Source organism: Altererythrobacter sp. (assembly GCF_050299635.1).
Classification (GTDB): Bacteria; Pseudomonadota; Alphaproteobacteria; order Sphingomonadales; family Sphingomonadaceae; genus Erythrobacter.
In genome coordinates this window covers 1-57,533 of sequence record NZ_JBNKWF010000007.1, presented here as the reverse complement: position 1 = coordinate 57,533, position 57,533 = coordinate 1, and the positions used below count along the sequence as shown (strand labels likewise).

At 61.5% G+C, this 57,533-nt stretch carries 52 protein-coding genes and 1 tRNA gene (1 of these 53 running past the window's edge); 28 read left to right on the top strand and 25 right to left on the bottom strand.

Annotated elements, in window-relative coordinates:
- From hisD to ACQY6C_RS05095, 7 genes are all read left to right on the top strand, one after another.
- On the top strand, nt 1–932 hold the 3' portion of the coding sequence (gene hisD, locus ACQY6C_RS05125) for a histidinol dehydrogenase (RefSeq protein ID WP_427965679.1). It extends 358 nt beyond the left edge of the window; 932 of the gene's 1,290 nt are visible here — the last part of the coding sequence; its start codon lies beyond the left edge, outside the window; the stop codon is at nt 930–932.
- Complete coding sequence (gene nusB, locus ACQY6C_RS05120; RefSeq protein ID WP_427965676.1) at nt 929–1,390, top strand: transcription antitermination factor NusB; 462 nt, start codon at nt 929–931, stop codon at nt 1,388–1,390. The genes hisD and nusB overlap by 4 nt, the downstream gene beginning before the upstream one ends.
- Before the next feature lie 101 nt (nt 1,391–1,491).
- Nucleotides 1,492–2,358, top strand: coding sequence for a thiamine-phosphate kinase (thiL, locus tag ACQY6C_RS05115; protein WP_427965673.1), 867 nt, complete (start codon nt 1,492–1,494; stop codon nt 2,356–2,358).
- Nucleotides 2,359–2,499: 141 nt separating this feature from the next.
- Complete coding sequence (locus tag ACQY6C_RS05110) at nt 2,500–4,602, top strand: sodium-translocating pyrophosphatase (protein ID WP_427965670.1); 2,103 nt, start codon at nt 2,500–2,502, stop codon at nt 4,600–4,602.
- A 168-nt stretch (nt 4,603–4,770) separates the two neighbouring features.
- The gene (locus ACQY6C_RS05105; RefSeq protein ID WP_427965668.1) at nt 4,771–5,955 is read left to right on the top strand and encodes a GNAT family N-acetyltransferase; all 1,185 of its coding nucleotides are present in this window, start codon (nt 4,771–4,773) and stop codon (nt 5,953–5,955) included.
- Nucleotides 5,952–6,833, top strand: coding sequence for a transcriptional regulator (locus ACQY6C_RS05100; RefSeq protein WP_427965665.1), 882 nt, complete (start codon nt 5,952–5,954; stop codon nt 6,831–6,833). Before ACQY6C_RS05105 ends, ACQY6C_RS05100 begins: the two co-directional genes overlap by 4 nt.
- A 99-nt stretch (nt 6,834–6,932) precedes the next feature.
- Nucleotides 6,933–7,862, top strand: coding sequence for an acyl-CoA thioesterase (locus ACQY6C_RS05095; protein WP_427965662.1), 930 nt, complete (start codon nt 6,933–6,935; stop codon nt 7,860–7,862).
- Between the two features lie 18 nt (nt 7,863–7,880).
- Here the strand turns inward: ACQY6C_RS05095 and ACQY6C_RS05090 are convergent, their stop codons facing one another.
- A complete protein-coding gene (locus ACQY6C_RS05090) occupies nt 7,881–8,546 on the bottom strand; it encodes a DUF1190 domain-containing protein (protein ID WP_427965659.1) in 666 nt (221 codons plus the stop codon).
- Nucleotides 8,547–8,635: 89 nt separating this feature from the next.
- Here ACQY6C_RS05090 and ACQY6C_RS05085 point away from each other — a divergent pair, with 89 nt between their 5' ends.
- Entirely contained in the window at nt 8,636–9,802 is a 1,167-nt protein-coding gene (locus ACQY6C_RS05085) for a glutathionylspermidine synthase family protein (RefSeq protein ID WP_427965656.1), read from the top strand.
- A gap of 3 nt (nt 9,803–9,805) precedes the next feature.
- Here the strand turns inward: ACQY6C_RS05085 and ACQY6C_RS05080 are convergent, their stop codons facing one another.
- Nucleotides 9,806–10,621, bottom strand: coding sequence for a universal stress protein (locus ACQY6C_RS05080; RefSeq protein ID WP_427965653.1), 816 nt, complete (start codon nt 10,619–10,621; stop codon nt 9,806–9,808).
- A 278-nt stretch (nt 10,622–10,899) separates the two neighbouring features.
- Here ACQY6C_RS05080 and ACQY6C_RS05075 point away from each other — a divergent pair, with 278 nt between their 5' ends.
- Nucleotides 10,900–13,449 (top strand): putative bifunctional diguanylate cyclase/phosphodiesterase, encoded by a 2,550-nt coding sequence (locus ACQY6C_RS05075; protein WP_427965650.1) that lies wholly within the window; start codon nt 10,900–10,902, stop codon nt 13,447–13,449.
- A 123-nt stretch (nt 13,450–13,572) separates the two neighbouring features.
- On the opposite strand, the gene uvrC is transcribed toward ACQY6C_RS05075, so the two are convergent.
- Nucleotides 13,573–15,513 carry an excinuclease ABC subunit UvrC gene (uvrC, locus tag ACQY6C_RS05070; protein WP_427965647.1) on the bottom strand — a complete coding sequence of 647 codons (1,941 nt, stop codon included), beginning with the start codon at nt 15,511–15,513 and terminating at the stop codon, nt 13,573–13,575.
- 50 nt (nt 15,514–15,563) lie between these two features.
- Here uvrC and ACQY6C_RS05065 point away from each other — a divergent pair, with 50 nt between their 5' ends.
- The 3 genes from ACQY6C_RS05065 (at nt 15,564) to ACQY6C_RS05055 (ending at nt 19,420) form a co-directional block, all read left to right on the top strand.
- Nucleotides 15,564–16,742 carry an NAD(P)/FAD-dependent oxidoreductase gene (locus ACQY6C_RS05065; protein ID WP_427965644.1) on the top strand — a complete coding sequence of 393 codons (1,179 nt, stop codon included), beginning with the start codon at nt 15,564–15,566 and terminating at the stop codon, nt 16,740–16,742.
- Nucleotides 16,743–16,955: 213 nt separating this feature from the next.
- Nucleotides 16,956–18,596: a WS/DGAT/MGAT family O-acyltransferase gene (locus ACQY6C_RS05060; protein ID WP_427965641.1), complete on the top strand. Its 1,641-nt coding sequence runs from the start codon at nt 16,956–16,958 to the stop codon at nt 18,594–18,596.
- 14 nt (nt 18,597–18,610) lie between these two features.
- Nucleotides 18,611–19,420, top strand: a complete 810-nt coding sequence (locus ACQY6C_RS05055; RefSeq protein ID WP_427965638.1) for an esterase/lipase family protein — start codon at nt 18,611–18,613, stop codon at nt 19,418–19,420.
- A 27-nt stretch (nt 19,421–19,447) separates the two neighbouring features.
- Here the strand turns inward: ACQY6C_RS05055 and ACQY6C_RS05050 are convergent, their stop codons facing one another.
- On the bottom strand, nt 19,448–22,306 hold the full coding sequence (locus ACQY6C_RS05050; RefSeq protein WP_427965635.1) for a TonB-dependent receptor domain-containing protein: 2,859 nt from the start codon (nt 22,304–22,306) through the stop codon (nt 19,448–19,450).
- 195 nt (nt 22,307–22,501) lie between these two features.
- On the opposite strand from ACQY6C_RS05050, the gene infA reads away from it, so the two are divergent.
- The 6 genes from infA to purC all read left to right on the top strand — a co-directional run bounded on the left by infA (nt 22,502) and on the right by purC (nt 25,545).
- Nucleotides 22,502–22,747, top strand: coding sequence for a translation initiation factor IF-1 (gene infA / locus ACQY6C_RS05045; RefSeq protein WP_047806247.1), 246 nt, complete (start codon nt 22,502–22,504; stop codon nt 22,745–22,747).
- 15 nt (nt 22,748–22,762) lie between these two features.
- Entirely contained in the window at nt 22,763–23,347 is a 585-nt protein-coding gene (locus ACQY6C_RS05040; protein ID WP_427965630.1) for a Maf family protein, read from the top strand.
- Nucleotides 23,340–24,299, top strand: coding sequence for a ribonuclease (locus tag ACQY6C_RS05035; protein ID WP_427965628.1), 960 nt, complete (start codon nt 23,340–23,342; stop codon nt 24,297–24,299). The genes ACQY6C_RS05040 and ACQY6C_RS05035 overlap by 8 nt, the downstream gene beginning before the upstream one ends.
- Nucleotides 24,296–24,517: a DNA gyrase inhibitor YacG gene (locus ACQY6C_RS05030; RefSeq protein ID WP_427965624.1), complete on the top strand. Its 222-nt coding sequence runs from the start codon at nt 24,296–24,298 to the stop codon at nt 24,515–24,517. Before ACQY6C_RS05035 ends, ACQY6C_RS05030 begins: the two co-directional genes overlap by 4 nt.
- A 91-nt stretch (nt 24,518–24,608) precedes the next feature.
- Nucleotides 24,609–24,684: transfer RNA gene (locus ACQY6C_RS05025), tRNA-Phe, on the top strand.
- Nucleotides 24,685–24,738: 54 nt separating this feature from the next.
- Complete coding sequence (gene purC, locus ACQY6C_RS05020) at nt 24,739–25,545, top strand: phosphoribosylaminoimidazolesuccinocarboxamide synthase (RefSeq protein ID WP_427965621.1); 807 nt, start codon at nt 24,739–24,741, stop codon at nt 25,543–25,545.
- Nucleotides 25,546–25,548: 3 nt separating this feature from the next.
- Here purC and ACQY6C_RS05015 read toward each other — a convergent pair whose 3' ends face one another.
- On the bottom strand, nt 25,549–26,430 hold the full coding sequence (locus ACQY6C_RS05015; protein WP_427965619.1) for a diacylglycerol/lipid kinase family protein: 882 nt from the start codon (nt 26,428–26,430) through the stop codon (nt 25,549–25,551).
- Between the two features lie 83 nt (nt 26,431–26,513).
- Between ACQY6C_RS05015 and ACQY6C_RS05010 the strand changes: the two genes are divergently transcribed.
- From ACQY6C_RS05010 to purQ, 3 genes are all read left to right on the top strand, one after another.
- Nucleotides 26,514–29,369, top strand: coding sequence for a M16 family metallopeptidase (locus tag ACQY6C_RS05010; protein ID WP_427965616.1), 2,856 nt, complete (start codon nt 26,514–26,516; stop codon nt 29,367–29,369).
- Between the two features lie 103 nt (nt 29,370–29,472).
- Nucleotides 29,473–29,721 (top strand): phosphoribosylformylglycinamidine synthase subunit PurS, encoded by a 249-nt coding sequence (gene purS, locus ACQY6C_RS05005; RefSeq protein WP_427965613.1) that lies wholly within the window; start codon nt 29,473–29,475, stop codon nt 29,719–29,721.
- The gene (gene purQ / locus ACQY6C_RS05000; RefSeq protein ID WP_427965610.1) at nt 29,721–30,398 is read left to right on the top strand and encodes a phosphoribosylformylglycinamidine synthase subunit PurQ; all 678 of its coding nucleotides are present in this window, start codon (nt 29,721–29,723) and stop codon (nt 30,396–30,398) included. Before purS ends, purQ begins: the two co-directional genes overlap by 1 nt.
- A 36-nt stretch (nt 30,399–30,434) precedes the next feature.
- Here purQ and ACQY6C_RS04995 read toward each other — a convergent pair whose 3' ends face one another.
- The 4 genes from ACQY6C_RS04995 to ACQY6C_RS04980 form a co-directional block, all read right to left on the bottom strand.
- On the bottom strand, nt 30,435–32,786 hold the full coding sequence (locus tag ACQY6C_RS04995; protein ID WP_427965608.1) for a putative bifunctional diguanylate cyclase/phosphodiesterase: 2,352 nt from the start codon (nt 32,784–32,786) through the stop codon (nt 30,435–30,437).
- 85 nt (nt 32,787–32,871) lie between these two features.
- On the bottom strand, nt 32,872–33,240 hold the full coding sequence (locus tag ACQY6C_RS04990) for a GFA family protein (RefSeq protein WP_427965605.1): 369 nt from the start codon (nt 33,238–33,240) through the stop codon (nt 32,872–32,874).
- On the bottom strand, nt 33,237–35,060 hold the full coding sequence (gene glmS / locus ACQY6C_RS04985; protein ID WP_427965602.1) for a glutamine--fructose-6-phosphate transaminase (isomerizing): 1,824 nt from the start codon (nt 35,058–35,060) through the stop codon (nt 33,237–33,239). The genes ACQY6C_RS04990 and glmS overlap by 4 nt, the downstream gene beginning before the upstream one ends.
- A gap of 88 nt (nt 35,061–35,148) precedes the next feature.
- Nucleotides 35,149–36,051: a DMT family transporter gene (locus ACQY6C_RS04980; RefSeq protein WP_427965599.1), complete on the bottom strand. Its 903-nt coding sequence runs from the start codon at nt 36,049–36,051 to the stop codon at nt 35,149–35,151.
- A 236-nt stretch (nt 36,052–36,287) separates the two neighbouring features.
- On the opposite strand from ACQY6C_RS04980, the gene ACQY6C_RS04975 reads away from it, so the two are divergent.
- On the top strand, nt 36,288–37,841 hold the full coding sequence (locus tag ACQY6C_RS04975) for an ATPase, T2SS/T4P/T4SS family (protein ID WP_427965596.1): 1,554 nt from the start codon (nt 36,288–36,290) through the stop codon (nt 37,839–37,841).
- A 22-nt stretch (nt 37,842–37,863) separates the two neighbouring features.
- Here the strand turns inward: ACQY6C_RS04975 and ACQY6C_RS04970 are convergent, their stop codons facing one another.
- Nucleotides 37,864–38,106 carry a hypothetical protein gene (locus ACQY6C_RS04970; RefSeq protein ID WP_427965593.1) on the bottom strand — a complete coding sequence of 81 codons (243 nt, stop codon included), beginning with the start codon at nt 38,104–38,106 and terminating at the stop codon, nt 37,864–37,866.
- A gap of 114 nt (nt 38,107–38,220) precedes the next feature.
- On the opposite strand from ACQY6C_RS04970, the gene ACQY6C_RS04965 reads away from it, so the two are divergent.
- Nucleotides 38,221–39,096, top strand: a complete 876-nt coding sequence (locus tag ACQY6C_RS04965) for a DMT family transporter (RefSeq protein ID WP_427965590.1) — start codon at nt 38,221–38,223, stop codon at nt 39,094–39,096.
- 62 nt (nt 39,097–39,158) lie between these two features.
- Nucleotides 39,159–39,293 (top strand): hypothetical protein, encoded by a 135-nt coding sequence (locus ACQY6C_RS04960; protein WP_427965588.1) that lies wholly within the window; start codon nt 39,159–39,161, stop codon nt 39,291–39,293.
- Between the two features lie 103 nt (nt 39,294–39,396).
- On the opposite strand, the gene ACQY6C_RS04955 is transcribed toward ACQY6C_RS04960, so the two are convergent.
- From ACQY6C_RS04955 to ACQY6C_RS04900, 12 genes are all read right to left on the bottom strand, one after another.
- Nucleotides 39,397–40,005: a DUF938 domain-containing protein gene (locus tag ACQY6C_RS04955; protein ID WP_427965585.1), complete on the bottom strand. Its 609-nt coding sequence runs from the start codon at nt 40,003–40,005 to the stop codon at nt 39,397–39,399.
- A gap of 4 nt (nt 40,006–40,009) precedes the next feature.
- Nucleotides 40,010–41,566 carry a long-chain-fatty-acid--CoA ligase gene (locus ACQY6C_RS04950; RefSeq protein ID WP_427965582.1) on the bottom strand — a complete coding sequence of 519 codons (1,557 nt, stop codon included), beginning with the start codon at nt 41,564–41,566 and terminating at the stop codon, nt 40,010–40,012.
- Complete coding sequence (locus ACQY6C_RS04945) at nt 41,563–42,588, bottom strand: bile acid:sodium symporter family protein (protein WP_427965579.1); 1,026 nt, start codon at nt 42,586–42,588, stop codon at nt 41,563–41,565. The genes ACQY6C_RS04950 and ACQY6C_RS04945 overlap by 4 nt, the downstream gene beginning before the upstream one ends.
- A 59-nt stretch (nt 42,589–42,647) precedes the next feature.
- On the bottom strand, nt 42,648–43,343 hold the full coding sequence (locus ACQY6C_RS04940; RefSeq protein ID WP_427965576.1) for an NAD(P)H-binding protein: 696 nt from the start codon (nt 43,341–43,343) through the stop codon (nt 42,648–42,650).
- On the bottom strand, nt 43,336–44,496 hold the full coding sequence (locus tag ACQY6C_RS04935; protein ID WP_427965573.1) for a deoxyguanosinetriphosphate triphosphohydrolase: 1,161 nt from the start codon (nt 44,494–44,496) through the stop codon (nt 43,336–43,338). The genes ACQY6C_RS04940 and ACQY6C_RS04935 overlap by 8 nt, the downstream gene beginning before the upstream one ends.
- Nucleotides 44,497–44,591: 95 nt before the next feature.
- Complete coding sequence (locus tag ACQY6C_RS04930) at nt 44,592–45,287, bottom strand: aspartate/glutamate racemase family protein (protein ID WP_427965570.1); 696 nt, start codon at nt 45,285–45,287, stop codon at nt 44,592–44,594.
- Nucleotides 45,288–45,440: 153 nt separating this feature from the next.
- Nucleotides 45,441–46,451 (bottom strand): SO2930 family diheme c-type cytochrome, encoded by a 1,011-nt coding sequence (locus ACQY6C_RS04925; protein WP_427965567.1) that lies wholly within the window; start codon nt 46,449–46,451, stop codon nt 45,441–45,443.
- On the bottom strand, nt 46,451–47,662 hold the full coding sequence (locus ACQY6C_RS04920) for a parallel beta-helix domain-containing protein (protein ID WP_427965564.1): 1,212 nt from the start codon (nt 47,660–47,662) through the stop codon (nt 46,451–46,453). The genes ACQY6C_RS04925 and ACQY6C_RS04920 overlap by 1 nt, the downstream gene beginning before the upstream one ends.
- Nucleotides 47,663–47,720: 58 nt before the next feature.
- Complete coding sequence (locus ACQY6C_RS04915; protein ID WP_427965561.1) at nt 47,721–49,130, bottom strand: NAD(P)(+) transhydrogenase (Re/Si-specific) subunit beta; 1,410 nt, start codon at nt 49,128–49,130, stop codon at nt 47,721–47,723.
- 134 nt (nt 49,131–49,264) lie between these two features.
- Nucleotides 49,265–49,549, bottom strand: a complete 285-nt coding sequence (locus ACQY6C_RS04910) for an NAD(P) transhydrogenase subunit alpha (RefSeq protein WP_427965558.1) — start codon at nt 49,547–49,549, stop codon at nt 49,265–49,267.
- Nucleotides 49,550–49,554: 5 nt separating this feature from the next.
- The gene (locus tag ACQY6C_RS04905; protein WP_427965555.1) at nt 49,555–50,676 is read right to left on the bottom strand and encodes an NAD(P) transhydrogenase subunit alpha; all 1,122 of its coding nucleotides are present in this window, start codon (nt 50,674–50,676) and stop codon (nt 49,555–49,557) included.
- A gap of 3 nt (nt 50,677–50,679) precedes the next feature.
- On the bottom strand, nt 50,680–50,802 hold the full coding sequence (locus tag ACQY6C_RS04900; RefSeq protein ID WP_427965552.1) for a hypothetical protein: 123 nt from the start codon (nt 50,800–50,802) through the stop codon (nt 50,680–50,682).
- A gap of 212 nt (nt 50,803–51,014) precedes the next feature.
- On the opposite strand from ACQY6C_RS04900, the gene ACQY6C_RS04895 reads away from it, so the two are divergent.
- A complete protein-coding gene (locus ACQY6C_RS04895; protein WP_427965551.1) occupies nt 51,015–52,427 on the top strand; it encodes a sigma-54-dependent transcriptional regulator in 1,413 nt (470 codons plus the stop codon).
- 31 nt (nt 52,428–52,458) lie between these two features.
- Nucleotides 52,459–53,223 (top strand): SDR family NAD(P)-dependent oxidoreductase, encoded by a 765-nt coding sequence (locus tag ACQY6C_RS04890; protein WP_427965548.1) that lies wholly within the window; start codon nt 52,459–52,461, stop codon nt 53,221–53,223.
- Here ACQY6C_RS04890 and ACQY6C_RS04885 read toward each other — a convergent pair.
- Nucleotides 53,211–53,651, bottom strand: a complete 441-nt coding sequence (locus ACQY6C_RS04885; protein WP_427965545.1) for a GIY-YIG nuclease family protein — start codon at nt 53,649–53,651, stop codon at nt 53,211–53,213. The genes ACQY6C_RS04890 and ACQY6C_RS04885 overlap by 13 nt on opposite strands.
- Nucleotide 53,652: 1 nt before the next feature.
- Nucleotides 53,653–54,768 (bottom strand): dihydropteroate synthase, encoded by a 1,116-nt coding sequence (gene folP / locus ACQY6C_RS04880; protein ID WP_427965542.1) that lies wholly within the window; start codon nt 54,766–54,768, stop codon nt 53,653–53,655.
- 347 nt (nt 54,769–55,115) lie between these two features.
- Between folP and ACQY6C_RS04875 the strand changes: the two genes are divergently transcribed.
- The gene (locus ACQY6C_RS04875; protein ID WP_427965539.1) at nt 55,116–55,427 is read left to right on the top strand and encodes a GIY-YIG nuclease family protein; all 312 of its coding nucleotides are present in this window, start codon (nt 55,116–55,118) and stop codon (nt 55,425–55,427) included.
- A gap of 403 nt (nt 55,428–55,830) precedes the next feature.
- Here ACQY6C_RS04875 and ACQY6C_RS04870 read toward each other — a convergent pair whose 3' ends face one another.
- Nucleotides 55,831–56,979, bottom strand: coding sequence for a site-specific DNA-methyltransferase (locus ACQY6C_RS04870; protein ID WP_427965925.1), 1,149 nt, complete (start codon nt 56,977–56,979; stop codon nt 55,831–55,833).
- Between the two features lie 262 nt (nt 56,980–57,241).
- On the opposite strand from ACQY6C_RS04870, the gene ACQY6C_RS04865 reads away from it, so the two are divergent.
- The coding region (locus tag ACQY6C_RS04865; protein WP_427965537.1) for a sulfotransferase family protein at nt 57,242–57,533 on the top strand (292 nt) is incomplete at its 3' end.

Genomic DNA, 57,533 nt, shown 5'->3' with positions numbered 1-57,533 from the left:
TCTGGCGTGCGGTCGATGCCGCCGGGCTTTATGTGCCGGGCGGACGCGCAGCATACCCCTCCTCGCTGTTGATGAACGCCATTCCAGCCAAGGTGGCGGGGGTCGAGCGGCTGGTGGTCGTGACGCCCACACCCAAGGGGCAGAGCAATCCGCTGGTTCTCGCCGCCGCGCATATAGCAGGCGTGGACGAGATCTGGCGCGTGGGCGGAGCGCAGGCCGTGGCCGCGCTGGCTTATGGCACGGAGCGGATCGGGCGCGTCGATGTCATCACTGGCCCCGGCAATGCCTGGGTCGCGGAGGCCAAGCGCCAGCTATATGGCGTGGTCGGTATCGACATGGTTGCCGGGCCGAGCGAAATTCTGGTGATCGCGGACAAGGACAACGATCCTGACTGGATCGCCGCTGACCTGCTGAGCCAGGCCGAACATGACCCAAGCTCGCAATCGATCCTGATTACTGACGATGCCGGATTTGCCGCTATGGTGGCCGATTGCATTGATGTTCAAGCCGCCCAGCTCGAAACGTCCAAGACGGCGCGCGCGAGCTGGGACGAACACGGCGTGATTATCGTGGTCGACCGGCTGGACCAGGCGGCAGATCTCGCCAACGATCTTGCCGCCGAGCATGTTGAGCTGGCAGTCGCCGACCCGGAACCGCTGCTGCAGGCAATCCGCCACGCGGGCAGCGTATTCCTGGGGCGTATGACGCCCGAAGCGGTGGGCGATTACGTTGCCGGGCCGAACCACGTTCTGCCCACCGGCAGGCGCGCGCGCTTTGCCAGCGGGCTATCTGTGCTCGATTTCATGAAGCGCACCAGCTTCATTTCGCTCGACCAGGCTGCGCTGGGCGCAGTCGGGCCCGCTGCCGTTGCGCTGGCCCATGCCGAAGGCCTTCCGGCCCATGCCAAAAGTGTTGAATTGAGACTCAAATGAGCAATCCCGCCGCCAACCACCGCTCGCAGGCCCGTTCCGCCGCGCGGCTCGCCGCCGTGCAGGCGCTCTACCAACAGCAGATGGAGGGCACTGCGCTCGCCCGCTTGCTCAACGAGTTCCACCAGCATCGGCTGGGGATGGAAGTCGATGAGGAGCAATATGCCGAGGCAGAAGTCGATTTCTTCGACGATGTCGTTAGCGGGGTCGATGCCCGCCGCGAGGAGATCGACGAGCGGCTGATCGGCAAGCTGGCGCAGGGCTGGACGCTGGCACGGCTCGACAAGACCATGCTGCAAATCCTGCGCTGCGGCGCCTATGAACTGCTCGCGCGCGCCGATGTGCCTGCTGCCGCCGCGATCAACGAATATGTCGATGTCGCCAAGGCTTTCTTCGACGACCGCGAGGCAAAATTCGTCAACGGTATCCTCGATGCGATTGCGAAGGATGTGCGGAGTTAGCGCCACATAAGGTACCGTTCGGGCTGAGCCTGTCGAAGCCTTGCCTTTTTTTGGAAGTGCAGCCCTTCGACAAGCTCAGGGCGAACGGATAATGGCTGACTGTGAACGAATCCGATTTCATTGCAGCCTTGCGCCAATTGCGGATCAGCCCCGCCGCACGCGGGCTGGAAGACGATTGCGCTGTTCTTCCCTTCGGCAACGAGACGCTGGTGCTGACGCATGACATGATGGCGGAGGGCACGCACTACCCTCCCGGCGCCGATATGGCCGATGTCGCCTGGAAGCTGGTGGCGGTGAACCTCTCGGACCTCGCGGCCAAGGGCGCGGAACCGGTGGGCCTGCTGCTGGGCCATATGCTGGGACCGAACGACGAGCGCTTCCTGCAAGGGCTGCGCGACGTGCTTGAGGCGTATGGTGTGCCGCTGCTCGGCGGAGATACGATCAGCGCCGCACCGGGTCCACGCGCACTCGGCCTGACCGCTATCGGACGCGCGACGCATGTTCCCGTCCCCGACCGGCGCGGCGCGAAACCGGGCGACACGGTGTGGGTAACGGGCGCACCGGGTCGCGCCATGCTCGGCTTTGAAGGCGATGCGAATCATGCGGAAAGCTACAACCGTCCGCGACCGCTACTGGATGAGGGCCGTGCGCTTGCCCCGCATGTGTCGGCCATGATGGATATTTCCGACGGGCTGCTGCTTGACGCCTGGCGGCTGGCCCATGCGAGCGGCGTGGTCATTCGGCTAAAGCGCGAAAACATACCCGTGGCCGACCCTGCGCGTCTCGATGAATGTGTCCGCTGGGGAGACGATTACGAGTTGCTCTTCACCCTCCCCCCCGGCTGCGAATGCCCCATCGAAGCGACCCGGATTGGATGCGTTGAACAGCAAGATGGTGCTGCACTTTGGCTGGGCGATGAGTCTTTCGAGACGACGGAAGGCCTCGGCTACCAGCACCGATCGCCCTGACGAAATCGGGATATCCAGCGCTCTATGGCTCTATGGCCCTTTGGCCCCTTGTCAGCGCCGGTGCATGCCTTATAGCCTCCGCTATAACCGGGTCCTGCGTTCGCAGGACCCTATTTCCACGTATGCAGGAGGGGATTTTTCGTGGGACTCGTTGAAATTTCCATTGTGCTGGGACTGCTTGCCGTCGTTTACGGCTTTGTCACCAGCCGTCAGGTTCTCGGCGCCAGTGCCGGGAACGAAAAAATGCAAGAAATCGCAGGTGCAATCCAGGAGGGCGCACAGGCCTATCTTGGGCGCCAGTATCGCACCATCGCCATGGTTGGCGTGGTCGTAGCAGTGCTGGTGGGCATCTTCCTTGGCGTGACATCCGCGGTCGGCTTCCTTCTGGGTGCCATCCTGTCAGGTGCTGCCGGTTATATCGGCATGAACATTTCGGTACGTGCAAACGTGCGCACCGCTGCTGCGGCCGAGAAGGGCCTGCAGGAAGGCCTGACGCTGGCTTTCCGCGCGGGGGCCATCACCGGCCTGCTCGTTGCCGGCCTTGCGCTGCTCGCAATCTCCGGCTTCTACTGGTACCTCACCGTACAGGCGGGCAATGCCGTAAACAGCCGCGAAGTGATCGATGCACTCGTCGCCCTCGCATTCGGCGCCTCGTTGATTTCGATTTTCGCGCGTCTGGGCGGCGGTATCTTCACCAAGGCTGCTGACGTCGGCGCCGACCTGGTCGGCAAGGTCGAAGCGGGCATCCCTGAAGACGATCCGCGCAACCCCGCAGTGATCGCCGACAATGTGGGCGACAACGTGGGCGACTGCGCCGGCATGGCTGCCGACCTGTTCGAAACCTATGTCGTGACCGTCGGCGCCACCATGGTGCTGATCGCGCTGCTGGTTAAGGGCGCTGGCGACATGCTGGCTCCGCTTATGGCGCTGCCGCTGTTCATCGGCGGTGTCTGCATCGTTGCTTCGATCATCGGCACCTATTTCGTGAAACTCGGCAAGTCGAACAACGTGATGGGCGCGATGTACAAGGGCTTCGGCATCACTGCGGTGATTTCGGCAATCCTGATCTGGTTCGCGACCGACTATGCGCTCGGCGGGATGGAAACGTCGATTGGCGATGGAGGCTATACCGGCCGCGCGCTGTTCTACTGCTCGTTCCTCGGCCTCGTCATCACCGGCCTGATCATCTGGATCACCGAGTATTACACCGGCACCAACTATCGCCCGGTCCGCTCGATCGCCAAGGCATCGGAAACCGGCCACGGCACCAATGTGATCCAGGGCCTGGCCATCAGCCTTGAATCGACCGCTCTGCCCACGCTGGTGATCGTCGCCGGCATCATCATCGCTTATCAGCTTGCCGGGCTAATCGGCATCGGCTTTGCGGCAACCGCGATGCTGGCGCTGGCTGGCATGGTCGTGGCGCTCGACGCTTACGGCCCTGTCACCGACAATGCCGGTGGCATTGCCGAGATGGCTGGCCTTGATGAGAGCGTGCGGGAAAAGACCGACCTTCTCGATGCGGTCGGAAACACCACCAAGGCCGTGACCAAGGGTTACGCGATCGGTTCGGCAGGTCTTGCCGCACTGGTTCTCTTCGCTGCCTATACGACCGACCTTCGAGAGTTCTTCCCGAACATCCAGGTCGATTTCAGCCTCGAGAACCCATATGTGATCGTGGGCCTTCTGCTCGGCGCGCTGCTGCCGTACCTGTTCGGTGCGATGGGCATGACCGCCGTTGGCCGCGCTGCGGGCGACGTGGTGATCGACGTGCGTGACCAGTTCAAGAACGATCCCGGCATCATGGCTGGCACCAGCCGTCCGAACTATGCCAAGACGGTCGATCTGGTGACCAAGGCAGCGATCAAGGAAATGATCATTCCTTCGCTGCTGCCGGTGCTCGCTCCGATCGTCGTCTACTTCGTGATCTCCGCCATCGGTGGACAGGCGAACGGCTTTGCTGCGCTTGGCGCACTGCTGCTCGGCGTGATTGTCGGTGGACTATTCGTCGCACTTTCCATGACCGCCGGTGGCGGCGCATGGGACAATGCGAAGAAGTACATCGAGGACGGCAATCACGGCGGCAAGGGTTCTGACGCCCACCATGCCGCGGTGACCGGCGATACGGTTGGCGATCCCTACAAGGATACTGCCGGCCCCGCCGTGAACCCGATGATCAAGATCACCAACATCGTCGCGCTGCTGCTGCTCGCAGCACTCGCGGGCGGTCATGCCGCGATGTAATCGCGCGCAGACTGGCTGAACTTAAAAAAGGGCCTCGTCCGGAGCGATCCGGGCGGGGCCTTTTCTTGGTTAATTACACCCTTTCAGGGCTTTAAGCTTTCCCTAGGCTGACACTGCTAGACCCCGGCATCGCGCGATTTTGCGCAGAAGCAGCAGGGTTAACGACGAATGGCGACGGCCGCGCTCGACATCTACGAAACAACACTCGACCAGGCCGTTTACGAAACCAGCCTCGATCAGGTGCTGATACGCCGTGCAAACGGCGTGCATCTCCTCGACGCCGATGACGTGGCTCGTGAGGCGTTCCAGGCCGAATGGCAGGAGCTTGTCGACCAGAGCGCTGAACCCAATCCATTCTTCGAACCGTGGTTCCTGATCCCCTCTCTCCAACTGCTGGATCCCGGCCGGCGTGTCCGGATCGCCGCCTATTACCAGCGTGGCGAATTGTGCGGACTGATCCCGCTTTCGCGCAGCGCAAGCTATTACGGCTATCCCCTGCCTTGCAGTTCGACCTGGCTGCATCCCAATGCCTTCAGCGGAGTGCCATTGGTTCGGCAAGGCCACGAGGAACCCTTTTGGCAGGAAGTACTCCACACGCTCGATACATCGCCGGGCGGCGCACTGTTCCTGCACCTGCCGGGTATTCCCGAAGCCGGGCCGGTCAATCGCGCCCTTGAGTCCGTTGCAGCGCGCCAGCACCGCAGCGCCGGAATCGTTGCCAGCGAAGAACGCGCCCTGTTGCAATCCGATCTCGATCCGGAAACCTATTTTGAAGCGACGCTTTCCTCCAAGAAACGCAAGGAACTGCGCCGCCAGAAACGACGCTTGGGTGAAGAGGGCGAACTGACCTTTGAGCGGCATGACTGCGAGACTGGACTTGATGACTGGATCAGTGAGTTCCTCTCGCTTGAAGCCGCGGGCTGGAAAGGCGATGCAGGCTCAGCTCTGGCCGAAGATCATGCCAATGCGCGGTTCTTCACCAATGCGCTGAAAGGAGCCGCAAGTCGCGGGCGACTGGAACGGCTTGCGCTCAGGCTCGATGGAAAGCCAATGGCCATGTTGGTCAATTTCCTCGCTGCACCGGGAGCTTTCGGCTTCAAGACGGCGTTCGACGAGCGCTATTCCCGCTTTTCGCCCGGCGTCCTGCTGCAGCAGGAAAACCTGCACCTGCTTGCGCGTGACGGGATCGAGTGGTGCGACAGCTGCGCCAACGAAGGCCATCCCATGATCGAACGCATCTGGCGCGAAAAGCGCCGAATTGTCAGCCAGAACGTCGCGATCGGCGGCGGACTGCGGCGCAAGGTGTTCGAACGGCTTCTGCGCGCCGAAATGAAAGAGGAGATCGACGCATGAACGCCCCTCGCGCAATCGACTTCGATTCGGCACATGCCCTCCCGGTGTTTGACGATGCGGCACGCCTACAGTTTTCGGAGTTCTATCCGGAAACCCCGCATGTTCTGAAACATGGCCTGGCCAGCCACCCTCTGCTCGAACTCGGTTCTCTGGCTTCGCTTGCCGAACGCATTCCGGAAAGCTCGATCGAATATAATCGCGGCGATCTGCCCGTCGGCATCGACGGCAAGCCGGGCAGCACCGGCCTTTCCATTGGCGAAACCATTCGCGCGATCCACCGGGCCAATAGCTGGGCCGTGCTCAAGAACATCGAACAGGATGAGCGATATCGCAGCCTCTTGCTCAGCCTGCTGGATGAGATTCGCCCCCAAATCGAAGCGAAGACCGGCGCGATGCTGCGCCCGCAAGGGTTCATCTTCATCTCCAGCCCCAACGCGGTGACGCCCTATCATTTCGACCCGGAGCACAACATCCTGCTGCAAATCACCGGGTCCAAGATCATGACGCAGTTCCCGGCGGGCGATCCACAGTTTGCGCCGGATGAAGTCCACGAGACCTATCATTCCGGCGGTGCGCGCGAGCTGAGCTGGAATGACGAGTTGATGCAGGGAGCCTGCGAGTGCCCGATCGGCCCCGGGGAGGCCGTGTTTGTCCCGGTCATGGCCCCGCATTTCGTGAAGGTCGGGCCGGAAAGTTCGATCTCGCTCTCGATTACCTGGCGCAGCGATTGGAGCTTTGCCGAGGCGGATGCGCGCGCCTTCAACCGGATCCTGCGCAAGGCCGGATTCCGGCCCGCGCGCCCAGGTCGCTGGCCTGCAGGCAACCACCCCAAAGCCTATGCCTACCGTGCATTGCGCAAGGTCGGGCTCGTCGGGTAGTTCGCGCTGACGAGGTTGACGTAGGGGCATACTGGGGTTCGCACGACCGGCTGTCATCCGAGCATTGACGAAGCCTCGCTCTCGCCGCACAGCCATCGCATGAGCGAACAGGAACCCAATCCGCAGCAGCTTGTCGCAGACCTTGTTCATCTGTTGACCGTAGAGCCGGAGGAGCCGGACAATCACTTCATCGGCCCACCGCGGGATGATGGCGTGGGGCGGATGTTTGGTGGCCAGGTCATCGCGCAGGCACTCCAGGCAGCTCAGCGCACGGTGACCGATGGCAAGCAGGCACATTCGCTACATGCCTATTTCCTGCGCGGCGGCAAGGAGGGGCCCCCTGTCCACTATCGCGTCGCGGCCGACTTCGAAGGCCGCAGCTTCGCCAATCGCCGGGTAGTCGCCAGCCAGGCAAACGAGGAAGGCGAGCTGATCCCGATCCTCAACCTCACCGCCAGCTTCCAGCTTCCTGAAGAAGGGCTCGAGCATGTCGATGCGGCAATGCCCGACGTGCCGCCGCCCGAGGAGCTGCGTAGCGACATGGAGATGCGTCAAACGATCCTCGCAGCGATGGGCGACAAGATGTCCGAAGCGCAGCGCAACATGATCCTGCGCCCACGCCCGATCGACATGCGCACAAGCGACAAGCTGCACTGGATGAACACGGAGCCGCGCGAACCCTCTGCGCATACCTGGTTTCGCACGGTCGCTCCGCTTCCCGACGATCAGGCACTGCATCGCGCGGTCATCGCCTATGCCAGCGATTACACGCTGCTGGGCACCAGCGCCCTGCCGCACGGCCTTAGCTGGATGCGCGGCGAACTGACGGGCGCGAGCCTGGATCATGCAGTCTGGTTCCACCGCCCGGCGCGGGCCGACGAATGGCTACTCTACGTCACTGAAAGCCCCTGGAGCGGTGCTGGCCGCGGCTTCAACCGCGGGCACATCTTCAACCGCCATGGAGAATTGGTCGGCAGTGTCGCACAGGAGGGCATGATGCGCCGCCGCGCTCAAACAGCGAAGCAATAGCGCGGATCAGGACACCGATCACCCGCCGAGGCTGTATCTTGCCGAGCGGCCTCCACTTCCGATCCGGTCGCGCAGATGCCAGGATTTTGCATTGGGACCAAAACCGCCAGCCTTGGCCAGTTTTGAAGCGGGCTTGACCTTGGGCACAGTCTTCGGTCGTTCAACCGCTCTGTTCGACGAGAAATATTTTCCAGGTGCACCAGCATAGCCAAGCCGCGTGCCATTTGCGGTTTGGAAACCACTGGTACCGGACTTGAAGAGCGGTATGTTTGCTGTCCTGCGCGAGCTGGAAAACCAGGCCACTATGAACGGTGAAAAATGTCTGCTGTGGCCAGATTCAGCTTTGCCGCTTTCCATACATTGGCCCGCACCATATTCCGCTTCACAATCCTGGATTGCGGCAAAGCGGGGAGCCTCTACCTTCGCACGATCGACAGCATCCTTGCGCATCTCGCCGCATTCCTCGCGGGTCTTGCCGCTCTTCCTGGAACACTCGAAGACATTTTCGTAGACATCGACAGTTTCGCCATCCGCAGCGGATGTGACGCTTTGGGAAGCATTGGCGGTCGGCATTGCATCGCCTTCCCCGCACGCGCTCAACATGATCCCGCCGGAAAGCGAAATCATCGTCGTCAGCGCCACGCGGGTCGAACGCTTGCTTCTGGTCTGGACAATATCATTCACCAAACATCCCCCATTTAACATCTTCGCACTATTTTCTTAGCCTACAATACCTTAGCAATTAGTGTGCAAGTGGATGAGCAGAGGAATGAATGCTTCGAAAGATATTGAACGAACGGCCCAACTGGCAACAAATTGCCGAAGAGAACGGCTTTGTGTTCCATCACGTCGATGGCGAAGTCTACTGGGATGAACGTGCTTGCTGGCAGTTCTCGCTGCGCGAAGTCGAGGATGAGATAGAGGATCCGACGACTGAGCTTTACGCCATGTGCCTTTCGTTGGTCGACGATGCGTGCTCGAACCAGGAGATCATGGAGCAGCTCGCAATTCCGGAACCTATGTGGGATGTCATCGCCAACAGCTGGCGCGAAGGCTCCATATCGCTCTATGGCCGGTTCGACTTCGCATATGATGGCAGCGGGCCAGCCAAACTGCTCGAGTTCAATGCCGACACTCCCACCAGTATCTACGAGACCGCATTCTTCCAGTGGGGCTGGCTTGAAGACATGATCGCGCTCGGCGAGCTGCCGCCTGACGCTGACCAGTTCAACCGCCTGCACGAAGCGCTTATCGATCGCTTCAAAGCCATTTTGAATCCGGGCAGCCTGCTGCACCTAAGTGCCGTTGCTGACCATGTGGAAGACCGGACGACCGTTCTGTATCTGGAAGATCTGGCCGGGCAGGCCGGGCTCGAAACCCGCTTCGTGGCGATCGACAGCATCGCGCTCGACGACAAGGGCAACTTTGTCGATCACGAGGGTTTTCGCATCGGCGCACTGTTCAAACTCTATCCCTGGGAAGACATGATGCGGGAGGAATTCAGCCAATATGTCGACCCATCACGCACAATCTTTATCGAACCGGCATGGAAAGCGATCCTTTCCAACAAGGCAATTCTGCCGCTGTTGTGGCAACGGCACCAGGGGCACCGCAACCTGTTGCCTGCCTATTTCGCGGGCACGCCCGAAGCCACGAAGCTCGCAGTGACACCGCATGTGAGCAAACCGTTCTTCAGCCGCGAGGGAGCCGATATCAAGTTGTTCAACGGAACGGATCAATATGCCGGTCCGCGTCAAGGCTATGGTGCTGAAGGCAGCGTCGTTCAGGCGTTGGCACCGATGGCACGTTCAGGCACAAACCACGCTGTCATCGGAAGCTGGGTGGTTGGCGATGAAGCAGTTGCCATGTCGGTGCGCGAAGACTCGAACCCGATCACACGCGATCTCGCGCGCTTCTTGCCACATGTTATCCTGGGCTAGGCCCTAATGCGCGATCACGATCGGAATCTGCGGGTCGCTCAGTGCGCGGTGGGTCACGCCGCCCCACAGCAACTCCGCCAGCCGCGAGTGACCATAGGCGCCCATGACCATGTAGCTGCAACCGCGCGCACGTGCCGCCGATAGTAACGTATCGGAGACCGGGGCATCGCCTTTAGGAATATCGACCATTTCGGATTCCACACCATGGCGGCTGAGATATTCTGCGCCATCTGTGGGCGGAAGGTCGAACCGTTGGCGTTCGTCCTCTTCCGTGACTGTGGCGAGTGTGACCTTGCTCGCCTTCCGGAGTATCGGCACAGCAGCACGCAGCGCGATGCTTGCTTCGGTTGACCCGTTCCAGGCAACCATCGCCGGACCGGAGCAATCGAAGCCGGTCTGCCCCTGAGGGACCACCAGAACCGGCGTGCGCGCCCGCATCACCAGGTCGCCGACGAGATGCGAGGTCCGCGGGTCATTTTCTCCGATGTCGCGCGATCCCACTACTACCAGATCGTGGATCGCCGACTGTTCAAGCAACCGATGCTCCGCCATTCCGTACTGGAAGATCCAATCCCAGGAGACGTCTTCATTGGCGAGGTCCGCCTCGATCTTCTCGCGGAGTTTCGCGGCATTCTCCTTGATGACCGGCATCGCCGCTTCGAGCACTGACCCGTAGATATCACCCGGCGCAAAGACTTCGAACGACACGGCCTGCAGGCAAGTGACATGGCCGTCGAAGGTGCGCGCAATGTCCAGTGCGCTCTGCAGGCGCCCTTCAAGGCCATCGTCGTCGTTAATGTGAACCAGGATCGATTTCATCGTCTGTCTCCTTTGTGCCGCGAACCCTATCTGAAAACGCCACCCGAAGACCGCTACCCTCCCCTTCGACTGTATCACGAAGGTTAGGAGAACTGAGCTAAATTTCATTGACACAGATCAATTTTCTGGAGGTCTGTGTCTGCGCTGGAACGTCATATCCGACAGCAAACTGCCCGGCGCGCCGAACCCGAAAATTCGCAGGCTAACCAGATCCCGTTTTCCGGCGAGAACTTGTTAACCTGTTAGCGCTACCAAGCTCACAAGGGCGGAGACCAAGCATGAGGGTAGCCAGGGAGAGGCATAAGGGGCCAAATGGCCTGGCGCACAACCGGCGCGGCCATTGGGGGGCCGAGTTGGTGGTGGCCGTTGCCGCCCTGCTGACATGGCTCGCTTGCTACAACCGCGAAACGCTGACAAGTCTCGAACAGGAATTCGGGCCCGCCGATGACGGCCCTCGCTTCGCGAGCTATCAATATGGCGATCAGGACAACAACGGAACATCCACCGTTTCCGTGATCGAGGGTGAGAGCCTTGCCTGGCTCTGTGACCTGCAAAAGACTTACAAATACGGTTATTGCGGTTTTGGCGTGGTGTTCGACCAGTATCATACCGGTAGGGGTCTTGACCTCAGCCGGTACGACCGCGTGAACCTCACCTTGAATTATCAGGGATCGAGCCAATCGCTGCGGCTTGCCATCAAAGACAAGAATCCGCGATACGCGGAGCTCGGCGCTCCGAATGACGAGAAGGTCAACCAGGCAAGCATTGCCGTATCGCCCGGCCAGCAGACAGTCGCTCTCGACCTCGACCAATTCGCCGTTGTCGAATGGTGGAAGGAAGCGGCCAGCAAGCCGTCAGTCATCCTTTCGCAGCCGCGCTTTGACAATGTCACTGCCATAGAACTGCTGACCGCGATCGACTCCGAAGCTGGTCAGCAGTCGCTGCGGATCGAGCGGATTGGCTTCAGCGGCCAAATGATGAGTATCGAGACGTGGTATGGCGGGATTGCAATCGCGTGGCTGCTGCTGATCGGTTCGATAATGCTTCAACGCCGACGCGATGCTCAACAGTGGAGGCGGCGGCTTGCCGAGTTGATGCGGGCCACGGTCGATTCAATCCCTCATATGGTGTGGTCGCTCGACCAGGAAGGGAGAACATCCTTCAACAAGAGGTGGGAGGAGTTTACCGGAATTCCTTTCGACAACGTCGATAGGCCCGCCCTGCTGCGGCTGGTCCATCCAGACGACGTGCGGGAAGCGGCCAGACGGTGGAATGAGGGCCTTCGTTCCGGATCGGAGTTCAGTATAGAACTTCGATTGCGCCACCACTCGGGCGAACACAGATGGGTGCTCGCCCGCGCGGTTCCCTCACACACGACCGATGTTGCGGTCGCCGGATGGTATGGCACCTGTACCGATGCTCACGATCGCGTCATTGCGCAGCAGGCCCTGAGTGCCAGCGTCAAGAAGGAGCGCAAGCGTTCGCAGCAGTTGAAGTGGTCGAGCGAGCATGACTCGCTCACCCGCTTGCCGAACCGACGTGCTTTCGAGGCACGGCTCGACCAGATCATTCTCGGACCGGAAACATCCGGGGCGCAATTGGGCTTGCTGCTGATCGACATGGATTACTTCAAGCACACCAACGACACGCTGGGGCATAGCGCGGGCGACGAATTGCTGAAGGCAATTGCAACTCGCCTGAAGAGGTCGGTTCGCAGTCAGGATTTCGTAGCCCGGATTGGCGGTGATGAGTTCGCGGTCATCCTGTCGGACCTCAATTCCAAGGAAGACCTGACCGCAATCTGCAAGAAGGTCGTCTCGGCAATCCAGCAGACGCTGAACCTAGACGATCATGCTATTCGCCCAAGCGCGAGCATTGGCGGGGCAATTTGCCAACAGAGCAAAGCCGAAACGGGTGACTTCCTGAAGATGGCAGATGCCGCGCTCTATGCGCTTAAACGTTCGGGGCGCGGGGGATTCCGGCTCTTCGAGCCCTATATGCTGGACGACGTCAAGCAGGCTGCGTTCCAGCTAGCCTGTGCCCGCGACGCGATTGTCGATGGCAGCATTACCGCCGTCTATCAGCCGAAGGTCGCTCTGTCGGACGACACGATTGTTGGCTTCGAAGCGCTACTTCGCTTGAAGTCTCCCGGAGGCATTCTGGGCCTCCCGCAAATGCTTGCAGAAGCCTTTAACGACTATGAGCTGGCGGCCAAGATCGGTGAGGCAATGCAGATGCGGGTGGCTCGCGATGTCAAGCAATGGATCGACGCCGGCATCGACTTCGGTCGGGTATCCATAAACGCCGCCCCGGCCGAGTTCCTGCGTGACGACTACGCGGAACGGCTGCTCGGAATACTTGAGCGATTTGGCGTGCCTCCCAGCTGCATCGAAATTGAGGTAACGGAATACGCGTTCATCGAACTCGGCTGGGAATATGTCGCACGGGCGCTCGACCAACTTAAGAGTGCCGGTGTGGAAATCTCCCTCGACGATTTCGGCACCGGGCATTCGTCACTCTCACATATCCGCGACTTCCCTGTCGGCCTGATCAAGATTGACCAATCCTATACCAGGCTGATTACCGAAGACGGCGCGATTGCCTCGCTGGTCAGCGGATTGGTCCATCTCGCCTGTAGCCTGGGCCTGAAGGTTGTCGCCGAGGGCGTCGAGACCACAAGGCAATTGGAACTCTTGCGCGAAATGGGTTGCCATTATGTCCAGGGGCACTTGCTGGGCTATCCGGTCGAGGGTGCGCAAGTGCGGGAATGCCTCGCAGGCAAAGCGCGTCTGGAGCCCGCGCTGGTCGCTTCCTCTCGTGTCGCGTGACGCCAGGCGCCGCCGCGTGAACGTACTGTCCCTCCGGACGTTCCCTGCAGAACGAAGCGGAAGCTGGCCCCGGACAGTCCAGGCCCTTGTCTGCCTCCGGTTCGCTAGCCAACGATCCTTTAGTTAGCTGCCCGCGTGGTAGAAATCGTAGATTTTCCGCGCCACGGCGTCCGAAACCCCTGGTGCACGTTGGAGGTCCTCCAGCGAAGCCGCGCGAACCTTACCCGCCGTGCCGAAATGCAGCAGCAGCGCGCGCTTGCGGGCCGGGCCGATACCGGGAATCTCGTCGAGCGGTGAAGCCGTGATAGCGCGGCTGCGCTTGGCCCGGTGCGCGCCGATGACATAGCGGTGCACTTCGTCGCGCAGGTTCTGGAGGTAGAACAGCAGCGACGAATTGGTGGGCAGCGTCTTCTCGCGCCCGTCAGGGAAGTGGAATACTTCGCGTCCTTCGCGTCCGTGATGCGGCCCCTTGGCGATGGCGATCAGCGGCACATCCTCTATGCCCAGTTCCTCCAGCGTGTCACGCACAGAAGACATCTGCCCCTTGCCGCCGTCGATCAGCACCAGATCGGGCCAGGTCCCGCCCTCACGCTCTGGGTCTTCCTCCATCGCGCGGCTGAACCGCCGCCGCATCACCTCGCGCATCATGCCGAAATCGTCATTCGTCTGCGCTTCCTTGATGTTGAACTTGCGATACTGGTTCTTGAGGTAACCTTCAGGCCCCGCGACGACCATCGCGCCGACTGCTTTCGCGCCCTGGATATGGCTGTTGTCGTACACCTCGATCCGCTGCGGTGGACCTTCCAATTCGAGGAAATCGGCCAGCTCGCGCTGAATTTTCGCCTTGGTGCCGCTTTCAGCCATGCGACGCTCAAGCGCTTCGCTGGCATTGCGGCTGGCCTGCTCCATCAGCTTGCGCCGCTCGCCACGCTGCGGGACCGAGAGCGTAACCCTCTTGCCCGCCAGCTCGCTCAGTGCCTGTTCGATCAGCTCTGCTTCAGGCAGCGCGCGGTCGACCAGTACAGTCGGCGGCGGCGGCACTTCCTCATAGAATTGCAGAATCACGTCGGAGAGCACCTCAGCCTCCTCCACATCCTTGGTGTGCGTCGGGAAGAAGGCGCGGTGGCCCCAGTTCTGCCCACCACGGATGAAGAAGGATTGGATGCCGACCTGCCCGGCCTTCGCCGCAAGCGCGAACACGTCTGCATCGCCCACGCCCTGCGCATTAATCGCCTGTGATCCTTGAATGAAGGTCGCCGCGCGCAGCCGGTCGCGCAGGATCGCGGCGGTTTCGAAATCGAGATCCTCCGCCGCCTGCTGCATCTGCTTCTCGAGATCCTGCTGCACCTTGCCCGATTTTCCAGCGAGAAAGAGCTTCGCCTGATCGACCAGCGCGGCGTAATCTTCCTCTCCGATCCGCCCGACGCAAGGCGCACTGCAGCGCTTGATCTGGTAGAGCAGGCAGGGCCGATCGCGACGACTGAAAAAGCTGTCAGTACAGGATCTTAGAAGGAACAGCTTCTGCAATGCGTTAATTGTCGTATTGACGCTGCCCGCGCTGGCGAAGGGCCCATAATAATTGCCCTTGGCCTTGCGTGCGCCGCGATGCTTCATGATCCGCGGATATTCGTGATCGGCGCGCAGCAGGATGAAAGGGAAGCTCTTGTCGTCGCGCAAATGGACGTTGAAGGGCGGGCGGAAGCGCTTGACCAATTGCGCTTCCAGCAGCAGCGCTTCAGCTTCAGAATTGGTGGTGACAATCTCCATGCTGCGGCACTGGCTGACCATGCGCAACAACCGGTTGGTCAGTCCCTGAACCTGCGTGTAGTTCGCTACGCGGTTCTTCAGCGCGCGCGCTTTACCGACATAGAGCACGTCGCCGCGCGCATCGAGCATGCGATAGACGCCGGGCACCGGTTTGAGTGTCTTCACCGTCTCGCGGATCGCCTTGATACCCGCTTCGAGGTCTGGCTGCGCGCTGGCGACGGTATAGGTTGCCCGCTCCTCGTTGAAGCGGGCGGCACCTCTGGGGTCGTTGGGTGATCCTGCGGGAGTGCGCGCCATACTCGGCAAATAGGAATCTTGCGCGCAAATGGCAAAGCCGCGATGGGGCTATGGTGGAAAGTCATTACGATGCGATTGTTCTGGGTGCCGGTGCTGCCGGGCTGATGTGCGCCGCGCGCGCCGGGCAGCGCGGCAAGCACGTGCTGGTACTTGAACGAGCCGAATCGCCGGGCAAGAAGATCCTGATCTCGGGTGGCGGGCGCTGCAATTTCACCAATATCGGAGCGGGTCCGGCCAATTACATCTCGGCCAATCCGCATTTCGCCAAGAGCGCCCTCGCCCGCTACACGCCGCGCGACTTCCTCGACCTCGTCGAAAGTTACGGCATAGATTGGCATGAAAAGACGCTGGGGCAATTGTTCTGCGATGGTTCGGCACGGCAGATCCTCGACATGCTGCTGGCCGAATGCGCGAAAGGAGAAGTCGAAGTGCGCTGCGGCGAAGAAATCGCCAGCGTGGCGCAAAGCGACGGAACATTCACTGTATTGACGCAGAGCGGCACATACAGCGCCCTCGCCCTGGTGATCGCAACCGGCGGCCCCTCCATCCCCAAGATGGGCGCCACCGGCTTCGCCTATGACCTCGCCCGCCAGTTCGGGCACAAGGTGGTCGAGCCGCGCCCCGCCCTCGTCCCGCTTACATTGGGCGGCGAGGAAGTGCTGTTCCGCGAGATCTCGGGCGTCTCCGCGCCGGTGGTCGCGCAAGCGGGCAAGGCTCGCTTTGCCGAAGCTGCGCTGTTTACCCATCGCGGGCTCAGCGGCCCAGCGATCCTGCAAGTCAGTTCCTACTGGAAGCCGGGTGAGCCGGTGACGGTCGATTTCCTGCCCGATTGCAGCGAGGGCTGGTTGCTCGCCCGCAAACGCGAGACACCGCGCGCGACATTGCGTTCGGTGCTGCGCGAAGCATTGCCCGACCGTCTCGCCGATATTCTTGCGGATAAACTCTCGGTGGATGTGGAACTGGGCAATATGCCCGACAAGTCGTTGCTCGACGCTGAGTCGCGGCTCGCGCGCTGGACGTTCCATCCCAATGGCAGCGAAGGTTTCGCCAAGGCCGAAGTAACCTTGGGCGGCATTGCGACTGCCGAACTTTCCTCCAAGACCATGGAATCAAAACGAATTTCAGGTCTCTACGTTATTGGAGAAGCGGTGGATGTGACTGGCTGGCTGGGCGGCTACAACTTCCAATGGGCCTGGGCCAGCGGGGTCGCGGCAGGCGAAGCGCTTTAGCCCGGAAGTCGTGCCGCGCCATCGCGAGCCCGCCTTCCGCAAGGGAACTTCTTGACGGCGACGGCAAGTTGACCGCCAGAAGCCATCTGGTAGCGTTCTCACTCAAAGCCCGCAGATGCGCCGCGAAGCGGTGGCGCGGGACGAATGCGCTGAAGCAGCAAAGCGGTAGCGCGGGATGAAAACGGGAGAGTACCTTTGCGGCAACTCCAGGGCATGGATGCCTCCTTTGTAGCGCTGGAAACGCGCAATTCGCCGATGCACATCGGCTCGATCCTGATTTATAATCCAGAGACCGCACCCGGCGGCTTCGTGCGTTTCAAGGACATTCTCGGCTTCCTGGAAAGCCGTATGCAGCTTTCCCGCACGGTCCGTCAGCGGCTGGTGCGCGTGCCCTTCGACCTCGATTATCCCTATTGGATCGAGGACCCGGATTTCGACCTCGAATATCACGTCCGCCACGTGGCCCTGCCCAAACCGGGCGACTGGCGGCAATTGTGCATCCAGGCGGCACGAATCTTTGCGCGGCCGCTCGATCTCGACCGCCCGCCGTGGGAGTTCACCGTGATCGAGGGGATCGATAATGTCCCCGGAGTTGCCAAAGGCAGCTTCGCCATGGTGACCAAGGTTCATCATGCGGCGATCGACGGGATGAGCGGAATCGACCTGATGGAAGCAATGCACACGCTGCGGCCTGACGAACCGGCGCCTGACAAGCCCGACAAGTGGAAGCCGGAACGTGTGCCCAACCCGATGGAACTGCTGGGCAAGAGCTATTTCAACGCAGTGACCAATCCGCTGAAACAGTTGGAGGTCGCCGCCAAGGCTGCACCGGGCCTTGCCAAGACGATCAAGGGTCTGATCTCCAAGGAGTTCAACCTGTCGGGCGAGATGGTCGCGCCGAAGACCCGCTTTAACCGGGTGATTTCGGCGCATCGCGTCGTCGAAGGCCGCAGTTTCAATCTCGCCGACATCAAGGCGATCCGCGCGCTCGAACCAGGATGCAAGGTCAACGATGTGTTCCTTGCGATCGTGGGCGGAGCTCTGCGGAAATACCTCCTTTCCAAGCAGGACCTGCCCAAGAAGACACTCACCGCTATGGCCCCGATCTCGGTCCGGTCAGAGGGCGAGAAGGGCGATATGGGTAACCAGGTCGCGGCCATGATCGCCCCACTGGGTACGCATATCGAAGACCCTGCAGAACGGCTGGCGTTCGTCCATTCGCGCACGGTCAATTCCAAGGCGATGACCAATGCGATCGGCGCGCGCAACATGACCGAGGTGAGCAAGGTTTCGCCCGCGCTCTACATGTCGCTCGGCGCGCAGCTCTTCACCAAGCTCGGTCTTGCCAATCGCGGCGTCGGCCCGCCCTTCAGCACCGTCGTCACCAATGTTCCCGGCCCACCGATCCCGATCTTTTCGAGCGGCGCGCGGCTGGAAAGCATGATGGGGCTGGTTTGCCTCAATGACGGGCTCGGCCTGGCGCATGTGGTCCAGAGCTATTGCGATCGGGCGACGATCTCCTTCACCGCCTGCCGCGAAATGATGCCCGATCCCGAGTTCTACATCGAGTGCATCCAGGCAAGCTTCGACGATTTGCTGGCGGCGGCGAAAGCGCTCGAAGGCAAACAGTCTCCAGCAAAAGCGAAGACCAAGGCGGCGGCGAAGGCAAAGCCAGCGGCAAAACCGAAAGCGAAAGCTGCCTCCAAGGCCAAAGCTGCGCCCAAACCTAAAGCTACGCCAAAGCCCAAGGCTGCGCCCAAGCCGAAGCCCAAGGCTTCACCAAAGAAAAATGCGCCCACCAAGGGCAAGGCAACCAAAGCCACAGCGCGGGCAAAACCGAACAAGTCAAAATAGACGGGAGCACATTAGTGGCCACAATCGCCATGACGCACGACGAATACGAACTCGAGAGCGAACTGAGCGCAACGCCGCCCAGCCCGCTATGGACCTTGCTGGAAGGGCGCGCCTTTTTCGAGCTCGGTGCTTTCTATCTCTCGCGCCCATTCCTCAGCCAGCTGCCAAGCGGCGATGGACATTCGGTGATGGTGCTGCCGGGCTTTATGGCCTCGAACAGTTCGACCGTGCCGATGCGCCGCCTGCTCAGCGATCTTGGCTATGCTTCGCATGGCTGGAACAGCGGACGCAATGTGCGGGTCGACACCGAACTCCTCCACCGGCTCGAAAGCCAGCTTGCAAAGCTCAATGATGAAAGCGGACGAAAGGTCTCGCTGATAGGCTGGAGCCTGGGCGGCGTATTGGCGAGGGAACTGGCCAAGCTTCATCCCGATCGCGTGCGGCTGGTGATTTCGCTTGGCAGTCCGATCAGCGACGATCGCGGCCATACCAATGCAGCCAAGCTGTTCGAATTCTTCAATGGCGAGGAACCGGAAGCAATGCGCGGCGGCCGTTTTGAAGGGCTCAACATCGCGCCGCCCGTGCCGACGACTTCGATCCTGACCAAGACCGATGGCGTGGTGCATTGGCGCGGTTCCGTCCAGCAGCCAAGCGAAACACCGAGCGAGAATATCGAAGTCTATGCCAGCCATTGCGGACTGGGCGTCAACCCTTCCGTGATGGTCGCCATCGCCGACCGGCTGGCCCAGGCGGAAGGCGAATGGGCGCCTTTCGAACCTTCAATGGCGCAGCAATGGATGTTCCCGACGACAGGATTCTCCTGATCGCCGGCTCCCACAACTGCGCTGGGTTCAGAACAGTTTGCGGAAGTCGATGCCCAGATATCGTCCGGTTGGGTCGATCAGGAAGGGCTGGTAGCTGAGCGGAACGTCGCCGTTTGAATCGGTCACTCGGCGGCGCGCGTCGAAGACATTGTCCGCGCGCAGCGAGATACGGAAGTTCTTGAGAAAGCCCGCGTCTTTCCTGAACACCTGGCCAAGGTCGGCAAAGACGCGCAGGTCGAATCTTGCGAGATCGGCGAAATGGAGATCGGTGCTGCCGGGCAACCCACTGCCGTCGATGCGTGTCTTTCCGGTATAGGTGCCCGAAACGCGCATCCCCCAGCCATTCCGGAACAATCCAGCTTCGAGCCGCGCGGAATGGCGCGGCTTGCCGCTGCCAACGGCCGCATCGCCATCGAGCAGGTCAAGCAGAGGCCCGCCATCGGCGATGAGGATCATGTTTTCCAACTCAACCGTGTGCGTGAGGCTTAGGAAGTAGCGCCCCCGTCCGTCTCCACCGGGTCCGGAGACAGGCAGGCCGCGCCGCCTGCCACTTCGCGGCTGGCTCGGTTGCCCTTGCCCCTGCGACGCACCGGCAGGGCCAGCACCACCTCCACCCGGCCCGCCCCTGCCCATGGCAGAAGGATCGAAGCTGCAGATTCGCTCGCGGAATCGGGCGATCTGCTCGCGATCGATCGAACCGTCTTCGGCGCGGAACCGCTCCACCATTCGCGCAGCGCGTTCGGGGTCGAAATCGGGGAATTGCTGGGAGAGATCGTCGCCGCGAGCTACTGCCTCCGCGAGTTGCAGCAGCACGGCTTCTCCATCGTCCGCGCATACGCGCTCGCGAAAACGCATGAAGGCGGCGCGTTGCTCCTCGCTCGGCGGCCCACCGGGCCTTCCAGCCCCGGGCCCTCCCGCACCGGGAGGGCCGAAGCGTCCCGGTCCTCGAGGTGGAGCGGCACCGTCACGCGGTGGCCCGCCAGCACCCATTCCCTGCGGACGCGCCTTGCCGAAGCTACCCCGCGTGACCAGCCCGAAGGATAGCCGCTTGGCACGTGTTGCCGCGAAAGTGACGGGGCGAACATCCCCCAATATCAGCCTCCCGCTGGCATCGCGCGTTATGCGGTCGGGAAAGGCCGCCTCGATCTCGGCAGTCGGGAGAGGAAGACTGCCGGTGACATCGTTCGAGCGATTGCGGACATAATCGACCGAGAAGCGGGTGTTCTCCCAGAATGGCAATTCCCAGTTGAGCGAGAACTTCCAGTCCTTCCGCGATTCCGACTTGAGATCGGGATTGCCGCCGGAGATGATCGTGGCGAGCACCGTTTCACCTCGAACGAAATCGAATACCGGTACGTTGAAGCTTTGCACCTGCGGATTGCCAAGCTGGCTCAAGCTCGGTGCGGCTTCGGACTCGATATAGGTTGCCGCCAGCGTCAGGTTGTCGGCCACGCCCCATGTCAGCCCGGCGCTCCAGTCATTGAGAGTTCCGAAGTCGGACAGGTCCTCCACGCTTGCGTCGAAATTGGCACTGAGACTGCCGATCTTGCCCCATGCTCCGTCGCGCTCTGCAATGGGCACAGTGACATTCACTCCGCCCCGCAACCTGCGCCGTGTAAGGCCGATGGCACTGTTCGATCGCGTGTCATCGCTTTCGATCCGCTTCCAGTCGAAATCGAGATTGAATGTGGTCGAGACTTCGCCTGCGGGAAGATCGAGAGGATTGCCGCGCAAGGTGGCCTTGCTCGTTGTCGTGACGGTGCGGGTCGATGCCGTGTCGAAACCGTTTCCGGCATCGCTCGGCAGGATGCCGTCGAGCGCAAGCGTTCCAGCCAGCGCGGCGTCCACCAGAGCCTGCGTTTCAGCGCGGCGATCAATCTGTGTTTCGCTGTCCGCAATGATCGCGTCGAAGGTGGTTGTCAGGTCGAATTGCCCGACCCTTCGGTTCAGCGATCCGGCGAGCGAATATTTGTCGCTTGATGTGCGCCGTTCCAGCGGGCTGTTCTCACCGAAAGTACGCAGGGCCGAATTGCCCGAAGGATCGGTCAACAGGACTGTGTTCAGGCCCGAAAGGCCTCGGCTCTCGTCGCGCTCGTAGGTTGCGTTCAGACTGATCGAGGAACCGCTTTCGAGGATTGCCTTGGCCCAGTTGGCGGTCGCTTCAAGACTGAATGTATCGGGCACGAGGCTGCGATATTGAGCGGGATCCGGATCACCCGGCAGATCGGACCGCGAGCCATCGGCCTGGATGACCCCGCGTTCGGCCTCTGTCAGCATGGAAAGGTCGCGTGTTTCGACGTTGAAATTGAGACGTGAGCCCTTGTCGATCGTGAGCAGTGTGGCTTCCTGTTCGGTGCGCCAGTAGCCGCCCCGGTCCGGGGCCTCGAACGCGGCCTCAAGTTCCCGGCTCGAAAAGTTCTCCTTCAGGATCATGTTCACGACACGCCGATCGGGCGGATAGCCGAAACGTTGCGCCACTTCTTCCGGCAGGACCTCTACCTTCGCGATCGCTTCCGGGGGGTAGGAGCGCATTTCACGAAAGCTGCCGATCCGTATGCCATTGACGAGGAACACTGGCGGGCCGCTGTTCCGCCCGCGCGAGGATCCGGTCTGCGGGGAAATGGCTTCAAGCAGGTCCGCAACCGAAGTCGCGCCGAGCGCCTGGATATCCTCTTCATTGAGTTCGAGCACCGGCGCCTGTTCGACATCGAGCTGCCCACGTAGCCGCTCGCCCCTCACCACAATGGCATCGCCTGGTGCGCGGTCGCCATCGCCGGTTACGGTGTTGTTGGCCTGTGCCTCTGCGGGCGCATCTTGCGCCTGCAACTGGGCCGAAGTTAGCGCTATCAGCGCACATCCAAAGGAGAGCTTCGTGGAGAATGTCATCCGGCCGGATTTCCCCGAATTCGACTGATTGCACAACCGTTTGAAATGTAACGAATTGCACCAATTGTCGCAAAAACTTGTCTCGTGATCGCCCATGCGCCCGATCGCCAGCTTGCGCTCAAGGCTTTCCTTTTTTCCCCGGCGCAGCTAAAGGGCGCGGCCAAAGACACGCTGTTAAACAATTTAAGGACTTACATGGCCAAGGAAGAACTCCTCGAAATGCGCGGCAAGGTGGTGGAATTGCTGCCCAACGCGATGTTCCGGGTCGAGCTCGAAAACGGTCACGAGGTGCTGGGCCACACAGCAGGCAAGATGCGCAAGAACCGCATCCGCGTGCTGGTGGGTGACGAGGTTCTTTGCGAACTTACCCCCTACGACCTGACCAAGGCGCGCATTACCTATCGCTTCATGCCTGGCCGGGGCGGCCCTGGCCCGCAATAAGCGCGCCGCTCTGACATGAGCGCGCTTCCTTCAGACATGCGGCTTGTTCTCGCTTCTGCCAGTCCTCGCAGGCGCGAGCTGATCGCGCGTCTCGGGATCGAGCCGCACACCGTCCAACCCGCCGAGATCGACGAGACACCGCACAAGGGCGAACTGCCGCGCGACTATGCCGTGCGGATGGCACGCGAGAAGGCACTGGCCGTTACCTCGCAGGACCATGTGCTCGCGGGCGATACGGTGGTCGCGGTTGGTCGACGTATCCTTCCCAAGGCGGAGGACGAAGCGACCGCACGGCGCTGTCTCGAACTGATGTCCGGTCGCCGTCACCGCGTCCTCTCGGCGATCGCCCTGCGCGCGCCCGACGGGACATTGCGAGAGCGTCTCAATGAAACAGTGGTGCGCTTCAAACGACTCAGCGAGCAGGAGATTGACGCCTATCTTGCCACAGGGGACTGGCACGGCAAGGCTGGCGGATATGCCATACAAGGGGCAGCCGAAGGGCTGATCCAGTGGATACAGGGCAGCCATTCGGGCGTGGTCGGTCTGCCGCTCTATGAAACGCGCGCGCTCCTGAAAGCGGCAGGGTTCTCCATTGGCTGAGTGGCTCGTCGAGCACGGCATAGGCGAGAGCCGTGCGCTGCTGATCGATGGTAGCAAGGTGCTGGCTGCAAGGCTGCACTGGCCGGGCGAACTGGCCGCCGGATTCGTCGAAGATGCTGTGCTCGTCGCCAGGTCCAAAGGCGGTGCGCGCGGCCGCGCTCGCTTTGCCAGCGGCGAAGAGGCGCTGGTTGACCGCCTGCCGAAGGATGCCAGCGAAGGTGCCACGATCCGCCTGGAAGTGACCCGCCCGCGGATGGCCGAGGTCGGACGGCAAAAGCTCGCTCAGGCACGGCCAACAGACGAGCCGCTTCGCCCCGCCCCCAACCTTGAACAGCAGACCGGCGGAAAAGTCGTCCGCCACTTTCCCGCAGGGCTTTGGGAAGAGGTGTGGCAGGCAGCCTCGCAAGGCACAGTGGATTTTGCGGGCGGTTCGCTGCTTTTCAGCGTGACGCCTGCCATGACACTGATCGATATCGACGGCGAAGGTTCACCGCGCGAACTGGCCCTTGCGGCAATTCCAGCGCTTGCCAATTGCCTGCGCCAGTTCGATCTGGGCGGTTCGATCGGGATCGATTTCCCGACCATATCTGACAAGGCGGGACGCAAGGCAGTGGATGAAGCGCTGTCTGCGGCGCTGGCCGAATGGCCGCACGAGCGCACCGCGATGAACGGCTTCGGATTCGTGCAATTGGTCGCACGACTTGAATGCCCATCACTCCTGCATCGCTTCGCCCAGTCGCGCGTTGCGACCTGCGCGCGCATGGCACTGCGAAGCGCAGAGCTGGTCGAGGAACCTGGTGCATTGCTCCTCACCGTACACCCCGCGCTGAAAGCCAAGCTCAAGCCCGGATGGCTGGAGGAACTCGCCCGCCGCACGGGCCGCGAAGTGCGGATTGCCACTGATCCCGCCCTTGCGCTCGAAGCCGGATTCGCGCAGGCGGTGCCGCTATGAACAAGCCCAAGCTCTGTCCCATTTGCAAGAAGCCGCGCGATCATGCGCTCAAGCAGCCAAGCGATAGCGCAAGTGAAAATCCATATGCGCCTTTCTGCTCCAGCCGTTGCCGCGACCGCGACCTGTCGCAGTGGTTCGGCGATGGCTATGCCGTGCCCGGACGCCCTGCCTCGCCGGAAGAAATAGCCAATGAAATCGTGCGCGAGGATCGGGACTGAATTGCCCCCTTGCCAAAGCGTCCCCGCTTCGCCATAGGGCGGCGCTCCAACCGCTCGCCGGTCGATGATGAAGGCCGCCGCCCGAGTGAATGCCCAGGTAGCTCAGTTGGTAGAGCATGCGACTGAAAATCGCAGTGTCGGTGGTTCGATTCCGCCCCTGGGCACCACATCGGCTCCCGCCTCTCCATCACCAACAGCGTAAGAAGAAGGACGCACCTGCCATGTCGCGTCGGCGCCAGATTTACGAAGGCAAGGCCAAGATCCTCTATGAGGGTCCCGAACCGGGCACGCTGATCCAGTATTTCAAGGATGATGCCACGGCATTCAATGCCGAGAAAAAGGGCACCATCAATGGCAAGGGCGTGATCAACAATCGCATCAGCGAGCATGTTTTCACGCGCCTTTCGCATATCGGAATTCCGACGCATTTCATCCGCCGGCTGAACATGCGCGAACAGCTCGTGCGCCAGGTCGAGATTGTCCCGATCGAAGTCGTGGTGCGCAATGTCGCGGCGGGATCGATCTGCAAGCGCCTCGGTATCGAGGAAGGCGAGCCGCTGCCGCACACGCTGATCGAATATTACTACAAGGATGATGCGCTGGGCGATCCGCTGATTGCCGAAGAGCACATCGCCTGCTTCAACTGGGCTTCGCCCGAAGAGATGCAGGACATCGCCTCCATGGCGATCCGTATCAACGATTTCATGTGCGGCATGTTCGCCGCGATCGACATCCGGCTGATCGATTTCAAGCTGGAGTTCGGCCGCATCTATGATGGCGATTACAGCCGCGTAATCCTGGCTGACGAGATCAGCCCCGATGGTTGCCGTCTGTGGGACATGAAGACCAACGAGAAGCTCGATAAGGACCGCTTCCGCCGCGATCTGGGCGGCGAGGAAGAGGCCTATCGCGAAGTCGCCCGGCGGCTGGGCCTGCTCCAGGGCGAGGACAATACACCCGGCGAAGTGTTCGACCTGTCGGCCCATCGCGGCAGGCTTCGCGGTTCACCCAAACCACCGAAGAAGTAGGCGCTAAGCGACGTAGCTTAACGTGATATCGCTCGGCGCAATCGTATGAGCGCTGCCGAGAATGTGGTCTCCGTCCACTTGCACCGGCGTGATGCAACGACCGAGCTCCACTCGTCGTACGCTGCGGATCTCTGCAAAGCCGAACCTGTCCACCGGCAGATGCAGCATGGCAGCCAAGCTGAAGGCAAGCGTTCGCAGCCGGGTCGAGCTGCGCAGTGTGATAAGCTCAATCGTGTGACTGGCCAGTGCTGCCTTGGGGCTAAGGCGGAAAGGCCCGGCATAGAAGGCGCCGCGCGAGACGATGACCGCTTCGGCTTCGCAGGAAAATGGCGTGCCATCGGCCAATTCGCCACGGAGAGAGATCGCACTACGCGGCCACTCACGCATCTGCTGCGCCATCGCGGCAACATAGGCAAGGCGGCCCACACGCGCCTTCAGCCCGCCCGAGACACGCGCCACGGCCGAACTGTCAGGCCCGATGCTAAGGCATGAAACGACCGGAAGTTCGCCCAATCGGTAAAGTGGCGATTTCAGCCAGGTTTCCGGCCCCCGCGCCCAGGCTTGTGCGAGTTGCTGTGCGAATTGGTCGGGCCTGCGCGAATAGCCGATCTCCCGCGCCACCAGGTTGATCGTGCCTGATGGCGCGACCGCCAGCGGAACCTGCCCAGCCCGTTCACCGAGCGCTTGCACAACGTCCCGCACAGTACCGTCACCACCATGCACACATACGAGTTCCGCATCGGGCGCGATACTGACGCCATCTGCTGCGGTTGCGACTGGCCGTACTACAAACCCCGCATTTTCCAGCGCCGCGACAAAGCGGCCCATGCGCCTTTCGCTGAAACTGCCGGAACAGGGGTTGAAGACGAAATCGACGATTGCCACCGGGCACTTCTTAGCCGCTTGTTTGAGGCGGGCAAATCGCCATTCATCCGCTTGTCACCATCTCGCGGCTAGGGCACCAAGCGATGATGCGTTTCGCCACTGCTTTCCTCGCCGCATTCGCCGCCACGCTCGCCCTTCCAACGGCCTCTGTCTTGGCGCAGGATGCGGTAGCCGAGAGACCGGCGGAGAAACCGCTATGGGCTTTCGAAGATAGCGACATCCCGGTCGATCCGGCCTTCCGGTTCGGCGTGCTCGACAATGGCATGCGCTATATCCTGCGCGAAAACGCCACGCCTGAGGGTACCGCGCTGGTTCGGCTGCACATTGGTTCCGGTTCGCTTGACGAGACGGACAAGGAGCGCGGCCTCGCTCACTTCCTCGAACATATGGCCTTCAATGGTTCAAGGCGGATACCCGAGGGCGAGATGGTCAAGCTGCTGGAGCGCGAAGGACTGGCCTTCGGCGCCGACACCAATGCATCGACCAGTTTTGAGCAAACCGTCTACAAGCTCAACCTTCCGCGCAATAACGAGGAGCTGCTCGATACAGCACTGATGCTGATGCGCGAAACCGCAAGCGAACTGTCGATTTCGCAGGAAGCGGTCGATCGTGAGCGCGGCGTGATCCTGTCCGAGCGGCGCGACCGGCGCAATTTCGCCTACAAGGAAATCGAGGACCGCCTGGCCTTCACGGTTCCCGGGGCACGCTATGCAGACAGACTGCCCATCGGCGTGATCGAAGTGCTCGAACATGCCAATGCTGACGATATTCGCGCCTTCTACCGGCGCACCTATGTCCCGGCGAATGCCGTGGTGGTGATCGTCGGCGATTATCCCTTAACGGAAATGGAGGCGATGGTGCGGCGCTGGTTTGGCGACTGGGAGGCCGCACCCGACCCGGCCAAACCAGAAGCCGGGCCTATCGATATCGCGCGCAGCAGCGACACCGACATCTATGTCGATCCCGCACTTCCCGAGCGCCTGCGAATCATGCGCTTCAGGCCGTGGGACGATCGACCGGACACCGTGGTGATGCGCCAACAGAATATCCTGCGGCAAGTTGGCTATGCGATCGTCAACCGGCGCTTCCAGGCGCTGGCGCGCGGCGAGGATGCGCCTTTTCGCGGGGCCGGTTTCGGCACTGGCGACGTATTCGAAGATGCGCGCATGACCAGCCTTGTGATCGATACCGAGGACGACGGCTGGGCCAGGGGCCTCGATGCTGCGACAGTCGAACTCCGCCGCGCATTGCAATATGGCTTCAGCCAGAGCGAAGTGGATGAACAGGTTGCGAAGATTCGCAGCGCGCTCGAAGCGAGCGTGCGGGGCAGCAGTACGCGAACCAACGGGGCGCTGATGAATGCGGCGCTAGGACTGCTGGATGAGCAGCGCGTTCCATCGACTCCCGAATCCTCGCTCGAACGCTTTGAGGCCTTTGCAAACTCGATTACGCCCGAAGCCACGCTGGCCGCACTACGCGATGACGCGGCAAAGCTGGCGGAACCCTTGATCCGGTTTGAAGGGCGCAGCGAACCCGACGGCGGAGCTCCAGCACTGCGGGCGGCCTGGGAAAGCGCAATGCAGATTGCGATCGCTGCACCTGAGAAAGCGGAGACGAAAGCCTTCGCCTACACCGACTTCGGACCACCCGGCGTAGTCGCATCCTACACGACAGACGATCGCTTCGGCTTCCACCTGGTCCGCTTTTCGAATGGCGTCCGGCTCACCCTTAAGCAGACCGATATCCGCAAGGACAAGATCAGCTTCCGTCTCACTCTCGATGGCGGACAATTGATGGAAACGCGGGAGGATCCACTCAAGACCGCGCTTGTTTCGTCAATTCCATCAGGCGGGCTCGGTGCACATTCACAGGATGAACTGGAAAGCGTTCTGGCTGGGCGTCGGGTGCGCCTCTCCGTGTCCTCTCAGGCGGAGGGCTTTCAGATGGGCGGCAGCACGACGCCCGATGATCTGCAACTTCAGATGCAGTTGCTTGCCGCCGCGCTCACCGATCCGGGATACCGGCAAGAGGGAGAAGAACGCTTTCGCCGTAATGTGAAGACCTTCTTCGCGAGCCTCGACGCAACGCCTGCGCAGGCGCTCGGCAACAAGCTTGGCGAGATCCTTTCGGATGGCGATCCGCGCTTCTCGCTCCAGCCGGAGGAAGCCTATCAAGACCTGACTTTCTCGCAACTTGCGGCAGATATTGGCGATCGCCTGAAGCACGGTGCGATCGAGCTTGCACTGGTGGGAGATTTCGAACCGCAGGCCGCAATTGACGCGGTCGCCGCAACATTGGGCGCGCTCCCAGCTCGCGAAGCCGATTTCCAACTCCGCGAAGCCGCCCGCACCCGCCAGTTCACACAGGATCACAGCACACGGACCGTGACCCATAGTGGCGAGCCAGACCAGGCGATGGTGCGGATGACCTGGCTGACAACGGATGATCGCGATCTTGCCGAGGCCCTTCGCCTGAACCTGCTCAACCGGGTTGTGGACATAGAGTTGCAGGAACAATTGCGCGAGGAACTGGGCAAGACCTATTCGCCGAGCAGCTCGAGCTCACCTTCCAAAACCTATCACGGCTACGGCACCTTCAGCCTGACCGCTTCGGTCGATGTGAATGAAGTCGAAGCGACCCGCGCAGCGATCCGCGCAATGCTGGCAGACCTTTTAGCCCGGCCGGTCAACGAAGATACGCTGGCAAGGGCGCGGCAACCACTGCTCGAGAGTTATGACAATATGCTCAAATCGCTCGGCGGTTGGATGTCGCTCGCGGACCTGGCGCAGAGCGAGGCCGACCGGCTGCAGCGGTTTATCGACGCGCCGGAGATCATCGAGAGTATCTCTGCAGAGGATATTCGCGCTACCGCGCAGCGCTATCTGGGCCCCGGCAAGGCGGTGGAGATCCTGGTCCTGCCGGAAGGCCAGACACGCTGATCGCGGAAAGCGTGGCAAAGCGACGCGCGGTGATTGCGATTGCGGCGGGAAACGCTATAGGCTCGGCGCATTCCACCAGACAGCGCCATCGTTGGAGATCCGCATGAAAGTCCGCATCCTGGTCCGCCTCAAGCCCGGCGTGCTCGATCCGCAGGGACGCGCGGTGCATCACTCGCTTGAACATCTCGGCTTCGACGGGGTTGAAGACGTGCGGATCGGCCGCATGATCGAGATGGAGGTGGCCGACGATACGAGCGACGACGCGCTCGACACCATGTGCCGGCAGTTGCTCGCCAATATGGTGATCGAAGATTATGTGATCGAGAGGCTCAATCAGGCGGAGCCTGTGTGATGGGCTTCCGCGCAGCCGTCATCACCTTTCCCGGTTCAAACTGCGACCGCGACATGGCGGTGGCACTGGAACTGGTTTCCGGCACTGCTCCGCTGAGGGTTTGGCACGGCGACGCCGACCTGCCCGAACGGCTCGACTTCATCGCCCTGCCCGGCGGCTTTTCCTACGGCGACTACCTGCGTTCGGGCGCGATGGCCGCGCGCAGCCCGATCATGCGCGCAGTCATCAAGGCCGCCGAAGCGGGCGTGCCCGTGCTGGGCATCTGCAACGGCTTCCAGGTTTTGACAGAGAGCGGGTTGCTCCCCGGTGCGCTGATGCGCAATGCGAGCCAGAACTTCATTTGCCGCACCGTGCCGCTGAAGGTCGAGAACAACCAGTCGCTGTTCACCAGCGCCTATGACGCAGGCGAGATTATCCGCATCCCCGTGGCGCATCACGATGGCAATTTCTTCGCCGACGAAGAAACGCTCGACCGGATCGAAGGTGATGGCCGCGTGGCCTTCCGCTACGCCGAACCGTGCAATGGATCGCGCCGCGATATCGCCGGAATCCTCAATGCTTCAGGAAATGTGCTCGGCATGATGCCGCACCCCGAACGGGCGGTCGAAGCCGAACATGGCTCAAGCGATGGTCGCAAATTGTTCGAAAGCGCGATTTCAGCTCTGGTTGACGCCTGACGTCGCAGCGCTGCGTCCGCCGCAGGTAGAATTGCCTCAGGCTGTGCGGCGCAGAGACTGGACAAACAGCTTGAGCGCGTTGTCCCCATCCATCGGGCGACCGAAATAGTATCCCTGGATCTTGTCGCAGCCGAGTTGCTGGATCAGGACCGCTTCCTCTTCCGTCTCGACGCCTTCCGCAGTGGTCGTCATCTCCAGACTTTGCGCCATGGCCACGACCGCACGGATAATCGCCAGGCTTTCAGCATTGTTGACGGCTGCGCCCTGGACGAAGGTACGGTCGATCTTGATGGTCGAGAACCGCAGTTTGCGTAGGTAGCCTAGCGAAGAATAGCCCGTTCCGAAATCGTCAAGCGCCACGCCGCAGCCCAGTGCCATGACCTGTTCCAGCGCGCTGCGGGCAATATTGGCATCGCGCAGGAAGATGCTCTCGGTCACTTCGATTTCCAGCCGCTCGGGGCGCAGCCCGCTGGCTGCCAGCGCCTCGACGACTTCCTTGGTGAAGCCCGGCTCCAGAAGCTGCTCGGGCGACACATTGACATTGACCTTTATGTGCTCGGGCCACTTGCGTGCTTCCATGCAGGCCTGGCGCAGCACCCATTTGCCAATCGGCACGATCAGCCGCGTGTCTTCCGCCAGCGGGACAAACTTGGCCGGACTGATCAGTCCATGGTCCTTGCTCTGCCAGCGAACGAGGGCTTCAAAGCTCACGATCTGGTGCTGGTGCGCATCGACGACCGGCTGATAATGCAGGACGAACTCGTCGTTTTTCAACGCATTGCGCAGCGCCGCTTCGAGCTGCCTGCGTTCTTCGGCCAGTGCGTGCAGTGTAGGTTCGAAGACACAGTGTTCGCCGCCGCCTTCATCCTTGGCTCGATAGAGCGCCAGATCGGCATTGCGCACCAGTTCCTCGACAGTCTTGCCGTCACGCGGGCCAATGGCGGAGCCCACGCTGGCGCCCACATAGAGCGTGTGATTGTCCACCTGATAGGGCTCGGAAAGACTCTCGATGATCTGTTTGGACACTCGCGACACGCATTGGGAATCCGAAGCGTCGCGGATAACCACTGCAAACTCGTCGCCGCCCAGGCGACCGCATAGCTGGTTCTCGTCCATCAAGGCCTTGAGCCGCGCCGCCACTTGAGCGAGCAGCTTGTCACCCACCTGGTGTCCGAGCGAATCATTCACCGCCTTGAAGCGATCGAGGTCGATCATCAGGAAGGCGCAACGAGACCGCCATTGCTCGACCTGTCGCAGCGCTTCGCCCAGCGCTTCGGTCAACTGCATGCGATTGGGGAGCGACGTAAGCGTATCGAATCGAGCTAGATAGGCGATCTTCTCCGACGATTCGCGCTGCGAGGTAACGTCGGAACCAACGCCGCGGAAACCCGCGAAATTGCCATGCCCGTCGCGCATTGGTGTGCCCGAAAGCTCCCACCAGCGGGACTTGCCGTTGATTGTCACTTCGACAATCAGGTTTGAAAAGCTTTCACGATTCGTCAGCCGGTCGGCCAGGTCATGGAGACTGCCAGGAAGGCATCCCGATTCCCAATTCGGCCCCGCAATCAGTTCAAGCAAGGACCTACCTTCCGCTTCCGACTGCTGGAGGCCGAGAGCGTAGGCGAAACGGGGTGAAATAGAGCGGACGCGGCGGCTCGTATCGATCTGCCACAACCAATCGGCATCGCCTTCCTCGAATTCGCGCAGAAGCAACGAGACGACTGCGTCCTTTTCGGCGACGCCGCTTTGGGCGATGCGCGCCTTGAGCCAGGTCTTTGCAACATCCAGCGTGCCGACACAGGCGATCGCGCAAAAGATCGCAACAATCGCAGCGAGCCCGACCTGTTCCCGGTGTACGAAGCCGACGGAGGCCGCTCCGCCAACCATCACGGTGAAGATCAGCACCGCAAGGGGGGACGAGGTCCGGAACATGATCGCGCCGAGAATCAGTGCGGACAGAGTCGTCCATATTGCAACCTGGACGAGGAACGATGCACTTCCGGCGAGAACCAGAGCGGGCATGCTCCACACGAAACCGCCAACGGCCGTAAGGGCAAGGTGATTGGCGAAGTCTCCTGGCGTTACCTTCACGCCATTCGATCTGGCGAAAGCAAGTTCGGTATTGGCTCTGTGAATGCCAATCCCCGCGGCAGCGAGAAACCAGAGCCCCAGCCAGATCGGCGAGGTCGTGGGCATCAGCAAGGCAACAACAATGGCAGCAAAACCAAGTTGGCCCGCCATCAGCACGCGTGCATGCTTTGCCAGCGCGGCAAACTGGATCGAACGCAAACGGCTCCACTCGCCGCCGCTCCAACGGGTAAGACCCAGGACGGAAACGATCGGAAGATTATCCGATTGATTCGGCAGTGGCGATTTCGACTGTTTCACCCGGCCGCGATTAACCAGAAAAGGTTATGGGCCGGTAAAGCAATCGCTTACTCGATAGTAACGGCTTTAGTTCCCGTAAACGCCACTATTTCAAACAACTGGCAGACTTCTCCCAGTTTCGCCCATCGAATGCGACAATGTCGGGAATCCAGCCGTGCCCATCGTCCAGGCAGTGAAAGTTTACACTCCAGCAATCGGGGTGTGAGCGCGGCTGATAGAAGCTCTTAACTCCGCATTTGGAGCAGAACAGATGCTCAGCTTGCCCGCTCCCAAAACGGTAGCTGGTGAGCGCATCATGCCCTTCCTCGAGCGTGAGGGCGCGGTGAGGAATAAAGACATGGAGATAGCCCGTCTGCGAACAGATCGAACAATTGCAGTCGAGCACTTCACGATCCGGATCGATTTCCGCCCGGAACCTGACCGCACCGCAGTGGCAGCCGCCGCCCAATATCATTCGACGGTGACGGATTTTGCCAGATTGCGCGGCTGATCGACATCCGTTCCCTTCACGCAGGCCGTGTGATAGGCCAGCAACTGCACGGGCACCGCATAGACCAGTGGCGCGATCAGCGGATGAACGCGCGGCATTTCGATCGTTGCAATGCAGCCTTCGCTCGCCTCGGCCAGCCCCTCTGCATCGGAAATCAGCACGATCTTTCCGCCGCGTGCACGCACCTCTTCCATGTTGGAGACGGTCTTTTCAAACAGCGGCCCGGACGGAGCGATCACGACCACCGGCACTTGATCGTCGATCAGTGCGATCGGGCCGTGCTTCATCTCGCCCGAAGCGTAACCTTCCGCATGTATATAGCTGATTTCCTTCAGCTTCAGCGCTCCTTCCAACGCCAAGGGATAGTCCTGACCCCGGCCCAGGTAGAGCACATCACGCGCCGGAGCGACCAGGTGGGCCATGCTCGCGATGTCGTCATCATGATCGAGCGCAGCATTGAGCGCGGCGGGCGCTTCAAGCAGGTGCCTGACGACTTCGGCTTCCTCGTCGCGGTTCATCAGCCCTTTCTTTACCGCCATATGCGCGGCGAGCGCGGCGAGCACGGCAAGCTGGCAAGTGAATGCCTTGGTCGACGCCACGCCGATCTCCGGCCCCGCATGGGTAGGCAGCAACAGGTCCGCCTCGCGCGCCATGGTGCTGGTCGGCACATTGACGACCACGCCGATGACCTGCCCCGCCGCCTTGCAATGGCGCAGCGCGGCGAGAGTATCGGCGGTTTCACCGCTCTGCGAAATGAACAGTGCGAGCCCACCGTCCTCCAGCACCGGATCGCGATAGCGGAACTCGCTTGCCACATCGATATCGACCGGCACGCGCGCGAAATGCTCAAACCAGTACTTCGCCACCATTCCGGCATAATAGGATGTCCCGCAGGCGACGATGGTAAGCCGACGGATCTGTGAGATATCGAAATCGAGCTGCGGCAGGGCCACCGAATTATCCGCCTGGCGCAGATAGGAACCGAGCGTCTGAGCCACCACTGTAGGCTGCTCGAAGATCTCCTTTTGCATGAAGTGGCGGTAATTGCCCTTCTCCACGGCGGCAGCCGAAGCCCCCGAGGTCGTCACTTCGCGCTCGACCGGATTGTTTTCGAGATCGTATATTTGTGCGCCCTCGCGCGTTATCACGACCCAGTCGCCTTCTTCGAGATAGGCGATTTTCTGCGTCAGCGGTGCGAGCGCCAGCGCATCCGAGCCGAGATAAGTCTCTCCATCGCCATAGCCCACCACCAGTGGCGAACCGAGCCTCGCACCGATCAGCAGATCGGGATGCTGCCGGAATGCGATCGCAAGCGCGAAGGCCCCACGCAGACGCGGTAACACATCGCGCACAGCCTCTTCCGGACTGGCTCCATTTTCGATCAGGCTGGAAACCAGATGCGCGACCACTTCGCTATCGGTTTCGCTTTCAAATTTGCGGCCATTGCCGCTGAGCTCGTCGCGCAGCGAACGGAAGTTTTCGATAATTCCGTTATGCACCAGAGCGACATCTTGAGTCGCATGTGGATGGGCGTTGCCGGCGGTTGGTGCACCATGAGTCGCCCAGCGGGTATGGGCGATACCGATCAATCCATCGGCAGGATCTTGCGACAACGCAGCCACCAGGTTGGCGAGCTTGCCTTCCGCTCGCCGGCGCACCAATGCGCCATCGTCGACGACGCAGAGACCAGCGCTGTCGTAGCCGCGGTACTCCATCCGCCTGAGGCCGTCGACCAGACGGTCCGCGACGGGGTCATTGCCGACTATGCCGATGATTCCGCACATATTCTCACTCTTCGATTAGGTTATTTCGCGCGCGCTTAGACGCCAATGTATGAACAGTTGCTTGGCTCTACTTACAATTTCAGCCGGATCAATCTCTCTCCGTCATGACCCGGCGGCTCATACCCGCTCGCCAAAGGTACAGTCCTGCACCGATGATGATCGCACCGCCAGCCAGAGTCAGGAGATCGGGCCTGTCGTCAAATATCAGCCAGCCCAGTGTAATAGCCACCAGGAGCTGGACATAGGTCATGGGTGCGACCGTCGCCGCTCCCGCGCGGGTCGTACCAAGGTAGATCAGCCAATGTGCGGAGCTCGCGGTCACCGCAACTACTACACAACGTGCGACAACGGTCCAATCGGGTACCGACAGCTGAAGCGCAGGCAAGCCGGAGAAGTGCCCCGCAAGGGTCGCCGCAACCAGGAATGGTGTCGCGGCCAGCGCAATAAAGGCCTGCATCGCAAGCGGGCTGGCCAAACCCGCCGCTGCCCGGTTGGCGAGGAACAGTGTACTCAATGAAAACGCGCAGAGCAGTGGTAGCATCGCCGCCCAGCCGATCTCGGCGACATTCGGGCGCAACACCAAAACAACGCCGAGGAAAGCTGCGCCCGATGCAACGAAAGTTGCGGCTCTCGCCCGCTCCTTCAGAAAGATCGGCGCCAGCAAACCCGTAATCGCCGGGCTGACAAAGGTGATTGTGGTCGTCTCCGCCAGCGGCATCAGAAACAAGGCGGAAAAGAAGCAGATCGTTGCAATTGCCACGGCAGCTCCACGCAACAACTGCAGGCCCGGCCGCGGCATGAGAAAGCCCGCCGGTCCCTGGCTCGCAAGCAGAATCGCGGACAAGCCTGCCGCTCCCAAAATGTAGCGCAGCGTGGCAATTGCGGTTGGTGCCCATTGCCCGGCCATGCTCTTGACCACGGCATCGCCGCAGCTCAACAGAACAAAACCTGCCAAGGTGAATAGCAGTCCAGCTCGTTCACCCTGATGCATGGAAAGCAAATCCCCTGAAGCCAATGGCTCCGGCGCTAGGCGATAGGCGCAAACTTGGAAAGGGGGCATTGTCAGTCCGCGTGGCAGGGCCAGTGGGCGGGCAGAGCCCGGTCCTCAATTTGACGCGATCCTTAGGAAAAAAATAAGCTTTCCGAATTATTCACCATCCTCGGTTAGGCACTCTTCGCCATAGGGCGGCGATGCCGCAGATGAATATTTAAGCCTGGGGGCCCAGAATGAGCGCATTCGGAAGGAAGAATGGACCTAGCGGGATGAAGCCCGGAGGCCGTCCGTCCTTTGGCGTAGCGCGACCCATGTCGGGTGGCGACAAAGCGCCTGCTGCTGGCAGCCAGCCGAGAGGCGGCGACCAGTTCCCGCCGCTGCCGAATGAAGGCGGCGGAGCGCCGATTCCCGAACCGGCTCCGTCGGCTGCACCGTCCTCTAAGGGAGGATCGGCTGGCGACGCGATGGCGCGTCTCGACGATCGCATGAACACCGAGCATTCGGGCCACGCGGAAGTCGGCGGTTTCGAAGCCAGCGTACACAAGATCAAGGAACAGGTGCTGCCGCGCCTGCTCGAGCGCGTCGATCCCGAAGCAGCCGCTTCTCTGACCAAGGACGAACTCTCTGAGGAGTTCCGTCCCATCATCATGGAAGTGCTGGCCGAGCTCAAGGTCACGCTCAACCGCCGCGAACAATTCGCACTCGAAAAGGTCCTGATCGACGAGTTGCTCGGTTTCGGTCCGCTCGAGGAACTGCTGAACGACCCCGACGTGTCCGACATCATGGTCAACGGCCCTGAACAGACCTACATCGAAAAGAAGGGCAAGCTGGTCATCGCGCCGATCCGCTTCCGCGACGAACAGCATCTGTTCCAGATCGCGCAGCGCATCGTGAACCAGGTCGGCCGCCGCGTCGACCAGACCACACCGCTGGCCGACGCCCGCCTCAAGGACGGTTCGCGTGTCAACGTGATCGTGCCACCCCTGTCGCTCAAGGGCACCGCGATCTCGATTCGTAAGTTCTCCGAAAAGCCGATCACCCTGGATATGCTCAAGGAATTCGGCTCGATGAGCGAGAAGATGTGCACCGCGCTGAAGATCGCGGGCGCATGTCGCATGAACATCGTCATCTCGGGCGGTACTGGCTCCGGTAAGACGACCATGCTCAACGCCCTGTCGAAGATGATCGATCCGGGCGAGCGTGTGCTGACCATCGAGGACGCGGCCGAACTTCGTTTGCAGCAGCCGCACTGGCTGCCGCTCGAAACCCGCCCGCCGAACCTTGAAGGCCAGGGAGCCATCACCATCGGCGACCTTGTGAAGAACGCCCTGCGTATGCGCCCTGACCGCATCATCCTGGGCGAAATTCGTGGCGCGGAATGTTTCGATCTTCTCGCCGCCATGAACACGGGCCACGATGGCTCCATGTGTACGCTTCACGCCAACAGCCCGCGCGAGTGCCTGGGCCGTATGGAAAACATGATCCTGATGGGCGACATCAAGATCCCGAAGGAAGCCATTTCGCGCCAGATCGCGGAGTCGGTCGACCTGATCGTGCAGGTGAAGCGCCTTCGCGACGGTTCGCGCCGCACCACCAACATCACCGAGGTGATCGGGATGGAAGGCGACGTGATCGTGACACAGGAACTGTTCAAGTTCGAGTATCTCGACGAAAGCGATGACGGCAAGATCCTGGGCGAATTCCGTAGCCAGGGCCTGCGCCCCTACACGCTGGAAAAGGCACGCCAGTTCGGGTTTGACCAGGCCTATCTGGAGGCGTGTCTGTAAGCGACAGACAGGTTCCGCTACCCTAACCTCCAAGTACCTTGGGCAATGCGAAGGCCAATAGCCCGCCGCCGATGATCGCGCTGGCCATGAACAGGCCGGTCCAGGGGACCCAGCCAACCTTGTCCAGCTTCCCGACGCGTTCGCGCCGGGCGCGGCGCCGGTCGCCGATCATGGCAATGAGGGCAAGCAGCAGGAAGCCCGCGCCCCACAGCGCAACCAGCGTGCCTTCGCTGGCGAAGGTCAGGAAATCGTGCATTTGCTTCATCGCAGCGCGCATATGGGAACAGCGCCGCTGCCCGACAATAGTGAAACCCCTTGTGCAAGTCGCCGTGGCCACTATGCGCGAGGCGTGACCAGCGCCCCTCAAGATCGGCCGATCATGGCCCTGCTTCTTCGGCTTGGCGCCGCCGCAGTCATCGCCATGCTAACGGCGACGGTTAAGCTTGCCGAGCAGAGCGGTGTGTCGCTGCCCGAAATCCTGTTCTGGCGCCAGGCGCCGACTGTGCCGATCCTTCTGCTCTGGCTCGCCGCAAGCGGTGGGCTCAGCCGCCTGCTGACGCACCGGATCGGAGCCCACGCAAAACGGGCCATACTTGGCCTCGCCAGCATGTCCTGCAATTTTGGCGCGGTGATCCTGCTCCCGCTGGCAGAGGCGACTACGCTGGTCTTCACGTCTTCGATCTTTGCCGTGATCCTATCTGCCGTTTTGCTGAAGGAAGATGTCGGCATCTATCGTTGGACGGCAGTGACGCTGGGCTTTTTGGGCGTGGTCGTGATCGCCCGCCCTGGCTCCGGCGAAATCCCGCTGCTGGGGGCGGCGATTGCGCTGTCCGCCGCCTTCATGATCGCCTTGATCTCGATTCAGATTCGGGATCTTGGACGAACCGAAGAGCCGATAACGGTGGTTTTCTATTTCTCGCTGTTCAGCCTGCCAATCCTGGGTGCCATCCTGCCCTTCGTCTACCAAACGCACAGCGCCTACCAATGGATGTTGCTGGGCGCGATCTCGCTGCTTGGCCTGTTGGTGCAGCTCCTGCTGACGGCCAGCCTGCGTTTCGGCGTCGTCGCCAGCGTGATGGTGATGGACTATACCTCGCTGCTGTGGGCGACCCTGCTCGGCTGGAGCCTGTTCGATCACCTGCCTCCGGCCACTACGTGGCTGGGTGCTCCACTCGTGGTGCTCGCCGGTCTGGTCATCGCATGGCGCGAACACCGGCTTGCAATAGCCAGCCGCGGTTCAGCTCCGATCGGCTAGCAACTTGCCGGATTGCGCGATATAGTGGCGAAACCGGCGCTATAAGCCTGTTTGAGAAGGATATGATGATGGTACGCAAGACCTTGATTGCCGTAGCTCTCGCAGCGATGACGCTCACCGCAACCGCCTGCAACACGGTGCGCGGCGTAGGCGACGATCTGCAGTCAGCCGCCAATGCGGTCGACGACGAGACCTGAGGTAACGTCCCTATCCGGCCAGCGCCGGAACTGGGCTCAAATCCGTTGAACGAACCCGCCAGCCAGCGGCTCGGCGGGTTTTTTCATGCCCGGAATACGCGCATCAGCGCTTGCGATAGACCAATGTGAGATTGTTCGCCGGCATGGCGTAGCGCGCAGTGCGGTCGAAGCCATTCGCATCCGCCAGCCGGTCGACATCCGCAAGTTGGCGCAAGCCCCAGCGCGGATCGCGTGCTTTCAGGTTCTCATCGAAGGCAAGATTTGACGGAACGGTCTCTACATCCGCTTCAAGATAGGGGCCATAGAGTACCAGCGGATCGCCGCGTCCCAGCACGCGCGCCGCACCAGCAAACAGTCCCTCGCTCGCTTCCCACGGGCTGATGTGCACCATGTTGATGCAAACCATCGCATCGGCACGCGAAGTCGGCCATTCTTCACAGCTGGCATCGAGTTCGACCGGCTCCAGCAAATTGGCGGCAGGATGGTCGCTACGCCAGGCGGCAATCGATGCCAGCGCACCCGGATCGGGATCGCTCGGCTGCCAGGTCAGGCCGGGAAAACGCTGCGCGAAATAGAGCGCATGTTCGCCGGTCCCGCTTGCGATTTCCAGCACCAACCCGCCGTCCGGCAGTTCCCGCTCGAGCACATCGCCAATCGGTGCGCGATTGCGTGCGGCGGCGGGCGCCTGTCTCTTCGCATTGATGTTGCTCACGAAGTCAGCTTACTTGCCGTTCCTGCCCTTCCCAATAGGGTTTTCGCAATTCGCGGCGCAGGATCTTGCCGGTGGGATTACGCGGCAGCGCAGGGATGACATCTACGCTCTTGGGTACCTTGTAAGGAGCGATCCGTTCGCGCGTCCAGGCCAGCACGTCGGCCTGGTCGACCTCCATACCGGGCTTGGCGACGATGCAGGCCTTGACCTCTTCGCCCCATTTCTCGCTCGGCACGCCGATCACCGCCACTTCCGCTACCGCCGGATGGCCATAGATCGCGCTTTCGACCTCGGCCGGATAGACATTCTCGCCGCCCGAGATGATCATGTCCTTGATGCGGTCCTGGATATAGACGTAGCCATCATCATCCATGAAGGCCGCGTCTCCCGTGTGGAGCCAGCCATCGGCATCGATGGTCTCTTCAGTCGCTTCGGGCAAGTGCCAGTAGCCAGCCGTGTTGGAGGGAGAGCGGACCGCGACTTCGCCAATCTCTCCGCGCGGCAGTTCCTTCCCGTCAGGACCCAGAATGGCGATCTCCGCACCCGGCACGGCCTTTCCCGCAGACCGCATCCGCTGGTTCCCTTCCAGCGTGTGATCCTCGGGCGGTAGCAGGGCGATCGTGCCGGTCGTCTCTGTCATCCCATAAGCTTGCAAGAAGCCTGTGGCGGGCATGGTCTGTACCGCTTCCCGCAACAGGTCGAGCGGTATCGGCGCAGCGCCATACATCAGATATCGAAAGCCGGAAAAATCGGTCTTCGCGGCGCGCGGATGCTGGATCACCATCTGCAGCGCCGCTGGCACAATGAACATTTGCGTCACGCCCTGATCCATGCCGTCCAGCACGCCCTCGGGGCTGAACTCGGCCTGGATCAGTGCACGTACCCCGCTGGCAATCGCAATGTTGATGAGTCCCGTTCCGCCAATATGCGCGACCGGCATTGCAACCAGGATGCAATCGTCCGTCTGGTGCATAGACCAGGGCAATTCAGCCGCAACTGCGTCTCTACGCAGGCTGAGCAGATTGGCGTTGGAAAGCACCACGCCCTTGGGATTGCCGGTGGTTCCAGAGGTGTAAAGCTGCAGCACGCCGTCATCGGGACCGGCCGGATCGTACTCGGCCGGTTCGCGCGCGAGGATCATTTCCCATGCCCGCTGTTCGCCAATTACTTCCGGTGCAGGCGAAAGAGGCGCCGCGACCGCTTGCGCCGTGTCGAGAAATCCCTCCCCGGCAAACACCAGCCTGGCCTGCGTATCCTTGACAATATAAGCGACTTCGGGCGGCGCCAGGCGCCATCCCACCGGCGCGATCACCACACCCATTCGTCCGGCAGCGGCAAACAACACTGCGTAAAGATCGGAATTCTTTCCAAGCCAAGCGATCCGGTCACCCTTCACCAGCCCGTGGTCCTGAAACAGGCCGATGGTGCGGCGCGTCAATTCCTCCAATGCGCCAAAATCAATGCAGCGCCCGTCCTGCTCTGTCGCAATGCTCCGTGGCCGATGCTCAGCCCAATGGCGCAATATCTCGTCATAGGTGAGGTAGTTATGCTGGTCGCTCATGGCCTCTCCTCAATCGCCCCGCCCACTTCACCATGCTCTGCGGCGTGCTCCTCGGTACGTTCTTGGCTACGCCGCCACACGGTTGCCAGCAAGCTGCCCATAACGACGTGATACAGCGCCGAAACGGCACTCGGTACCGGCGCCAGCGCCGCCTGCATGGGTGACGCGAACTGCGCGGCGAAACTGGGCCCCGAAGCGAGCGTGGAGCCAAGCCCGCTGTTCTGCATACCCACCTCGATCGAACAGGTCCGCGCTACGCCCTGCTCGAAGCCGAGCCAGCGCGTGACGAGATAGCCCAGCGCAAAGCCTGCCGCGTGGAGCAGGAACAACGCCACCAGCAGCAATCCCGCGTGTTCGATGATCAGCGGCTTTGATCGCGCGATGATCCCGCCCACGATCAGCACTACACCTATGACCGATGCGAGCGGCGATATGGTCGCGATCCGCGAGGTTGCCGCTGGGAACAGCCGGTTGAGGACGACACCCGCGATCACCGGCAGCAGGACCACGGTTATCATCCCGCGAAACAGCGCCCAGCGGTCGATTTCAATGAAGACGCCCGCGAGCCAACCGGTCAGCAGCGGAGTGGCGACGACCGCGATCAGCGTGGAACATAGCGTCATGGTGACGGAAAGCGCGAGATTGGCGCGCGCCAGATAGGTCACGACGTTGGAGGCGGTCCCGCCAGGGCAACACGCCACCAGAATCAACCCCACGGCAAGGCCCGTCTCCAGACCGAACAGGGTTGCGATCGCGATTCCTGCCAGCGGCATGACCGTGAACTGCAGCGCCACGCCCGCCGCGACCGCACGCGGCATGGTCAGCACGCGACGGAAATCTTCCGGCGCAAGTGTCAGCCCCATGCCCAGCATGATAACGCCCAGCAGCACGCTGACGAGCGACTGGTCAAGCGGGCGGAATGTGTCGTCGACCACCCACAGGAAGCTCCAGGGGAAGAACCAGGCGATCGCTGTGCCCAGCACGGTCCATAGTGCAAACAGACTGGTCAGCCAGCGGATCATGTAACCCCTCCCCCTGCCGCCATGCGTAGCGTGACGAATGAGGCCTGCCTAGAGCGTGTCTAAGCTGCGCGCTTTGCCCAATCGCGTGCGGCGCGCCAGATCGATTCATTGTCATGGGTAAACCGGCCGGCGGCTTTACGCGATGCGAGCTTCAGCGCTCCATCTGCGACAGTTTCCGCCTTGATCGAGCGATAGGCGCGCCACTTGCCTCGCATCAGCGGATCGATCAGAGGGCTGGCCGCGCGCGCGAATCCCTCGCCGAAACGTATGTCGCGTTCGCGCGACCCCCTCAGCAATCCGGGCTGCAAGAGATCGAGCCGCTTGAACCCCACCTTAGACAGGTCGCGCTCCGCTTCGCCCTTCACCCGCAGATACAGATTTTTTGACGCGGGATTGGCTCCGGCGGAGCTGACCGAGACCATGTGCTCAATCCCCAGCTTGACGGCAGCGCGGGCGGTGTCGAGTACCAGATCGTAATCGACAGCGCGAAAGGCGCTTTCGCTTTTGCCCGCGCGTTTCCAGGTGGTGCCAAGGGCGGAGATGAGCACGTTCGGCATCACTACCCCCAGCACTTCGCCCCAATTGGCGGGCTCGGCAATGACCATTTCCATCTTGGCGCCCTGCGGCAGCTTCATCTCGCGCCGGGCGATGGCAACGATCTGCACGTCGTCTCGGCGGCCGATCGATTCCTCGATAATCGAACGACCGATCAGGCCGGTCGCACCCACCAGGGCCACCCGGACTGGTTCAGACATTGCTTAGACCGCCAGGCCGTTCGCCATAAATCGCCGCGCAACGCTCGATCGCAAACCGGTCGCTCATCCCGGCGATGAAATCGGCAATCACGCGGCTGCGCTGCGGATTGTCCTTCGGAAGGCTGGCCCGCCATTCGTCGGGCATCAGCGAAGCGTCCTGCGAATAGGCGGCATAGAGCCGCGCGACTACGTCTCGCGCCCGTTCGGCGGCGGCAACCTGATCCGTATGATAATACAGCCGCTGGTACATAAACTTCTTCAACCCGCGTTCTTCAACCGCCATGCCGGGCGAGAATCCGGCCAATTGACGGCCCGCATCGCGAACTTCGGCAACCGAACCGACACCCTTCACCTGCTCGCGCGTGTGTTCGATCACATCGTTGACCATCAGGCCGATCTGGTCGCGCACGAGCTCGCGCAATTGCCGGTCGCGCGGCGCATGGGGAAAGCGTTTTTCGACAGCCCGCCACTGGTCCGCGAGGAAATCCAGTTCGAGCAAATCTTCCACCGTCAGGAAGCCTGCGCGCAGACCATCGTCGATGTCGTGATTGTCATAGGCGATGTCGTCCGCCACCGCCGCGACCTGCGCCTCCAGCGACGGCCACTGCCCCAGATCGAGCGGGAAAGCCTCGTCCAGTTCGGCCAGCGCCCAGTTCGGCGCGGCGACCGGTCCGTTGTGCTTGGCGAGGCCTTCCAGAAGGTCCCACGACAGATTGAGCCCTTCATGCTCGGGATAAGGGCTTTCGAGCCGCATCACGGTCCGCAGCGCCTGGGCATTGTGGCAGAAGCCGCCGTGCCGCTGCATCGCTTCACCCAGTGCGGATTCCCCTGCATGGCCAAAGGGCGGATGGCCCAGGTCATGCGCCAGGCTGAGCGCTTCAGTCAGGTCTTCGTCCAGCCCCAGTGCCCGCGCGATCACGCGCGCGACTTGCGCCACTTCCAGGCTGTGCGTCATCCGCGTGCGGTAGTGATCGCCCTCCGGCGCAATGAAGACCTGCGTCTTCGATCGCAGGCGACGAAAGCTCATCGAATGGATGATGCGGTCGCGGTCGCGCTGGAATTCGCTGCGCGGCCCGCGCGATCCGCCCCGGTCGAGAGCGAACTCGCGCCCGCGCGGCGCGGACGGATCTGCGGCGTAGATTGCTCTTGTCATGTCCGCGCGTTGCTTAGGTTAGCCGCCTGCCAACAACAACGGCAAATATCGGGCATCGTCGCAGCGCGGGCTCACGCTGCCTTGAGATCACGTCGCTACTCCTCCCCCAGAATCCATTCCAGGGCAGCATCGCAATGGATGCGGGTGCTGTCGAACACCGGCAGGACATTGGCATCGACATCGACCAGCAGGTCCAGCTCCGTACAGGCCAGCACGATCGCCTTGGCGCCTTCCTGTTCCTTGCGGGTGATGATCGTGCGCAATGTGCGTTCCGCGCTGCGCGTGACTTTCCCGACCACCAGTTCCTCATAGATAATCCGGTCGATCGCTTCGACATTCGTCATGTCGGGCGGCAGCAAGTCGACACCGTGAGCCACCAGACGCTGGCGATAGAAGCCTTCGATCATCACATTGCGCGTACCGATCAGCGCGGCATTCTTGCACCCCGCCTTCTCCATCGCAACGCCGACGCATTCGGCGATATGCAGGACGGGAATATCGATTGCCGCCGCAATCTCATCATAGAGGCGGTGCCCGGAATTCGCGCAGATGAGCAGCCCCTCGGCTCCCGCCTGTTCAAGGCGTCTGGCGCTGTCGACCAGCACTGTTTCCGCACGCTTCCAATCCTGGTCTTCCAACAGGCCCCAGAGCTGATGGAAATCCAGGCTCTCAATCAAGAGAGGGGCGCTTGCCATCGGTGCCACGCGGCGCTGCACCGCACGGTTGATCCGGTCATAATACATCGCCGTTGAGACCCAGCTCAAACCGCCGATCATCCCGAGTTTGCGCATCTTGGCTCCCTGATACAGAACACCATGTCTAGCGAAACCCGTGCCGCGGCGTCCATAGGGCTTGGGAGGCAGTGCCAATTCTGCCGGATATTCTCTATATTACATATGTTTATCGAAATACAGGCCCGGCAGCGGCGTATTGGCCCGGCAAGGTCAGTGTGGCATCTGTCCGATCCATCGCCGAACGATGTCAACGCCATCGGGATCGACGGTGCCCTTGCCCAATTCGGGCATGGCAACGCCCGGTTCGATCGATTCCATGCGAAAGGCAAGGATAGATTCGTCGGGCTTGCCTGGTACGATACCGAATTCGAGCCCGCCGGCACCCCTGCCCGCTGCAACGGGCCGTTTCATGATCCCGATTGCCATAGGATCGTGCTGCTCCCAGCGCAGGTCGAGCCCACTGTTGGACGCCGTGGCGCCGGGCTGATGGCAATGCGCGCAATTGACCTCGAGGTATCCGCGCGCAGCGGCCTCCACGCTCGCGCGCTCACGATTCTCCCATAGCGGAATGAGGTCGGCACCTTCGGGCACCGCATCGAGATGCCCAGCCTCGACCATGCCTTCCAGCCACTCGCGCGAGAGGTTGCGCGACTTCGGCCCGATCGGCGTCACCGCTCCATCAAGGCCGTGGCATTCCTTGCACTGGTTCTTGTTGGGGATGCGGTAGCTGATCTGCTCGCCCGATGGAGTCGTTACTGGCAGCCGCGCACCCGCCACAACCAGCCGAGCTTCGGTCTGCTCCTCGTTCCATTGATAAGGCAGCGCCAGCCAACCATCCGCGCGGTGCAGCAGCACCCGCGTCTCAATCAAGCGCCGCTTTCCGCCTTCTTGAAAGGCAAAGGTCTTGATCAGCGCCGAACCGACCGGGAGCCGCAGGAGTCCTTCGCCCTCCGCCAGCACTTTCTGCCCGTTCGGGACATAGACGTAGCGCAGCTTTTCCGCCCCGTCCGAATAGAGCGGCGTGTTGAGCCGATAGGGGGTGACGCCCTTGCCCGGCACTTGTGCACCGCCATCGGCGAAGAAGCCATATTCGGAAAGCGAGCGCGGCAGTCCTTCATCGAGAATCGCAGCCTGATTCACACTGCCAGGCGGCGTCGCCTGCAGCGCGGCAGCACCGACCAGCGCCAGTCCCGCGAAAGCAAGGAGGAAGCGGCCAGCCATCAGCCGCGAATGCGTTGCTGCAGTTCCTCGGGCGCACCCGTGGCGCTCGGCAGGGCAGCGGAATCGGGTTCGGGCACTGCCAGCGGGCCCGGAGTGCCTTCACTTGGCCCTGCCCCCTGACGCGGCAGATTGACGGACCATCCGCCGGTCCCTTCGACCGCCAGCAGCGCGGGCTTTGCACCATCGCTTAGCCCGTCCCACATCAACGGCGGCAAGGCCCCGCCAAAGGCTGCGGTCAGCAACTCTGCACCTTCGAGGTCCGGCGTAGCACCTCCATCGCGATAGACGTTGTCGCCAACCACCACATTACGCGGATAGGGATTGTAGCGCTCATCGGTGAAGCTCATCGGATAGGACACCACCATCACTTGCGCGGTGCCGTTTTCGGTCAGGACATTCTCCGTCACCAGCACGTTCTCATTGGCCATTATCAAAATGCCCGTGCCGCGCGGCACACCGCCCACGATGTTCCCTTCAGGCGCGAAATTGTCCACGTCATTGGCCGTGACGACATTCTCACGAACCACGACATCGCCGCCGCCCATTACCGGCAATGCAGGCAGGTCGAACACCAGAATACCGCCCGTGTTGTGGGTCGCGATATTCTCTTCCACCACGGCGTCACGGCTGTTTTCGATCTCGATCCCGGCAACATTATACTGCACGATCGAGCCGCGCACGGTGATCTCGCGGCTTTGGCCGACATAGATACCCGCGTCCGATGCGCCAGAAACGATGCAGCCATCCACCAGCACGCCAGTGCTTTCGACCGGATAGATCCCGTAAGCGCCATTGGTGCTGAGCGGCCCACCGGTCCAGGTGACACGCACCTTGTGATAAACAATCGCGTCAGCATCCTTGGACTTGATTCCATCGCCCTTGGGATTCTCGACTGCAAAATCGCGCAGGGTGACGAAATCGGATGTGACGAGCAGCCCCTCGCCCGCATCCTGCTGCCCGGTGAAATCGAGCACCGTCGCCCCCATCCCGGCACCGCGCAGCGTCACACTGTCGACATCGAGGCTCAAGCCGTCGGTCAACTCAAAGCGCCCCGGCTCCAGCACGATCTCGTCGCCCGGCTGTGCCAGGATCAGCGCCTCTTGCAGGCGCTCCTGTGCACCTTCTCCCGGCGCGACATTGTGGGTCTCAGCCAGCGCAGGCGTGGCTATCGCGATTGCGGCAATGCAGGCCGCGGTTTTCAGCATCCTCATGGAATGGATGCTGCTATTTACAGCGATGTAAGTCAATCGTCAGGCGCGATTCCTAATCCTAATCGAGCGACTTGACGATTTCCTCGACCATCTTCTTCGCGTCGGAAAGAAGCATCATGGTCTGGTCCATGTAGAACACGTCGTTGTCGACCCCCGCATAGCCTACACCGCCCATGCTGCGCTTGATGAAGAAGACCTGTTTGGCCTTGTCCACATCGAACACCGGCATGCCATAGATGGGCGAGGACTTGTCGGTCTTGGCCGCGGGATTGACCACGTCGTTGGCGCCGATGATGAAGGCAACGTCGGCCTGCGCGAACTCGCTGTTGATGTCCTCAAGTTCGAAGACCTTGTCGTAATCGACGCTCGCTTCGGCCAGCAGCACGTTCATGTGCCCGGGCATGCGGCCCGCCACCGGGTGGATGGCGAATTTCACTTCGACACCCTGCTCCTCAAGCAGATCGGTCATCTCGCGCAGCGCGTGCTGTGCCTGCGCCACCGCCATGCCGTAGCCGGGGATGATGATGACCTTCTCAGCCTGTTCGAGCATGAAGGCGGCATCCTCGGCGCTACCGGTCTTGTAGGGGCGCTGCTCGCCTCCACCGCCGCCAGCCGAGCTCTCGTCCGCACCGAAACCGCCCGCGATCACGCTGATGAAGCTGCGATTCATCGCACGACACATGATGTAGCTGAGGATGGCACCCGAGGAGCCAACCAGCGCGCCGGTGATGATCATCGCGGTGTTATGCAGCGTGAAGCCCATCGCCGCTGCAGCCCATCCCGAATAGCTGTTCAGCATCGACACCACCACCGGCATGTCCGCTCCGCCGATGGGGATGATCAGCAGGAAGCCGATGAGGAAGGCCGCCGCCACGACGATCCAGAACAGCATGCTCTCACCCGGTGCCGCGCTGGGCGCCATGGCGAACATCGCGGTCAGCACGACGATCGCGAGCAGCGTGCCGAGGTTGATGACGTGGCGCATAGGCAACAGGATCGGCGCGCCACTCATGTTGCCGTTGAGCTTGGCAAAGGCGATCACAGAACCGCTGAAGGTGATCGCACCGATGGCTGCGCCAAGCGTCATTTCGACGCGGCTGATGGCCAGAATATTGCCGTCCGCCCCGAGAATGCCGAAGGCGTCGGGGTTCATGAATGCGGCCACGGCTACCAGCACTGCCGCTAGGCCGACCAGCGAGTGGAACGCGGCCACGAGTTGCGGCATCGCCGTCATCGCGATGCGCTGCGCGACGGTGAAGCCAATGATCCCGCCGAGGAAGATCGCAACGCCGATCTCAGCGATATTGGCGATGTCGTGCGTGATCAGCGTAGTCGCTACAGCAATGAGCATGCCGATCATGCCATAGCGATTGCCCGCCCGGCTGGTGCTGGGGCTGGAAAGCCCGCGCAGCGCCAGGATGAACAGCACGCCCGCCACGAGATAGGCCACGGCCACCCAGGGGTTCACAGACTCGGAGACAGTGAGGACATCATATGCATCGCAAGCGAGCAGATCAGATCCCGGAGGTGGGTTGACGTGACATTCGAGCGCGCTTGCTGATGTTGCCCAAATGGCAGTGGGAATACAGAGGAGACGAAGCATCACTTCTTCTCCTTCTTCTTGTACATCGCCAGCATGCGCTCGGTCACGGCGAAGCCGCCGAAGATGTTGACACTGGCCAGCACGACGCCAGCCAGGCCGAGCCATTTGGCAATGTCGCTACCCGCCTCCGCAGAAGCGATCAGCGCACCCACCACGATGACCGAGGATATCGCATTGGTCACCGCCATCAGCGGCGTGTGCAGCGCGGGCGTGACCGACCAGACCACATAATAGCCGACGAAACACGCCAGCACGAAGATCGAGAGGATTGATATGAAGTCCATCTGGCCTACCCCTTCAGCCTCTCGCTCACCACTTCGCCGCCCCGCGTCAGCCGCACGGCGTCACCGATTTCTTCGTCGAGTACCGGCTTGCCCGCTTCCTTGTCCCAGAAGGCGGAGAGGAAATTGAAGTGATTGCGCGCGAACAGCGCGGATGTATCGGCGGCCAAATGCGCGGGCGTGTTTGAAAAGCCCATGATCTTGACCCCGTGCTTCTCGACCACCTGGTCAGGCACAGAACCCTCGACATTGCCGCCCTGCGCCACCGCGAGGTCGAAAATCACGCTGCCCGGCTTCATCGTCGCGATCTGTTCGTCCGAGATGAGCCGCGGTGCGGCGCGCCCGGGAATCAGCGCAGTCGTAATGACGATATCCTGCTTGGCGATATGGCCGGAAACCAGTTCGGCCTGCGCCTTCTGGTATTCCTCACTCATTTCCGTGGCATAGCCGCCGCTGCCTTCGCCTTCGATCCCTGCGACACTCTCGACGAAGATCGGCTTGGCGCCAAGCGACTGGATCTGTTCCCTGGTGGCGCTACGCACATCGGTGGCAGAGACTTGCGCGCCGAGCCGCTTGGCGGTCGCGATCGCCTGCAGGCCCGCCACCCCCACGCCCATGATGAAGACGCGCGCCGCCTGCACTGTGCCGGCAGCAGTCATCATCATCGGGAAGGCGCGGCCATATTCATTCGCCGCAGCCAGAACCGCCTTGTAACCGGCGAGGTTCGACTGGCTTGAAAGCACGTCCATGCTTTGCGCACGGGTGATGCGCGGCATGAATTCCATCGCAAGCGCTTCGAATCCCGCCTTCGCATAGGCTTCGACCCGCTCTTTCTGGCCGAAGGGATCGAACAGTGCCGCCACCCATGCGCCGGGCTTCGCACCCGAAAGCGTCATGACGTCAGGCGCCTGCACGCCCAACACGATGTCGGCATCCTTCACCACATCGGCAGCGGAACCAAGGCTGGCCCCGGCATCCGCATATGCTGAATCTGATATTGAGGCGCTTTCGCCAGCACCCTGCTCGACCGCGAGCGTCGCACCCAAACCGATGAACTTCTTCACCGTTTCAGGTGTGGCGGCAACGCGGGTTTCCCCCGCCGCCCGCTCTTTCAGGATCGCGATCCGCAAGGTCTAGCTGGAGATCAGGATGACGATGACCAGCGCGATCAGCGCTATCGAAGGCACGGACCATTTGAGCAAGGTGATGAAGCCCCCATAGGTCTTTTCTGCCGATTTCATGTCCTGAGTTGCCATTTACGCGATTCCCACCCGTTGATTTGCTAGGTTGGGGATGCTCTATCGCGCAATTCCGCGCTGCTCAAGGCGTCCTATCGTCTAACTATCGTCCAAATGTGGTGTGACCGGGCGAAAAGGCGCTCAATTGCGCAACAGCCTTAATAGGGTCTTTACCCATCGGCGCTAATCCTTCGTTCCGTACCACTGTGGGACGGTTTGTTGGGATATCCATGAGCGAACAGCGCCTCCTGATGCTGATAGACGATGAACCGGCGCAAAGCCGGTTGATCTCGGCGCTCGCCGCGCGCGAGGGCTGGCGCACGATCGTGGCCGAGGATTCCGAAACCGCCATCGCAATGCTGGGCACGCGCGAAGGGATGCAGCTTGCCGCAATCATCCTCGATCAATGGGTTCCGGGCGACGATGCCTGTTCGTTGATCGAGGAACTGAAGGCGCGCCGCCCTGCCCTGCCAATCCTGATGCTGACTACCAGTGCTTCGCCGCTGCTGGCGGTCGAAGCGATGCGTGCGGGCGCGACCGACTATCTCATCAAGCCTATTGCGCCTGACCGGCTGATGGAGGCGCTGCGCGCCGCGACCGAACGCCATGCGCCGCAGGATGAGCTTCAGCCGCTAACCGAGAAAATGCCCGCCGTACTCGACTTCGAGGCGATGATCGGAACGGCGCCCAAGTTCCGAACCGCGCTGGCGCAAGCCGCCAAGGCCGCGCGCGGCCACGCCAATGCGCTGATCGAAGGCGAAAACGGCACAGGCAAGGAAATGTTGCTGCGCGCGATGCACGCAGCCAGCCCCCGCGCCAAGGCTCCCTTGCGGATCATCAATATCGGCGGGGTTCCCACCAATTCGCTTGAATCGGTGCTGTTCGGGCATGAGCCCAACGCCTTCCCCGGCGCATTCGATCGCCAGATCGGCGCATTGCAACATTGCGATGGCGGCACGCTGGTGCTCGACGAAGTGGACCGGATCAACGAAGATCTGCAGGAGCGCTTGTTCGATGTGATCGATAGCGGGATCGTGCGCCCCATCGGGGCGAAGCACGGTTTCAAGGTCGACGTCCGCCTGCTCTGCGCCAGCAATTTCCCACTGCGCGAACTGGCGCAGGCGAACCATTTCCATGCCGGTCTGCTCGAAAAGCTGGGCCAGACGACGATCCAGCTCCCTCCCCTGCGGGAGCGGACGGGCGACATTCCCGCACTGACCCGCCATTTCCTCACCCGGATCGGCGAACAGCCGGGGCTGCGTCACCTCGCGGTATCGGACAATGCACTGGCGCTCCTCGCGGCCTATGACTGGCCCGGCAATGTCCGCCAGTTGCAGGCAGTTCTGTTTCGTGCTGCGGTGTTCTGCGACAACCAGACGCTGACCGCGCAAAGTTTCCCGCAGCTGTGCGAATTGCTGGGCGAACCACAGGAAGTCAGCAATCCGATTCACGAAGGTGTGGGCGTCATGCTCTACACCGAAGACGGCAATTTGCGCCCGCTCGAAGAGATCGAGGCCGATGTCATCCGCCTTGCGATCGGGCATTATCGCGGCCGGATGACCGAAGTCGCCCGGCGGCTCGGCATCGGACGCTCGACGCTCTACCGCAAGCTTTCGGACCTCGGCATCGATAACGCTGCTTGATCGGGCCGCCCCGGCCACCTAGCGCTGCCACATGGCCGAACCATTCGATTTTTCCGGGCGCGTCGCGCTCGTCACCGGCGCCGCATCGGGCATAGGCGCGGCCTGTGCGCGTTGGCTGGACGCGCATGACATCGAGCGCCTGGTGCTGGTCGATGTCGACGAAGACGGGCTCGGCCGACTTGCGCTTTCCTGTCGCGTTGAGCGGCACATCGGAAGCACTGCCGACCCTGAACTGTGGAAGCGGATCGAGGAGGGTCTGGGCCGGCTCGACCATGCTGTGATCAACGCTGGCGTCGCAAGCGGATCGGCGATTGCTGACACCGGCTTTGAAGAGTGGCGGCGCGTCCTCTCGATCAATCTCGACGGTGCTTTCCTCTCGCTCCGCACGGCGATGCGGACAGTGAGCGATGGCGGCTCGATCGTCCTCACGGCGTCGGCAAGCGGCCTGAAGGCAGAGCCGGGCACCGCCGCCTATGGCGCGTCCAAGGCAGGTGTGATCCAGCTTGCCAAGGTCGCCGCGAAGGAAGGCGCGCCCAGCGGCGTGCGCGTCAACGCCATCGCTCCGGGCGGGGTCGATACGCCAATCTGGGACCAGGCGCCCTTCTTCCAGGAGATGGTGGCGCAGCACGGCGGAGATCGTGACGCAGCGCTCAAGGCCATGGCCGCGATGGCGACGCCCTTGGGCCGCTATGCGAGCGCGGAAGAGATCGCGGGTCAAGTCGGCTTCCTGCTTTCCGATGCTGCGGCTTCGATGACCGGAGCGGTGCTCATAGCCGACGGGGGCTATACGTTGTAACTCAGCAGATGCGCTTCGCAGTTCTTGCAATCGCTGCTGCCGAAGCCGGGCATTGCCACTTCAAACCGCCCCGAAGCCAGCAGCGCATCGACAATCGCGCATTCCGATCCGCCTGGGATCGCCAGCGCCATGATGTCCGCCGCGCGCGTGGTCAGCTCATCGACATGCCAGCGGATCGCCTTGCCCTTGCGAAAGTGCCGGGCGAGCCGCGCGCGCAACCCTCCTGGGCCGTTGGCGCTGCCGGCATAGACCAGCCAGCCCGACAGCATGGCCACACCTAGAGCCGCCCGCTCGAACCGCACAGGTCGCGCCAGCTGGATCAGCAGCGCATAGGCGCCCTTGCCGTCGGTGCATTCCCCGATCCGCTCAGGCTCGACCGGCACCCCACCGGGCAAACAAGCCTCGACCTGTGCCAGCAGGTCCGCCATCTCAAACTGGCGGCAGGTCTGAAAAGTCTGTCAGCGCCGCATCGCGCAGTCCGCGCCAGACGTTGCGCGCCTGGACCGTCTCGAACACGTCATGGACGCGCAGGATCTGCACACCTGCATTCATCCCCGCGATGGCGAGTGCGACGCTGCCGCCCAGCCGCTTGTCTGCTTCGGCTTCGTTCGAGAGCGCGCCCACCATCCGTTTGCGGCTCGCGCCCAGCAGCAACGGCTGGCCCAGCGCATGGAACAGCGGCAGCGCATTGATCAGTGCGAGGTTTTCGGCCAGCGACTTGCCGAAGCCTATACCCGGATCGAGCAAGATCTTTGCGCGCGAGATGCCCGCTGCCACCGCCGCATCGCGCCGCTCGCGCAGCCAGTCAAACACGTCGAACACGACGTTGGAATAGTTGCCATCGGCGTGGAGGTCCTCCCCATTGCCGGGCGCATGCATCAGTATAACCGGACAGCCGCTCTTCGCAGCGAGCTCCAGGCTGCGCGGATCGTGACGCATGGCGGACACGTCGTTGGCGATATGCGCGCCCGCTTCCAGCGCCGCCTCCATCACGCCCGCACGGCGCGTGTCGACACTGATCGCGGCGCCCATCGACGCGCAATATTCGACCGCCGGAAGCACGCGGTCCTTCTCGTCGCCTTCCCATGTCGCCGGAGCGCCGGGGCGCGTGCTTTCGCCCCCGATATCGATGATCGCTGCGCCCGCTTCCAGCATGGCCGAAGCATGTGCGCGCCCGGCTTCGGGATTGTCGAGGAATTCCCCTCCGTCGGAGAAGCTGTCAGGCGTGACGTTGAGGATGCCCATCACCTGCGGCTGGTCGAGCCGGACGACGCGCTCGCCCAGCTCCATCGGCGGGTGCGGCAGCTTGAGGTTCGCCCATTGCGCCTGCGCCTCTTCCGCAATGCTTTCCGGCAGGGCCGCCAGGACATTCTCGATCGAGTCCACATCGGCCAGCCAGCGCCCCGCGATGCTTCCTCCACTACGCAGCACCACGGCGAAACGGTTGGCATAGACCATGCCGCCCGCAAGCCGGATCGCCTTGCCATCTTCCTGCTGCGGACCCGGCGCGAAGGTGATCGGGCGGATATAGATGCGGTCTGTCATCGTGTGTGCTTCACTCGGCAAATCCTACTGGATGGAACACATGGAACACTGTCCAATGGGAAGAAAAACTTGCCCGCTTCCATCGCGGGTCCAGGCGCAGATGGGAAGAGCGAAACGCGGTCATTCCACGGGTGTATTGCGGGAAAGGGAAGTAGGACAGGGTGTAGCGCTTCGTGATTGCCATTCCGGCTGCGAGCCACATCCAACCCCGCTCAGCCTGAGCGGATGTGGTCTGGGCCTCAAAATGCAATGTCCGCTTGCGACCCAATTGCGGACGTTCGATTAAAGGACGGAAGCCCCTCCTCTTCGTCATTCCCGCGAAAGCGGGAACCCAGTAGACGATCCTGATGAACCTAGAAGGCTGCCCGACGGTCTATTTGTTGGCCTCACGTCGCAACGGGACGCTCTATGTCGGTGTCACATCCGATTTGATGGGGCGCATTCACAAACATCGCGAAGGGCTCCTGCCCGGTTTCACCCGCGACTATGGCGTAAAGCGCCTCGTCTGGTTCGAACCACATGCGACGATGGAAGATGCCATCTTGCGCGAGAAGCGGATCAAGAAATGGAACCGGGCGTGGAAGCTGGAATTGATCGAAAAGAGCAACCCCGATTGGAACGACTTATCCGAATCCTTCGGCTTCAAGCCCTTGGTATGACTGGGTTCCCGCTTGCGCGGGAATGACGAATTCTGGATGTCGGTAAACGACAACATTGCGGACGTTAGGAGTTGATCAGCTGCTTAACCCATATCGCAATCTTCGCAAGGAGAGCACCTATCAAGGTCCCAATGGTTGACCACATCAAGACTAGAAGGACGTAGAAGAACCATTCAATGATTGGTTGAAATGGCAGGCCTACAAAAACGGGCGATGCCAGAAGGGCTGAAGCAGCCAAAGGCCAAACCAATCTTGGGCGGAATTTTCCCCTTAGTGCTGCAACAATGCAGATCGTGAATGCAATCGCCGCACTAAATGGCAGGAGCAGGATGATCGAAAAATCCACGCGCTTCTAATATCAGTCGGAATGTCCGCTTTCCACCCTAGTTTCGGACCTTCAACCTCAATCCTCTGTCGCCAGCAGGTATAGTTGCCGCGCGGCGTCGATGGGTTTGACGTCGCCGTCCACCTCATAGTGCCAGAAGCTCCAGCCGTTGCAGCTTGGTGCGCCTTGCAGATCCTTGCCCAGCCCGTGGATTGAACCGACCTGCTTTCCAATAGCAAGCGAGCCATCCGCGCGGACCGTGGCGATCCAGCGGCGCTTCTTGTCGAACACTTCGGTGCCCGGCTTGAGATAGCCGTTCTCCACCAGCGCGCCGAAGGCGACGCGCGGCGCAGCCTTCTTGCTCTGCATCGTCTCGATCACGCTCTCGTCGAGCGGCAGTTCCTTCTCGATCCGCTTGTAGGCGGCATCGCGATAGACGTCCTCACGCTCGCAGCCGATCCATTCGCGTCCCAGACGCTTGGCCACTGCGCCGGTCGTGCCCGTGCCGAAGAAGGGATCGAGCACCACGTCGCCCTTCTCGGTCGTCGCCAGCAGCACGCGATAGAGCAGCGCTTCCGGTTTCTGCGTCGGATGCACCTTGTGCCCGCCTTCCTTGAGACGCTCACCGCCCGAACAGATCGGCAGAAGCCAGTCGCTGCGCATCTGCAGTTCGTCATTGAGCGTCTTCATCGCGCGGTAATTGAAGTGGTATTTGGCCTTCTCACCCTGGCTGCACCAAAGCAGCGTCTCATGCGCATTGGTGAAGCGCGTGCCCTTGAAATTGGGCATCGGATTGCTCTTGCGCCAAACGATGTCGTTGAGGATCCAGAAGCCCAGATCCTGCAGGATCGCGCCGACGCGGTAGATATTGTGATAGCTGCCGATCACCCACAGCGATCCGTCTGGCTTGAGCACGCGGCGCGCCTCCGTCAGCCATGCACGCGTGAAATCGTCATAGACCTTGAAGCTCGCAAACTGGTCCCATTCGTCGGTCACGGCATCGACCTGGCTGCCATCGGGCCGGTTGAGGTCGCCGCCAAGCTGCAGGTTATAAGGCGGATCGGCGAACACGCAGTCCACCGACGCATCGGGCAGGCTGCGCATCGCCTCCACGCAATCGCCCGGCAGGATCAGCCCCAAGGGCAGGTCGCGCTGCGCATCACGCGCGACTTCAACAGCTTTCCCGGCCCGCGTGGCGCGCGGTTTTACGGTCTCCAAGACCCCCATCATTTACCCCTCGAGTTTCGCCAATGCAGCGAGTTATCCACAGGGTGAGTCCATTGGGACTCCGCGTCAAGTCCCGAATGATCGCGCATTATGGTTAATGACGCGTTAGTTATGACGGAACAAAAAGAGTCCTGCACAAGATATTGAGTCAAAGGGGATTCACGAGACTCGATATGATGGGGTGTGGCCCTGAAGACTCAATTCCAATTTTGTTCGCGAGAAATTGTGATACCCTTCCTGCGGGTCCGGACAGGGGGATTTTGTGGCACTCAAAGTAATCGGCGCCGGGCTTGGGCGCACCGCTACGTTCACGATAAAGTTCGCGCTCGAACATCTGGGCCTTGGCCCTTGCTTCCATATGTCGGAGGTTTTCGCAGATGGCCGGAGGCAAGTGCCATTGTGGCTGGATGCGATCGGGGGGCGGCCCGATTGGGACGAGATATTCAACGGCTTCCATTCCACCACGGACTATCCGGCCTGCAGCTATTGGCGCGAACTGGCGGAGTTCTATCCCGAGGCAAAGGTGCTGCTGACCGTGCGCGATCCGGACAGCT

Coding starts and splice junctions, on each gene's coding strand:
- ACQY6C_RS04925 (WP_427965567.1), bottom strand. CDS start 46,451: ATGGCTGGCCGCTTCCTCCTTGCTTTCGCGGGACTGGCGCTGGTCGGT.
- nusB (WP_427965676.1), top strand. CDS start 929: ATGAGCAATCCCGCCGCCAACCACCGCTCGCAGGCCCGTTCCGCCGCG.
- ACQY6C_RS05050 (WP_427965635.1), bottom strand. CDS start 22,306: ATGACATTCTCCACGAAGCTCTCCTTTGGATGTGCGCTGATAGCGCTA.
- ACQY6C_RS04890 (WP_427965548.1), top strand. CDS start 52,459: ATGGCCGAACCATTCGATTTTTCCGGGCGCGTCGCGCTCGTCACCGGC.
- ACQY6C_RS04945 (WP_427965579.1), bottom strand. CDS start 42,588: ATGATCCGCTGGCTGACCAGTCTGTTTGCACTATGGACCGTGCTGGGC.
- purS (WP_427965613.1), top strand. CDS start 29,473: ATGAAAGTCCGCATCCTGGTCCGCCTCAAGCCCGGCGTGCTCGATCCG.
- ACQY6C_RS04965 (WP_427965590.1), top strand. CDS start 38,221: ATGGCCCTGCTTCTTCGGCTTGGCGCCGCCGCAGTCATCGCCATGCTA.
- ACQY6C_RS04975 (WP_427965596.1), top strand. CDS start 36,288: ATGAGCGCATTCGGAAGGAAGAATGGACCTAGCGGGATGAAGCCCGGA.
- ACQY6C_RS04910 (WP_427965558.1), bottom strand. CDS start 49,549: ATGGACTTCATATCAATCCTCTCGATCTTCGTGCTGGCGTGTTTCGTC.
- ACQY6C_RS05100 (WP_427965665.1), top strand. CDS start 5,952: ATGAACGCCCCTCGCGCAATCGACTTCGATTCGGCACATGCCCTCCCG.
- folP (WP_427965542.1), bottom strand. CDS start 54,768: ATGACAGACCGCATCTATATCCGCCCGATCACCTTCGCGCCGGGTCCG.
- ACQY6C_RS04960 (WP_427965588.1), top strand. CDS start 39,159: ATGATGATGGTACGCAAGACCTTGATTGCCGTAGCTCTCGCAGCGATG.
- ACQY6C_RS04870 (WP_427965925.1), bottom strand. CDS start 56,979: ATGGGGGTCTTGGAGACCGTAAAACCGCGCGCCACGCGGGCCGGGAAA.
- purC (WP_427965621.1), top strand. CDS start 24,739: ATGTCGCGTCGGCGCCAGATTTACGAAGGCAAGGCCAAGATCCTCTAT.
- ACQY6C_RS05085 (WP_427965656.1), top strand. CDS start 8,636: ATGCTTCGAAAGATATTGAACGAACGGCCCAACTGGCAACAAATTGCC.
- purQ (WP_427965610.1), top strand. CDS start 29,721: ATGGGCTTCCGCGCAGCCGTCATCACCTTTCCCGGTTCAAACTGCGAC.
- uvrC (WP_427965647.1), bottom strand. CDS start 15,513: ATGGCGCGCACTCCCGCAGGATCACCCAACGACCCCAGAGGTGCCGCC.
- ACQY6C_RS04885 (WP_427965545.1), bottom strand. CDS start 53,651: ATGGCGGACCTGCTGGCACAGGTCGAGGCTTGTTTGCCCGGTGGGGTG.
- ACQY6C_RS05010 (WP_427965616.1), top strand. CDS start 26,514: ATGATGCGTTTCGCCACTGCTTTCCTCGCCGCATTCGCCGCCACGCTC.
- ACQY6C_RS04920 (WP_427965564.1), bottom strand. CDS start 47,662: ATGAGGATGCTGAAAACCGCGGCCTGCATTGCCGCAATCGCGATAGCC.
- ACQY6C_RS05060 (WP_427965641.1), top strand. CDS start 16,956: ATGGATGCCTCCTTTGTAGCGCTGGAAACGCGCAATTCGCCGATGCAC.
- ACQY6C_RS04940 (WP_427965576.1), bottom strand. CDS start 43,343: ATGTCTGAACCAGTCCGGGTGGCCCTGGTGGGTGCGACCGGCCTGATC.
- ACQY6C_RS04950 (WP_427965582.1), bottom strand. CDS start 41,566: ATGAGCGACCAGCATAACTACCTCACCTATGACGAGATATTGCGCCAT.
- ACQY6C_RS04935 (WP_427965573.1), bottom strand. CDS start 44,496: ATGACAAGAGCAATCTACGCCGCAGATCCGTCCGCGCCGCGCGGGCGC.
- ACQY6C_RS04990 (WP_427965605.1), bottom strand. CDS start 33,240: ATGATATTGGGCGGCGGCTGCCACTGCGGTGCGGTCAGGTTCCGGGCG.
- ACQY6C_RS05080 (WP_427965653.1), bottom strand. CDS start 10,621: ATGAAATCGATCCTGGTTCACATTAACGACGACGATGGCCTTGAAGGG.
- glmS (WP_427965602.1), bottom strand. CDS start 35,060: ATGTGCGGAATCATCGGCATAGTCGGCAATGACCCCGTCGCGGACCGT.
- infA (WP_047806247.1), top strand. CDS start 22,502: ATGGCCAAGGAAGAACTCCTCGAAATGCGCGGCAAGGTGGTGGAATTG.
- ACQY6C_RS04875 (WP_427965539.1), top strand. CDS start 55,116: ATGAACCTAGAAGGCTGCCCGACGGTCTATTTGTTGGCCTCACGTCGC.
- ACQY6C_RS05065 (WP_427965644.1), top strand. CDS start 15,564: ATGGTGGAAAGTCATTACGATGCGATTGTTCTGGGTGCCGGTGCTGCC.
- ACQY6C_RS05030 (WP_427965624.1), top strand. CDS start 24,296: ATGAACAAGCCCAAGCTCTGTCCCATTTGCAAGAAGCCGCGCGATCAT.
- ACQY6C_RS05075 (WP_427965650.1), top strand. CDS start 10,900: ATGAGGGTAGCCAGGGAGAGGCATAAGGGGCCAAATGGCCTGGCGCAC.
- ACQY6C_RS05095 (WP_427965662.1), top strand. CDS start 6,933: ATGAGCGAACAGGAACCCAATCCGCAGCAGCTTGTCGCAGACCTTGTT.
- ACQY6C_RS05105 (WP_427965668.1), top strand. CDS start 4,771: ATGGCGACGGCCGCGCTCGACATCTACGAAACAACACTCGACCAGGCC.
- ACQY6C_RS04930 (WP_427965570.1), bottom strand. CDS start 45,287: ATGCGCAAACTCGGGATGATCGGCGGTTTGAGCTGGGTCTCAACGGCG.
- ACQY6C_RS04900 (WP_427965552.1), bottom strand. CDS start 50,802: ATGGCAACTCAGGACATGAAATCGGCAGAAAAGACCTATGGGGGCTTC.
- ACQY6C_RS04895 (WP_427965551.1), top strand. CDS start 51,015: ATGAGCGAACAGCGCCTCCTGATGCTGATAGACGATGAACCGGCGCAA.
- ACQY6C_RS04970 (WP_427965593.1), bottom strand. CDS start 38,106: ATGAAGCAAATGCACGATTTCCTGACCTTCGCCAGCGAAGGCACGCTG.
- ACQY6C_RS05040 (WP_427965630.1), top strand. CDS start 22,763: ATGAGCGCGCTTCCTTCAGACATGCGGCTTGTTCTCGCTTCTGCCAGT.
- ACQY6C_RS04980 (WP_427965599.1), bottom strand. CDS start 36,051: ATGCATCAGGGTGAACGAGCTGGACTGCTATTCACCTTGGCAGGTTTT.